Source organism: Pseudomonas sp. GW821-FHT11D10, assembly GCF_058808435.1.
Genome location: NZ_JBXARR010000012.1, coordinates 171,877 through 219,815, shown reverse-complemented (window position 1 = coordinate 219,815; position 47,939 = coordinate 171,877). Strand labels below are relative to the sequence as shown.

Below are 47,939 nucleotides of genomic sequence, written 5' to 3'. Positions count from 1 at the left end.
GCTCGCACGAACATCATCAATCAAATCGGCGTTCTTGTTTCTGTGTTTCCCGGGATTCCGTGAAGAACCAAAAAAAACCCCGAACCAGTCGGGGTTTTTCTGTCGCGTTTCGCGGGTTCAGCCAATCATCAGAAGATGTTGATCGGGTAATCCACGAACACACGCAGTTCGTTGCCGCTGACATTGTATTCGCTGGATTTCTGCGAAACACGCAGGATCGAGCTGCGCAGCTTGATGCTCAGGTCTTTGGCCGGGCCACTTTGCACGACGTACTTGAACTGGTTGAAGATCTCGCGCTCGGTGCCGCCTTCGCTGGTGGACGTGGTGATGTTGTCGCCACGCACGTACGCGAAGTTGTAGCTCAGACCCGGTACGCCGAATGCGCTGAAGTCCAGGCCGTAGCCCAACTGCCAGCTGCGCTCGTCTTCAGCGTTGAAGTCGGACCAGTAGGAGTTGGCCAGATAGATGGTGTTGCCACCGTCACCTACGCGACCCTGACCTTTCTGGTAACCGCCATAGGCGTAACCCAGGTTGCTGTCGCCGGTGGAACGCTGGTGCGCCACGGTGAACGAGTGCGGGCCGGTGGCGAAGGTCGCTGCCAGGCTCCAGATCTTGTTGTCGTCGCCGGTCACACCGTTTTCGCGGACGTAGGAGTTGTCCAGCTTGGTGCGGTAACCGTTGAAGTCCAGGGTCAGAGACTGATCCTTGTCGATCGGGAACACGTAGTTGGCGTTCACGTATTGCTTCTTCAGCACGTCTTCGACGTCGGAAGCGTACAGCGCAGCCTTGAACTGTTCGGTGAACTGGTAGCTACCGCCCAACACGTTGATCGACTTCAGACCACCGCTGTCACGGCCTTCAGCGCTTTTACGCGATTCGGCGGTGAAACGACCGGCATCCAGTTGCAGGCCTTTGATCTCTCTGGAAGTGATCAAGGTACCGGTGTAGCTTTCCGGCAGCAGACGCGAGTTGTCGTAGTTCAGCACCGGCAGGGCCGGCATCTGGTCGCCGTAGGTCAGCACGGTGTTGGACAGACGGAATTTCACCGCTGCGCCGCCCTTGGACAGGTCGTCAGCCGCGTTGCCGCTGTCACCTTGTTTGAAGAAATCGATACCGCCAGCGCCGCTGCGGCCCTTGCCGCCGTCCAGACGCAGCGCGTACAGACCGAAGGCATCCACACCTACACCGACGGTGCCTTGGGTGAAACCGGACGAGAACGTACCGATGGCCGCCTGGCCCCATTCGGCCTTGTCCTTGTTGCCGTCTTTGTAATCACGATTGATGTAGGCATTGCGCAGAAGCACTTTGAGGCTGCTGTCTTCAACAAAACCCTTGGATTCGGCCTGGTCGTTAGCCATGGCCGAAGTGGCACTCAACATCCCCAGTGCGATCAGACTGATTCGCTTGTTCAACATTTTGTTTTCCTTATTACGGGTTGAAACGCGCTGTGTCGAACGGCTGAAACGGCGCTTATTGCACTCTTTTATTCACCCCGAAACAAAAAGACCCGCTCAAGACAATGTCATGGCGGGCCTGCTCCTGATTTTGTGTCATGGCGGTTAGCCACAGGCGTTGGGCCGAATCGTAGCCGCGCCCTCAACAATGTGTCAATTTCAAGAATCGTCTTTAAATAGGCGAAAAACGTCTAAAAAAAGTAAATATTGCGATGGCTTCGTGCACGGAATTGCCCGCAGTCAGGGATTTTGATGCGGGGTTACGCGCAACTATCGAGGCCACAGACCCGCGGGGTTTCAGTCCCTGGCGCAGGCGTAAATGACTCATTCAACCATTGGGCGAAGGCTTCTGGCTTGCCCAGCCACGGCCCGATATCAACCAATTTGAATTGACCGTCCTGTTCCAGTGCGAAAGTTGGAAAACCCTGCCCACCCAGTTTTGCCAACAGGGCGCGGCTGTTCTTTATATGTTGTTCGGTGTCGACGGACTGCACGGTGTTCAAGAACATATCGGCGTTGTAGCCCTGCTCCACTGCATATTCCACAAGCACACTTTCGTCGGCAATTCGCCGCCCTTCGACATAGTGCGCAGTCTGCAAACGGCCAAGCAGCTCCAGGCCACGGCCGTCGATTTTTTCCGCTGCCATCACAGCGGCAATCGGTGGTGCCGAATCAAACACCGCCGAGTGATCACGCAACAGAACTTCGAAATAAGCTTCGCCGAAGGGCTGACCGGTGTATTCGGCAATGCGTCGGTCGTGAGGCATCACGTAATTGCGCAGTTGCGGTGTAACGTTCTGGCGGTTGGCACCGGTCATCATGCCGCCGGCGTGGGCGATCACCGGCAGCACTTGTTGCGCGGCTTGCACCAGTGGTTTGGCGCCATAGCACCAGCCGCACAGCGGGTCGTAGATGTAATGAAGATTCATCGGAAAGCTCCGGTCAGAAGGTGGGAAAAATGATGTCGGCACATTAGTCCCTCGGTCGTTGCGGAAAAACGCCGGAATGGCTTTCAGTCTGTTTCGGCAATCGGTCAAATGCGCTCATTGTCCGTTCCGACATAAACATGAAATAAATTGACACAATCAAACCACGGAACCTTTCAGGAATAATTAACGGAAGTAAATGCAAAGCATTACCATTCGCGCGCTCGAATTCTTCCACCCTTTCGGATGCGCTTTTCAATGCCTGCCCCGTTCCGTCTCACGCCCGTCACGCTTGGGCTTTCTGCCTTTTTGTCTTCCGGTTTCGCTTACTCCGCGACCGAACTGCCCGCCACCTCTATCAGTGCCGAAACCCAGGCCGACGACCCGCGCGTGAAGGTCAGCAACACCGCCACGCGTACTTCAACCCCTGTGCGTTACGTGCCGCAGGCGATCGACTCGGTCAGGACCGCCAACTTCGCCAACTACGGCACCAATGACCTGGGCGACGCCTTGAGCGGCATGCCCAACGTCAGCAGCGGCGGCGATACGCGCTTCGACAGCCTGCGCATCCGCGGCTTCGACGCCAGCAACGACTTTTATCTGGACGGCATCCGCGACGACAGCCAGTACAAGCGCGACCTGCACAACATCGAACGCGTCGAAGTGCTCAAGGGCCCCGCCGCTGTGTTGTACGGCCGTGGCAGCCAGGGCGGGATCGTCAACCGCGTCAGCAAGGCACCCGAGGCCGGCCGCCGATCGACCATCGAGGCCCAGGGTGGCAGCGAAGATCTACGCAGCCTCTATGCCGACCTCAGCACCGACCCGAGCGACAACATCAGCCTGCGCCTGAACATGGGCAACATGGACGAAAACAGCTTCCGCGACGGCGTCAGCGGTAATCGCCAACTGTTCGCACCGTCGATGAGCTGGCAGCTCACGCCTGACCTGAACTGGCTGGTGCAATACGAATATAGCCGCTACAACCGCACGCCGGATCGCGGCATTCCCGGGGTAGGTGGACGCCCGGCAGATGTCGGCCGGGACACGACCTACGGCAACGATCAGGATTTCATCGACGACAAGACGCAATCCCTGCGCTCGAAACTGGCCTATGAAATCAACGACAACTGGCAGCTGCGCCACACACTTGGCGTGTTCAAGCTCGACAGCGATTTCGACAACACCTACCTCACCGGTTACACACCGGCGACCAAGAAGGTCACCCGCCAGCACTGGCAACAGGACCTGACCACCCGCAACGTGTTCAACAACGTGGAGCTGGAAGGTGGATTCGAAACCTTCGGTCTGGAGCACCGCCTGCTGACCGGCCTCGAAACCGGCAGCCAGCGCCGCGACCCGACGCTGTACAACGCGGCCACTTCCGGGCGCGGCAGTTCCGCCGTGCCGTCGCTGGATCTGTACAACCCCAACCGCGACTTGCGCCACACCGGGCGCATGCAAGTGTCGAGCAGCAGCCACACCGAAGTCGAAAGCCGCGCGATCTATGTTCAGGATCAACTGCGCCTGAACGATCAATGGCAACTGCTGGCCGGTCTGCGCTACGACACCTTCGATATCGAGTCGACCAACAAGCTGCGCAACATCTCCGAAGACCGTGACAGCCACAGCACCAGCCCGCGTTTCGGCGTGGTCTGGACGCCCCTGCAGAATCACTCGTTCTACGCCTCGTGGACCAAGACCTTCTCGCCGGTGGGCGGCGGTCTGATCGGCATCACCCCGGGCGCGGCCGGCAATACCAATGACCTGAGCCCGGAGCTGACCAAGCAGAAAGAAATCGGCGTGAAAAGCGACTGGCTCGACGATCGCCTGAGCACCACCCTCGCCGTCTATGAGCTGGAACTCTACAACCGCCGCACCACTGATCCGAACGACCCGACCCTGACCGTGCTCAGCGGTCTGCAACGCTCGCGCGGGATCGAGCTGACCGGTACCGGCAAGATCGTCGGCAACTGGTACGTGCGCGGCGGCGTCGGTGTGCAGGACGCAACCATCGAGAAGGACAACAACGGCCTGGAAGGCAAACGCGTGAACAACGTGGCCAAGCGCAACGGCAGCCTGTTCCTGACCTGGAAACCGGAAATGGGCTGGTACGCCGAAACCGGCCTGACCCTGGTCGGCCAGCGTTATGCCGACAACGCCAACACCACCGTGTTGCCGGGCTACGGCCGTTGGGACGCACTGGTCGGCTACCGTCACAAGGACTGGGACCTGCGTGGTGCCCTGAACAACATCACCGACCGCGAGTATTACTCGTCGGCCACCAGCGCATTCCAGATCCAGCCGGGCGCACCGCGCAGCCTGGTGGTCACCGGTACCTACAGCTTCTGATATCGCGCCCATAAAAAAAGCGCTGCCATCCCGGCAGCGCTTTTTACAATCCTTGTTTGTTCTTCTTATCCTTCCATCACATCCCACAGTGCTTCCAGTTCGGCCTCGCTGAACAGGCCAGCGGGGTAACGCTCGATCATCATCCGGCGCGGATCAGGTTCCCTGATCTGACGCGTTCCATTGGACTTCAACCAGTGCGCGACAATCTGGAGCGACTCACTATTTACAGCCATGGGATGCAACGTCCGCTCGCTGATTACGTTCACTTCGGCGTTCATTTCAGCGCTCTCTCCCCGTTCGTGAGCGGCTACGTTATCCAAGGTTTATGACAGAACTGTTGAAGTTCTCCCCCCTCCCTAGTGCGTCATCAGCGATACAAGAGCTATGCCAACGTCATGAAATTGTCGACCGGCGGACATAAAGAAACCCGCAGTCCTGACGGGCTGCGGGTTTCTCTTCAAGCGTGGGCAACAAATGACTGCCCGGTCGATTTTTCAATCAACTCAAGCTGTTACATCCGCACTCACTCTTTGTGCGGCGCGGGCTGCTGTTGGGTAAGGCAGTGAATGTTGCCGCCCCCCAGTAACAGTTCGCGGCCCGGAACCATCACCACTTCGTGTTGCGGGAACAGGTTCTGCAGGATCTCACGCGCCGGGGCGTCCATCGGATCGTCGAAGCTCGGCGCGATGATGCCGCCGTTGACGATCAGGAAGTTCACGTAGGAGCCGGCCAGACGCACGCTCGGATTGCGCTCCTGGGTACCGTCCACCGGGTCCACGCCCGCGCATTCTTCTTCGGTGGCAAACAGCGGCCCCGGAATCGGCATCTTGTGCACCGTGAACGAGCGGCCCTTGGCGTCGGTGCTGCTTTCCAGCACTTTCATCGCGGCCTGGCAGCGCGGGTAGTTCGGATCCTGCGGATCGTCGGTCCACGCCAGCAGCACTTCGCCCGGACGCACGTAGCAGCAGAAGTTATCCACATGGCCGTCGGTTTCATCATTGAACAGGCCATCCGGCAGCCAGATGATCTTGTCCACCGACAGGTTTTCGCTGAGCACCGCTTCGATTTCTTCGCGGCCCAGGTGCGGGTTGCGATTGCGGTTGAGCAGGCATTCTTCGGTGGTGATCAGGGTGCCTTCGCCGTCGACGTGAATCGAACCGCCTTCGAGCACGAAGCCTTCGGTGCGGTAGCGCGGGCTGCGCTCGATTTCGAGGATCTTGCCGCCGACCTGGGAGTCGCGGTTCCACGGCGAATACAGGCCGCCATCAAAACCGCCCCAAGCGTTGAAGTCCCAGTTCACACCGCGCACTTCGCCGCTGTTGTTGATCACGAAAGTCGGGCCGCTGTCGCGGACCCAGGCGTCATCGCTGGACATCTCGACCACGCGGATATTCGGCACGTCGAGGCGAGCGCGGGCGTTTTCGTACTGGCCGGCGGACACCGCCACGGTGACCGGTTCGAAACGCGCAATGGCTTTGGCCACAGAGGCGTGAGCGGCCTGCGCCGGTTTGCCGCCCAGACGCCAGTTGTCCGGACGCTCGGGCCAGATCATCCAGGTCTGGGTTTGCGGTGCCCATTCGGCCGGCATGTAGAAGCCATCGGCGCGTGGTGTGCTTTTCAATGTGGTCATGTCGATCAGACTCCAGGGAACCGTCGAGGTTTTTTCAACACGCCGTACAGGGTTGGACGACGGACTATGGCGACTTTATAAACGATAAATATCGGCTTTAGAAGCCAAAAAGAAAAAACAATCTCAATTTAATCCAACAAATACCGATACAAATCGGTATTTGTCGGGTTCGCATCATCTCAGAGCCCTTCTTCCAGCACCTTCGCCAGCATGTCGACGAAGAAATCCACGCTCTGACGCGAGGTGACCATCGGCGGTTTGATCTTCAGGACGTTCAGGTAATCGCCGGTCGGCTGCATGAAAATCCCCAGTTCCCGGAGGCGATCACACAACAGCGTGGTTTCCTCGGTTGCCGGTTCCAGGGTTTCCCGATTGCGGATCAGCTCGACCCCCAGATAGAACCCGGAACCGTGCACCGCGCCGACCAACGGATATTGATCGATCAACGCCTCAAGCCGGGCCTTGAAGTGAGCGCCGACCACCTGGGCGTTTTCCCAGAGTTTTTCCTCTTCCATGACGTCGAGCACCGCCATACCGATCTGGCAACTCACCGGACTGCCGCCGGCGGACGAGAAGAAATAGCCCTCGGCTTCCAGCGCCTCGGCGATTTCCCGGCGGGTGATCACGGCGCCCAACGGCTGACCGTTGCCCATGCCTTTGGCCATGGTGATGATGTCCGGCACCTCGCCTTGCTCTTCGAACCCCCAGAAGAAGTGGCCCATGCGCCCGTAACCGACCTGCACCTCATCGGCAATGCACACGCCGCCGCGGGCGCGCACCAGTTCGTAGACTTTTTTCAGGTAACCCGGCGGCAGCGAGATCCCGCCCGCGTTACCGTAGACCGGCTCGCAAATGAACCCGGCCAGTTGGCGTTTCTGCTCATCGATCTTCGCCAGATGATGTTCGACGCTGCGCACATAATCCGGCGCCGAATCCGGACCGCGAAACTCGCCGCGATAGGTGTTGGGAGCGGTGACCGCGTGCACCCAGTCCGGGCGACTGCTCAGGGCTTTCGGGTTATCGGCAATCGAAGTCGAGACCGCGTCCGCGCCGACCGTCCAGCCGTGATAAGCCTCCAGCACGCTGATCATGTCGCGCCCACCGCTGGCAGCCCACGCCAGGCGAATCGCCAGATCGTTGGCTTCGCTGCCGCTGTTGACCAGAAACACCCGATCCATGCCCTCCGGCGCCAATTTCAACAAGCGTTCGGAAAACTCGGCGACCGCCGCATAGTTGAACCGCGAGTTGGTGTTGAGCAGCGACCACTGCCGGCTCGCCACCGCCGCCATGCGCGGATGACCGTGGCCGAGCACCGCAACGTTGTTGAGCATGTCGAGATAGGAACGGCCCTGCATGTCGATCAAGTGATTGCGCCAGCCGCGTTCGATACGCGGCGGGTCGACGTAATAGTGCTTCTGGGTGCGGGCGAAACTGGCGTCGCGGCGCGCCAGCAGGGTAGCTGCGTCCAGCTCCGGTTCGGCATCGCAGGCCAGGCCCAGCAGCGCGGCCGGCGAGGGAGACAACGCCTGCCACGCCAACGCGCGCGATGGTGTACAGAACAGCGGCGCTTCAAGCTGCACGGCGCGAGTCAATTGCACGGTCAACGGGCCGTCCACCGAACCGAGCACCTGACCTTTGACCAGCGCTGCGCCGCCGTGCAACGAAGGTTTCACGCCCCACAGACGCAGGCTCAGTTGCGGGCCGTCGAGTCGCAGCGCGCCATCGGCCGACAGGTGAAGTACACCAGCGAACGGCGCTTCCACCGTCGAACCCTGGGGCACGTGCAATTCGACGTGCAGCGGGAATGTCTCTGGCTCATCGGCGCTGTCAGGGCGGGTACGTGAAAGACGGTATTGTCCATAGCGACTGGCCGCCAGTCCGTGGATGGCCGCTGCTTCACTCAACAGACGCTGATCGATGCCAGGCTGCTCCCAATTGCCCGCCTCGAAGTGCGCGCTCAACACACCCAGATCGATCAACGCAAACTCGCGCCCGACCAGACCGGGCAATAACGGCGCGAAACCTTCACTGTCGATGGCCGGCAAGGTCTGGCCGGCCGCCGAGAGAATCGCCGCCTCCATCAATGCCAGCGGCACCGAGGTGGCGACCCGTAATATCTCCCACTCGTGGGTCAGGTTGGCTCGGCTATAGGTATTGCCCGGATCGATGCTGACCTGTTGCTCGCCACTGAGCACCAGCACCGCCGCCCGCGCCACGATCAGCGGCCACAGCGCCAGCAGTTCTTCGTGTTGCAGCGGATTAACTGCGTGATAGGCCTGCACGGCCGGCAGAATCACGAACGGATCGCCGGCGGCGTGATGCAGCAGCGCGGCGCAGGTGACCGACAGATCGGTAATGCGCCAGGTGCGCACCAGATCGCCGAAATCGATGACGCCCTGCAACTGCCAGTGCCGCCGGGCGTCACGCTGCCAGACCACGTTGTCGTCGGTGATGTCCATGTGGATCGCCTGCACCGGCAGTTTCTCCACCAGCGGCTGCAAACGAAGTCTGGCCTGCTCGGCAGCTTCGGCGATCAGCGTGCGCTGGCGTTCATCGCCGATGACCGGCAGCAGGTGCTCGATCAGGGCGCTGGCGTGGCGCGCGTCCCATTGCAGCGTGCGTTCAAGCCCCGGGTGGTCGAACCCGGCCAGGGCCAGATCCATTTCGCCGCAGAGCCGGCCGAAGCCGGCGACGACTTCGTGGCCAAGGTGATCGAGAGCTGTCAGTGGCTGGCCCTCGATGTAATCGAGCAGCCGCACATGCACCGATTCTCCACCGACGTCCAGGGTCAGCAGGTCTTGGCCGTCATTGGCCTGGATGACCCGGGGAACGTGGACATCGCAGTGTTCAGCCAGATATTTCAGGCCTGCATGCTGGGCTTGCAGTTCAACCAGCGAATAGTCACCCCGACAGATCTTCAGCACGAACCGCCCACGCTCACTGTCGACCCGATAATTGAGATCCTGCTGGCTGCCCAGGGCCTGCAACGTGCCGTTCAAGCCGTAATGCTGCGCCAGCAGATGCCGGGCCTGCTCCACCGAAACCTGTGGGCTGGGCAAACTGGCGCGATGAATCAACGTGGCGAACGACATGGAACGACCCCTGAAATTTTATTAGGCGCCTATATCGCCATTGCTTCGGGCGATAAGCAACCCCCGACCATCCGTCCCCCGACACGCTGCGAGACAGGCGGATTTGCAAGCGCCCCTCGCACCTGTCGGCGCTTTGCGCAAGAATGTCGGCCATTCACACCTGCCACTGGAAAATCTACATGAATGTAATCACCACCGACCTGCCTGGTGTCCTGATCATCGAACCCAAGGTATTTGGTGACGAACGCGGGTTCTTTTACGAAAGTTTCAATGCCAAGGCCTTTCAGGACGCGACCGGTCTGGACACGCAATTTGTCCAGGACAACCATTCGCGCTCGCAGAAAGGTGTTCTGCGCGGGCTGCATTACCAGTTGGAAAATACCCAGGGCAAACTGGTCCGCGTTACCGCCGGCGAAGTCCTCGATGTCGCCGTGGATATCCGTCGCAGCTCGCCGCATTTCGGCAAGTGGGTGGCCGTGCGTCTGTCCGCCGACAACCACCGCCAATTGTGGGTCCCGGAAGGTTTCGCCCACGGTTTCGTGGTGCTGAGCGAGTTCGCCGAATTCCTCTACAAGACCACCGACTACTACAACCCGTCTTCCGAGCGCAGCATTCGTTGGGACGACCCGGATCTGGGCATCGACTGGCAGCTGGATGAAGCGCCAAAACTGTCGGCCAAGGACCAGACAGCGGCACTGCTCAAGGACGCCGACGTCTTTTCCTGAAGTCCTGTGTGAATTTTCAGCGCCGCTGCACACCCGGCCACGGGTGCGCAGACTGCGCCGGCAAGCCTAGGCATAATGCGCCTGTATCCACAGGCGCTCGATGCTCATGACTCCGACCCTTCCCCGACGCCCCCGCTGGCGCAGTCTTGCCCTGCTGGCCCTGTGCCTGGCCCCGCTGCTGTGGCCGCTGGAACATCTGGCCGAGCGTTATTACCGCAGCGAACTGGCCGGCCAGAACCGCCAGACCCTCGACCTCTACGTCGCCAACCTGCTGGGCACGCTGCATCGCTACGAAGTGCTGCCGCAAATCCTCGGCGACCTGCCGGCCCTGCGCGCGGTACTCGGGGCGCCGGACGACGGCGTGACCCAGGGCAACGCCAACCGCCTGTTGAAGAACATCGCTGCGCAGACCGGCGCCGAAGTCATGTACTTGATGGACACCAGCGGCCAGACGCTCGCGGCATCGAACTGGGACAAGCACGACAGTTTCGTCGGGCGCAATTTCTCTTTCCGGCCGTACTTCAGCGAAGCCATGGCCGGACGCCTCGGGCGCTTCTTCGGTCTGGGCACCACTTCCGCCAAGCGTGGCTACTTCTTCGCCGCCGCCGTGCGCAGCGGCGAAAAAATCATCGGCGTGCTGGTGATCAAGGTTGACCTCGACCACACCGAAAGCCTGTGGGGCAAAACCCCGGAACAACTGCTGGTGACCGACCACAACGGCGTGGTCATCCTCACCTCGCGCCCGGAATGGCGCTTTCGCGCGACCCGCACCCTGAGTGATGCCGAACGTGCGGCGATCACCGCGATCCAGCCCTACCCGACCCGCGAGCCTCGGCCCCTGAACCTGAGCCCCACCGCGTGGCTGCCGCAGACCCAGGACATCGCGGAAACCGGCTGGAGCGTCAGCATCCTTGCCCCGCGTACCTTGATCGACCGACCGGTGCGCACCGTGGTGGCGATCGGCGGCGCCACCTTGCTGGTAGTCATGTTGTTGCTGGGCCTGATGATGCAGCGTCGTCGTCATTACCTGGAACGCATCGCCTTCGAAGCCAAGGCCCGGCGGGAGCTTGAGGGCCGGGTTGCCGAGCGCACCAGCGATCTCGAAGGCCTGAACCGGCGCTTGAAACAGGAAGTGCTGGAACGCGAACAGGCCCAGCAAGAACTGGTGCGCGCCCAGGACGATCTGGTGCAGGCCGGCAAGCTGTCGGCGTTGGGAACGATGTCGGCGAGCATCAGCCACGAACTCAACCAGCCGCTGGCGGCGATCCGCAGCTACGCCGAGAACGCCGAAGTGCTGCTCGACCACGAGCGCACCGAAGATGCCCGAGGCAACCTCAAGCTGATCAGCGAGCTGACCGGGCGCATGGCCTCGATCATCGCTCACCTGCGCGCCTTCGCCCGCCGCGATCGCCACGCCCCGGAAAGCGTCGCCCTGCAACCGGCGCTGGACGACGCACTTGCCTTGCTGGCCAAGCGTCGCCGCAGCATGGATGTCGAACTGATCCGTGACCTGCCGGCCGCCACCCTTTGGGTCGAGGCCGGGGAAACCCGCCTGCGCCAGGTGTTGGGCAACCTGCTGGCCAACGCCCTCGACGCCCTGACCGAGAAAGGCCCGCCGCGCAAATTGTGGCTGAGTGCCGAATCCACCGACGAAGGCGTCAATCTGTACATTCGCGACAATGGCCCGGGTTTCTGCATGGAAGCCCTGGGCCGCGCCAGCGAACCGTTTTACACGACCAAGACCCGCACTCAGGGTCTCGGTCTGGGGTTGGCCATTTGCGAAACCCTGATGCGCGCCTTCGGGGGTGAACTGTCGTTCGCCAACCACAAGCAAGGTGGCGCCTTGATCACCCTGCGGCTGCGCGCCGGCGCGCCCGGGGTCAGCCTGCAACCGTCCGAGGATCGAAGCGCATGACCATCGACAACCGCATTCAGGTGGTGCTGATCGACGACGATCCGCACCTGCGTCAGGCCCTCGGCCAGACCCTGGATCTGGCCGGCCTGAAAATTCTTCCGCTGTCCGAGGCCAAAGGTCTGGCCGCACAACTGGAGCGCGACTGGCCCGGCGTGGTGGTCAGCGACATCCGCATGCCCGGCATGGATGGCCTGGAACTGCTGAGCGAACTTCACGCCCAGGATCCGGAACTGCCGGTGCTGCTGATCACCGGACACGGCGACGTGCCACTGGCCGTGCAGGCCATGCGTGCCGGTGCTTATGATTTTCTGGAAAAACCCTTCGCCAGCGACGCCCTGCTCGACAGCGTGCGCCGCGCCCTGGCCCTGCGGCGTCTGGTGCTGGACAACCGCAGCCTGCGCATGGCCCTGAGTGATCGCAACGAGCTGAGCGCGCGGCTGGTCGGTCAGTCCGCGCCGATGTCGCGCCTGCGCGAACAGATCGGCGCGCTGGCGGCGACCAAGGCCGACGTGCTGATCCTCGGCGAAACCGGCGCCGGCAAGGAAGTCGTCGCCCGCGCCCTGCACGATCTGTCGAGCCGGCGTAACGGCCCGTTCGTGGCAATCAATGCCGGTGCGCTGGCCGAGTCGGTGGTCGAGAGCGAATTGTTCGGCCATGAACCTGGTGCCTTCACCGGCGCGCAAAAGCGCCGGATCGGCAAGTTCGAGTTCGCCAACGGCGGCACGCTGTTCCTCGATGAAATCGAGAGCATGAGCATGGATGTGCAGGTCAAACTGCTGCGCATGCTGCAGGAGCGCGTGGTCGAGCGTCTGGGCGGCAATCAGTTGATCCCGCTGGATATCCGCGTCATTGCCGCCACCAAGGAAGACCTGCGCCAGGCTGCCGATCAGGGGCGTTTCCGGGCGGACCTGTATTACCGCCTCAACGTGGCACCGCTGCGCATTCCGCCACTGCGTGAACGGGGCGAAGATGCGTTGATGCTGTTCCAGCATTACGCCGATGAAGCCAGCGCGCGCCATGGTCTGCCACCGCATGAACTGCAACCGGCGCAACGGGCGTTGCTGCTGCGACATTCATGGCCGGGCAACGTGCGGGAATTGCAGAACGCGGCGGAGCGTTTTGCCCTCGGCCTGGAACTGGCACTGGACAACACGCAGCCCGATGGCAGCCCCGGCACCACCGTCGAAATCACCGCAGGTGGCCTCAGCGAGCAAGTGGAAAACTTCGAGAAATCCCTGATCGCCGCCGAACTGGCCCGCTCTCACGGTTCCGTGCGCAGTCTCGCCGAAGCCCTGGGCATTCCGCGCAAGACCCTGCACGACAAACTGCGCAAGCACGGGTTGAATTTCGCTGGCAGCGGCGGCCATTCCGACGAATCCGAATGAAGCACGCTCAATTCACTTTTCTGCCGTAAGAGGTCCGGGCATGAAGCACGACAGTCGTTATCTGGAATCCGTTCTTCACCACGACATCCCGCTGACCCGGGACATGGGCCTCAAGGTGCTCGACTGGCAGGAACAGCAACTACGCCTGCACCTGCCGCTGGACGCCAACGTCAATCACAAGAGCACCATGTTCGGTGGGAGCCTGTATTGCGGTGCGGTGCTGGCCGGTTGGGGCTGGCTGCATTTGCGGTTGAAAGAGGAAGGCATCGAAGACGGGCACATCGTGATTCAGGAGGGACAGATCAGTTATCCACTGCCGGTCACCGGCGATGCCATTGCGATCTGCCCGTCACCGAGTGCAACGCAGTGGAAGAAATTTCTGGCGATGTATCAGCGTTACGGGCGCGCGCGATTGACTCTGCATACGCGGGTCGTCAATGCCGGTAGCGATGAGGATGCAGTGACCTTCAGCGGGCAGTACGTCCTGCACCGCTGAGGACTTGGCGCTTCGGGCCGGGAGCGCTATTACGAACGGGCCAGTTCCAGCAACTTCGAACGCCACGCCGCTTTTGCCGGCAGTGCAAGAAAGAACGCGTTGCGTAATGATTCCCGTGGTGGATAACAGAACGCATCACCGTTCAAATCCAGAACCTCGCCGCCGGCGCCTTCCAGAACGCCTTGCGCCGCCGCCGTGTCCCACTGGGATGTCGGCGCCAGTCGCGGGTAACAATCGGCCGCCCCTTCGGCCAGCAGACAGAACTTCAGCGAACTGCCGATGTTGGCCAGTTGCAACTCTCCAAGGCTGGCACTCAATCCGGCCAGCAAGCGTTCCTGCTCCGGACTCGAATGACGGCGGCTGGCGACCACGGTAAACGCTTCGCCCGGCCCCGGCACGTCACGAACCTGAATCGCCACCGGCGTGCCGCCCGTGTCGCCGCGCCAGGCACCGAGCCCGGCTCCGCCGACGTAGAACCGACCGTTGGTCGGCATCGATACCACACCGAACACCACCCGACCGTTTTCGATCAACGCAATGTTGACGGTGAACTCTTCGCTGCCACTGATGAACTCCTTGGTACCGTCCAGCGGATCCACCAGCCACCAGCGCTGCCAGCCTGCGCGCACGCTTTGCGGGATGTTGGCGTCCTCTTCGGACAGCACCGGAATGCTCGGATCCAGCGCTGTCAGGCCAGCCACGATCACGTGGTGAGCGGCCATGTCCGCCGCCGTCACCGGCGAATCATCGGACTTGGCGGTGACCGCCACATCGGCGCGCCAGAACGGCAGGATCGCCTCACCGGCCCGCAATGCCAGCTCGACCACCGGCGCCATCAACGGATGGGGAAAATTCATCGGCATCTCACTCATGACTGGAAAAATCCGCGCTGGGTCAGCAGGTCGCGGGTCAGGTACAACGCCGCCAGGGCGCGCCCTTCACTGAAATTCGGATTTTGCGCCAGCGCCGACAGCTCCCGCAGGTTGACCTTGTCCACGCGCATCGGCTCGGGCTCATCGCCTTCGAGGCGCTCTTCGTACAAATCGGTGGCCAGCACCACCTGAATCTTCTGGCTCATGTAACCGGGGGACAACGACAGCTCGGTCAGATGCTCCAGTTGTCGCGCGCCATAACCGGCTTCTTCCTTGAGTTCGCGTTCGGCGGCAGCCAGCACGTCTTCGCCGGGCTCGATCAAGCCTTTGGGCAACGACAGTTCGTACTCGTCGGTGCCGCCGCAGTATTCCTCGACCAGCACCGCGTGCTCGGCATCGAGCATCGCCACGATCATGACCGCGCCATAACCGGCGCCCTTGCCGACCAGCCGCTCGTAGGTGCGTTCCACGCCGTTGGAGAAACGCAGCTTCAGCTCTTCGACGCAGAACAGCCGGCTGGTGGCGACGATCTCGCGGGCAAGTACGGTGGGTTTCTGGCGCATGCAAAGCTCCTTGGCGTGAACGCGCTACTATAACGCGGCTTTTCCGATTGTTTGCGTCGGATATCTTTCTACCGTTCGAGACGTTGCCATGCCTTCACTACCCTGGTCCGACATCGATACCGTTCTGCTGGACATGGACGGCACGTTGCTGGACCTGCACTTCGACAACCACTTCTGGCTGGAACACCTGCCGCAGCGCTACGCCGAACTGCACGGCGTGAGCCGGGCCATGGCGGAAATGGAATTGCAGCCGCTGTTCGAGCGCCATGCCGGTCAGTTGCAGTGGTACTGCCTGGATTTCTGGAGCGCGGAACTGAAGCTGTCGGTGCGCGAGCTGAAACTGGAAACCGCCCACCTGATCGCCCTGCGCCCGGACGCCGACACCTTTCTGGAGGCGATCAAACGCGCCGGCAAACGCGTGGTGATGATCACCAATGCGCACCGCGATTCGCTGTCGCTGAAACTGGAACGAATCGAACTGGCGCCGTACTTCGAACGGCTGATCAGCTCCCACGACTACGGTTTCCCCAAGGAGAACCCGCAATTCTGGGACGCCTTGCAGGCCGACATCGGTTTTGACCCGGCGCGCAGCCTGTTCATCGACGACACCTTGCCAATCCTGCGCAGTGCGCGGAATTTCGGCGTGGCGCATCTGTTGGCCGTGAAGGAGCCGGACAGCCGAAAAGGGCCGAAGGACACCGCGGAGTTTGCGGCGGTCGAGGATTATCGGGATTTGATTGCGGGGCTTTGAATACTGCAGGAGCCGCCAAAGGCTGCTCCTGCAGGCGTGTTGTTACTCGGGAATACGCAGCGTCTGCCCCGGATAAATCTTGTCCGGGTGTGACAGCAGCGGCTTGTTGGCCTCGAAAATCTTGTTGTACTGGTTGGCGTTGCCGTACACCGCCAGGGAAATCGCGCTGAGGGTGTCGCCCTTCTTCACGACCACAAAACGCGCCGCCGCCACAACCGGCCCGGTCACGGTGATCTGGTCATCGACGCTGCCGACACCGGCAATGTTGCCCACTGCCAGAAGAATCTTCTCTTTCTCTTCCTGGCTCGACACTTCACCGGTGACTGTCACCTTGTCACCGTCCACGGTCGCCTGGACATTCGGGTTACCCAACCCGACCTTGCTGATGTGCTCCTTCAATTGCTCGCTGGCATTGGCGTTACCGGGGGTCAACAGGTCGAGCAACTTCTCACCGGCCTCTTTCACAAAGCTCAAAAGACTCATAGCGCACACTCCTTGATTTAAGTTCCAGACGCCCAAGCCTAGACCACGCCGGACAAACCCGGTTCCGGCCCGACCAATGACCCTGCCCCCGCGCAAGCGGTAGAATCGCCCACCCTTGCCAGCGCCCCGGAGCGAAGATGGACATCAAGCAGCTGAAATTCCTCATCGCCCTCGACGAAACCCGCCATTTCGGCCAGGCCGCCGCGCGCTGCCACATCACCCAGCCGACCTTGTCGATGCGCCTGCGCAGCCTTGAGGAAGAACTCGACCTGCCACTGGTCAACCGTGGCCAGCGCTTCGAAGGTTTCACCGCGCCGGGCGAACGGGTGCTGGCCTGGGCGCGCACGGTGCTGGCGGCCTATGACGGCTTGCAGGCGGAAGCGGCGGCCTGTCGCGGCAATCTGATCGGCACCCTGCGGCTGGGCGTGGTGCCGTTGTCGAGTTTCGATGCGCTGCCTTTGATGCAACGCCTGCACGCGCAACACCCGAACCTGCGCTTCGAACTGTCCTCGCTGAGCTCCGAACAGGTCCTGGAGCAACTGGCGAACAACCGCATCGACATTGGCGTGTCTTACCTGGATCGCCTCGACGGCGAGCGGTTTGAATCCCTGGCGTTCAGTGAAACGCAGATGGGCCTGCTCTACGACCAGCGGTTTTTCAGCTTTGGCGAAGCGCCGCTGAGCTGGGAATCCCTGATTGAGCTGCCTCTGGGCATGCTCACCAGCGGCATGCATTTTCGCCAGTCCATCGACCATAACTTCCACAGCCGTGGCCTGACCCCGCAACCCTTGCTGCAAACCGACGCCGTTCACCAATTGTTGCAAGCTGTGCACGGCGGGCTGTGCTGCGCGGTGATGCCACTCGATGGAGGTCTGGAAAACCTCACGGATAACCTGCGCCTGCAACCCATCGAAAACGCCCAGACCCTCGCCCGACTGGGCCTGATCATGCGTCGCGGGGCACCACGCTCGGCGCTGGCCGAGGCCTGTTTCGCGCTTTATCAGAAATCACCAACGGACGCTTGATCGACGGCATCTATCGAAGGATCGACACTAGCGATTAGACGCGACAACTTGCCGCGCCTAGTCTTAACGTTGATCAATCCGTCGGTGATGCCATGAACGCCAAGCGCCCGGCCTGCGCGGCGCCTGCTCTCGAAACGCCCGCGCCTGCCGCCAGTCAGACCTACAGCTACAGCGATCTCCCCCTCGCGGAATCGGCCAGCACCGCGCTGGCCGAAGAAGTCGCGTTGGCGATTGCCTACAACGGCATCAGCCAGGCAGTGATGCTGGTCACCCCGACCGACCTTGAAGACTTCATCGTCGGCTTCAGCCTCGGCAGCGGCATCATCGAAGACGCTTCGGACATCTACGACCTGCAACTGAGCGGTTCGGGCTCGGCGCAATACGCGCAAGTGACCATCGCCAACCGCGCCTTCTGGAATCTCAAGCAACAGCGTCGGCAACTGGCCGGCACCAGCGGTTGCGGGTTGTGCGGCGTGGAAGCGGTCGAGCAGGCGCTGCCTGATCTGAAGGTTTTGCCCGGCGCCCCCTTGCCACCCATCGAATGGCTCGACGGTCTGCGTCAGCGCATCGGCGCGTTCCAGCCGCTGGGCCAGCACTGCGGCGCGGTGCATGCGGCGGTGTTCATGAACGCCAGCGGTGAATTGCTGCTGGGCCGCGAAGACATCGGCCGGCACAACGCCCTCGACAAGCTGATCGGCGGCCTGATCCGGCAAAAGATATCCACAGCCGGCGGACTGGCGATTGTCACCAGCCGTTGCAGCCTCGAATTGATCCAGAAAGTTTTGCGGGCCGGGATTCAGACCCTGGTCAGCCTGTCCGCGCCCACCGGCCTCGCCGTGCAATGGGCCCGGCGCCACAACCTCAATCTCATCCACCTGCCGCAAAAGAACGCGCCGCGGGTGTATAGCCCAGAAATGGAGAAACACTCGTGAGCCAACACCATCAAGCCGACCAGAAACCCGTCCCGCGCTACAAGCCTTACAAGGGCGCAGCCGGTGGCTGGGGCGCACTGATCAGCGTGGCCCAGGCCTGGCTGACCAGCGACAACGCGCTGAAAAACCTGCGCATGATGCTCAAGACCAACCAGAACGGCGGCTTCGACTGCCCGGGCTGCGCGTGGGGCGATTCGCCGGAAAGCGGGATGGTCAAGTTCTGCGAGAACGGCGCCAAGGCGGTGAACTGGGAAGCGACCAAGCGTCGAGTCGATGGCAAATTCTTTGCCAAGCACAGCGTCACCGCGTTGCTGGAACAGAGCGACTACTGGCTCGAGTATCAAGGTCGCCTGACCGAGCCGGTTGTGTACGACGCCGAAACCGATCGCTACAAGCCGATCAGCTGGGACGATGCCTACGCGCTGATCGGCAAACACCTGCAAGGGCTGTCGAGTCCTGATCAGGCCGAGTTCTACACCTCGGGCCGGGCCAGCAACGAAGCGGCGTACCTGTATCAACTGTTCGTGCGCGCCTTCGGCACCAACAATTTCCCCGACTGCTCGAACATGTGCCATGAGGCCAGCGGCGTGGCGCTGGCGCAGAGTGTCGGCGTCGGCAAAGGCACCGTGACCTTCGACGATTTCGAACACGCCGATGCGATTTTCGTCTGGGGCCAGAACCCGGGCACCAACCACCCGCGCATGCTCGAACCGCTGCGTGAAGCGGTGAAACGTGGCGCTCAGGTGGTGTGCATCAACCCGCTGAAAGAGCGTGGCCTGGAACGCTTCCAGCATCCACAGCACCCAATCGAAATGCTCACCAACGGCGACAAGCCGACCAACACCGCGTACTTCCGCCCGGCACTGGGTGGCGACATGGCGGTGCTGCGCGGTATGGCCAAGTTCCTGCTGCAATGGGAACGCGATGCGCAGAAGGCCGGTGCGCCGGCAGTGTTCGATCACGACTTCCTCAATGAACACAGCGTCAACGTGCTGGAATACCTCGGCGTCGTCGATGACACGCCGTGGGAGCAGATCGTCGCGCAATCCGGCCTGACCCTGGTGGAAATCGAGCAAGCGGCGCGCATGTACGCCAAAGGCAAGAACGTCATCATGTGCTGGGCGATGGGCATCACCCAGCATCGTCACTCGGTGCCGACCATCCAGGAAATCGCCAACCTGATGCTGCTGCGCGGCAACATCGGCAAACCCGGCGCCGGTCTGTGCCCGGTGCGTGGCCACAGTAACGTGCAGGGCGACCGCACCATGGGCATCAACGAGCGTCCGCCGGTGGCATTCCTCGATTCCCTTGAGCGTCGCTTCCAGTTCAAGGTGCCGCGTCACAATGGGCACAACGTGGTCGAAGCGATTCATGCGATGGCCGAAGGTCGCGCCAAAGTGTTCATCGGGCTGGGCGGCAACTTCGCCCAGGCCACGCCGGACAGCCCGCGCACCTTCCAGGCCCTGAGCAACTGCGACCTGACCGTGCAGATCAGCACCAAGCTCAACCGCAGCCACCTGGCTCACGGCAAGGACGCGTTGATCCTGCCGTGCCTGGGCCGTACCGACATCGATATCCAGACCGAAGGCCCGCAGGCTGTCACCGTGGAAGACTCGTTCAGCATGGTGCATGCCTCCAACGGTCAGTTGCAGCCGCTGTCGAACCAGATGCGCTCGGAGCCGTCGATCATCGCCGGCATTGCCGCCGCGACCCTGGGCAGCAAACCGGTGGACTGGAACTGGCTGGTGGCCGACTACCGGCGTATCCGCGAACTGATCGCCGATACCATCCCGGGCTTCAAGGATTTCAACGAGAAGGTCAAGAACCCGGGCGGTTTCTACCTCGGCAACAGCGCCGGCGCGCGCAAGTGGAACACCACTTCCGGTCGGGCCAACTTCAAGCCGAACATGCTGCCCAAGGACCTGATCCACGAGCGCACTCGCGCTACCGGCAAACTGCCGGACCTGATCCTGCAATCGATGCGCTCCCACGATCAGTACAACACCACGATTTATGGTCTCGACGATCGTTATCGCGGCGTGAAGGGGCAGCGTGATGTGCTGTTCGCCAACGAAGCCGACATCATTCGTCTGGGCTTCAAGCCGGGGCAGAAGGCTGACATCGTGTCGCTGTGGGACGATGGCCGCGAGCGTCGGGTGAAAGGCTTCACGCTGCTGGCGTTCGATATTCCGGCGGGGCAGGCGGCGGCTTATTACCCTGAGGTGAACCCGTTGGTGCCGCTGGAAAGCACCGGCGATGGCAGCCATACGCCGACGTCGAAGTTCATTGCCATTCGCCTGGAAGCGGCGAGTGAAACGGGGCTGATCATGGCCAAATCGGCCTGATTCTGATCGCTCCCACGCTCTGCGTGGGGGCGCAGCCAAGGACGCTCCGCGTCCGAAAATCAAACTCGATACAACTCACAGACACTTTTCAAACGCCCACAAAAAAGGCCGCTTTGTGATCAAAGCGGCCTGTCCGAAGTAGCTAAAGACCGGCGAAAAACCGTTAAGTTCCGCTCAAAAATCAGCAACTTGCAGAATTGTATACAAGTCGTGTTATTCGTCGGATTTCGATTGTCACGCCCATTCCAGAGCCTCAGGATCGCGCCGTCATCCCTTTGAGGCTCCTCTATGAAGTTCTCCTCGATTCTCTTGTTGTCCCTTGGCCTGGTCAGTGGCTTCGCTTCTGCCGGAGGCACCACCGAAGCAGGTGTGGGCGGCGCATTGGGCGGGGTTCTTGGCTCGGTCGTCGGTCAATCGTTAGGCGGCAGTACAGGTTCAACCATTGGCGCAGCCCTGGGCGGCGCGGGTGGTAGTGCGGTGGGCGCCGACAAGCGCAGCCGTGGCGAAGCAGCCATCGGCGGTGCGCTGGGCGCAGCCGGCGGCAACGTGGTCGGCCGCAGCATGGGCGGCACCACCGGCAGCCTGATCGGCGCAGCAGCCGGCGGCGGCGCGGGTGGCGCGCTGGGCAACTACATGGGTAACAAGAGCGATGACGACGATCGTCATTACGACCGCGGCCGTGACCGTCGCTACTACCGTGACGACCACCGTGGTCGCGGTCATGCCTACGGCCATCGCAAGCATCACAAGTACTATCGCCACCGCTGAGGCGAAGGCTTGAAGAAAAATCGCAGCTCCCCCGGGCTGCGATTTTTTTTGCCCGTCATACCGTCAGGCGTTCCAGCGCATCACGCAATGGGGCCGGAATCGCCACCGGCTGATTGGATGCCCGGTCGACGAATACATGCACGAAGCGTCCGGCGGCACAGGCTTCCACCTCTCCTTCCTTGAACACCGCCAGTTCGTATTGCACCGAACTGTTGCCCAGCTTGCCGACCCGCAGACCGATCTCGATTCGATCCGGGAAAGCAATCGACGCGAAGTAGTCGCAGGACGAACTCACCACAAACCCCACCACCTCGCCGTCATGGATATCCAGCCCTCCGACCTGGATCAGGTACGTGTTCACCGCCGTGTCGAAGAAGCTGTAATAGGTGACGTTGTTGACGTGGCCGTAGGCGTCGTTGTCATGCCAGCGCGTGGTGATCGGCTGAAAGTGCGGGTAGTCGCTGCGTTGCGGCATCGGGTTGGACATCAGTGTCGATTCCTGGAGTGATCTGCCCAGTCTAAAGGTAAAAACCCTTGCCTCGCGCCGCCAGCTCGCCGATCAATGGCGCCGGCCGCCAGTGATCGCCCTGCCGGGTCTCAAGCGCCAGCAATCGCTTGTGAATGTCGGCCAGCCCCTGATCGTCCGCCCAGGCCATCGGCCCGCCCCGCTCCGTCGGGAAGCCATAGCCATTCAGATAGACCTGATCGATGTCATGCGCCGACTCGGCAATCCCTTCCTGCAGGATCTTCGCGCCCTCGTTGACCAACGCCAGCAGGCACCGCTCGAGGATCTCCTCGGAGCCGATATCCCGCCGATGAAATCCCAACCCTTCGCTGACGCTCAACACCAGCGCATCGACCTCGGGATCATGCTCGGCCTGACGGCTGCCCGGCTCGTAGTGGTAGTAACCATTACCGGACTTCTGACCGAAGCGACCCTGTTCGCACAAGCGGTTATCCACCTGAACCTCGGGCGCGTGCTGCCCCTTGCCGGCCAGCTCGCGGGCACGCCACTCGAGATCGATGCCGACCACGTCGTACATGCGAAACGGCCCCATGGCGAAACCGAAACTCTGCAACGCCGCATCGACCTGATGCGGATACGCCCCTTCGAGCAACATCTTGCGTGCTTCGAGTACATACGGATGCAGCATGCGATTGCCGATAAAACCGTGGCAGTTGCCCGACACCACGCTGACTTTGCCCATGCGCTTGCCCAGCTCAAGCGCGGCATCAAGCGCGGCCGACGAGGTCTGCGCGCCACGGACTATTTCCAGCAACTTCATGATGTGCGCCGGGCTGAAGAAATGCAGGCCCAGCACTTGAGTCGGGCGCCGTGTCGCGGCGGCAATGGCGTCGATGTCCAGCGCCGAGGTATTGCTCGCCAGCAGCGCCTCGGGCTTCAGCACGCCATCGAGCTCGCGGAAAATCTTCTGCTTGAGTTCGAGGTTTTCGTACACCGCTTCGATCACCAGGTCGACATTGCGGATCGCCACGTAGTCCGCCGCCGCGCTGACACGGGCAATCCGCGCATCGGCCTCGGCCTGGTCGATCCGCCCCTGCCGCACGTTGTGCGCGTAGGTATCGGCCACGGTGGCCAGCGCCTGCTCGAGCATCTGTGGATTGTTATCGACCCACTGCACTGACACGCCGGCGTTGGCCAGGCACATGACAATGCCGCGGCCCATGGTGCCGGCGCCGATCACGGCGGCCTGCTGAATAGCGAAGGATGTCTGGCTCATGTTGTTCTCTTGTTGGCGATCCGAAGACAGCCATCACCATAGTCAGCCACCGGGCATTTTTGAAGTTCATTGCCGTGATGATCGACATTCAGCAGATGGATTCGAGACCTCAAAGATGCGCCTGAGCCCAGGCCCGAACCTCCGCGTAGGGATATTCCTCCAGTGCTGCAAACCCGGAAATGGCCCGGGCCTTGAGTTTGGTAAACAACGGCACGCTGATTCCGCACAGAAACCGGGTCAGCCGCTCCGCCGACGGAACACTGCCGGAATGCTGCTGATGCCTGTGGATAAAATCGCCGCACAACGCCGCAAAATTTTTATCCACAAGCGCAGGCAAATCCGGAGGGGCCGGCAGCCGGGCGACTTGCCCGTGACACACCGAGCAATGTCCGCACTGTTGCGGCGCATTGTGATCACCAAAATATTCGGCCAGCCGATATCCGAGGCATCGCTCGGTGGCGAACAGCTCGAGCATGGCGTGAATCCGCGCCACTTCGGTTTGCTCATGGCGGGTGAAATACTCATGCAGTTCAGCGCTCAGGGCCGGGCTGTCGAAATCGCCGCGCAGGACGTTGTAGACCTCGGTCATTTGCTTGCTCTCAAGCTCGACCCAGCCCTTTTCCTGAAAGTAATCCAGCGCCTTCACCACCCGATTGCGCTCGGCGGAATACTGCTCGTACATCGCCTCGAAATTCACCGTGGCCCAGGTGCGCGCGCGGCTTGAGGTCTGGATGATCGCGGTAACGAAATCCCTTCGCTCGCCCTCGAAACGCTCAAGCAACGCCTCGGGCTCCAGCAAGTATTTGAAACGGTATTCGGCGTAGTACGCGTAGCGTGGGGCAATCAGCCCTCGCAGCTCCAACTGCACCAGTAACGTCTTCAAAGGCAACGAACGAATGTTGCTCTGGTCCGCCAGCGGCCCGAGCAGAAATTCCCATTGGCCTTCGGGCGCGGCGGCCTGCAACTCGTCGAGCACGTGACGAATGCCGTCCTGTTCCGGCGTGTCGCCATACACGAAGTTTTCCAGCACGTTGAGGCTGTCACGGTTGGCCAGCACCAGGCAGTCGGACGGCTGCCCGTCACGCCCGGCGCGACCGATTTCCTGGCTGTAGTTTTCGATGGATTTGGGCAGGTCGAAATGCACCACATTGCGGATGTCGCTCTTGTCGATGCCCATGCCGAAGGCGATGGTGGCGACGATGCAATTGGACTGCCCGCCCATGAAGCGCTTCTGGATCGCGTCCCGTTGCTCATGGGGCAAACCGGCGTGATAAGCCTCGGCCTGAATGCCATTGCGCTCAAGATGTTCGGCAATCTGTTCGGCGGTTTTCTGCAAGGTGACGTAGACGATGCTCGGCTGGCCCGCGCGCTCGCTCATCCACTCCACCAGACGTCGGCGCTTGTCCTGTCCTCGCACCGGCTCGACCAGCAGATTGAGGTTGGGCCGATAGAAACCGGTGGTCACCACATCTTCTGCCGCGATGGCGAATTTCGCCTGCATGTCGGCGATGACTTTCGGCGTTGCCGTGGCGGTCAGCAGCAGGGTTTGCGGGATGTTGAACTGGCGCTGGTAGTCCGGCAGCTTGAGGTAGTCGGGACGGAAGTTGTGGCCCCATTCGGAGATGCAATGCGCCTCATCCACCACCAGCAGCGAGATCGGCACCTGCTGCAGAAAATTGCGAAAGCGCTCGTTCTTCAAGCGCTCCACGGAAATCATCAGGATCTTCAGTTCACCGGAACGGGCGCGGGCCATCACATCGTTGGCATCTTCGCGGCTTTGCGCCGAATCGATGCTGCCTGCCGAAATCCCGTGCCGTCGCAAAAACTCGAGCTGATCCTGCATCAGCGCCAGCAGCGGCGAGACCACCAGCGTCAGGTGTGGCAGCAGGAGTGCCGGCACCTGGTAACAAAGGGACTTGCCGGAGCCGGTGGGAAATATCGCAGCAGCCGAGCGCCCGGCAAGCACGGCGCTGATTGCCGCTTCCTGGCCGGGTCGAAACTGTGGATAACCGAAAACCTGTTCCAGGGTGTTGTGCATTCGCTGTCACTCCGTTGACCGCTGAGATGCCAACAGCCTAGCGGGCGATCGCAGCGAGTCGAGAAAAGGTCGGGGGTCAAATCGATACGGGATGATACAGCGTGAAATGCCGAGCCACGGCCTGAAACAAACGAAACACTTTGTTCCTCGCCTGCATCGCTGTGGCGAGAGTAACGTCCGACATTCATCGCGCCAGGACGGCCGATACCTCCGGAGAATCCCCAAGGAATGAACATGTCGAACCGTATGAAATTGCTCTTCGCCCTTCTTATCCAGAGCCTGTTGCTGGGCGGGTGCATGCCCTTTCCCGGCGAGCTTCCGCCACTCGCCAGCGTGGTGACAGCGAGCCCCACGCCAACGGCTTAGCAGGCTCTACGGCTGCAACACCGCCACTCGCAATTGCTCGTTCAGCAGTTGCTCATGTACGCCCTGGCTTTTGCTGGCCCACAGTGCATGGGCCGGGCTGATATCACCGGTGAATGCCGCCGCCAACTGACGCAGGTCGGCGACACTGCGTACCCGTGGGCAGAACGCTTGCTCGTCGCAGTTCTGGCTGGCGTTGCGATAGGTGGTGAGTAGACGATCCCATAGGCCGTCACGCACCTGGCGGATCGACTTGAGCTGCACATGCGGCACGCCCAGGCGTTGTTTGAGTCCGGATTCATCCAGGCCTTCGCTGGCCAGCAGTGCCTTGCCGAACATCAGCACTTCGGCACGGGACGCCGTGTCGATACTGGCCTGGGTCGTGAGTGCGTCCGGCCATTCGGTGCGCTCCACTTGCGTGAGCACCAGTCCATTGCCCGCCTCGGAGGCCAACGCCAAACGACAACCACTGGCCCATAGCAAAACAATCGAGGCCATTCGTAGCCACTGCATACCTAATTCCCTTTAAGTCTGTGTCGGACATCTGGAAACGCCCCACGGATTCTGGCGCGCACCATACAGATCTTTAACGGGAATCGCCCGACAAACACGTAGGAAATTTCGCCCATCAGGGTTTGGCTGTGAAAAAGCCGCAAAAACGCGTAGGGCAAATGCCCGATCCCCGGAAAAACCCCTACGAATTCTGTCCATTGTGGCTGTCTTGTCCCACTCGACGGCGCCCTTCTATAGTGGCCGGCGCGACTGAAAACACTGTGTCGGCCCGCCGAAGCGACTTCGTAAAGGACACGCCTCAATCATGAACATGTTCACACCGCTGAATACTCGTTTTCGCCCTCTCAAGACCTGCGACGGCGACAACCCGGTAATGGTGATCGACACCGCAGCATCACCGGGTGATTTGCTCACTGCCGCCGATCAACGCCTGCGTGCCGCCAGCGATCTGCTGGAAACTCTTTACTGTTTGTGTTTCAAACAGGCCGACGTGAAAGACATCCCCAACATCGTCAATGCGCTTTATTTATTGACGCAGGACGGCTGTGACTTGCTGGCAGTTGCCAGACAACGGATAAACAATTAGTACCAATGGGAAAACTTACAAAGTTCGCAACAACCCATCACTTCCCTTACAACAAAGTTCAGAACTAGCCTACTTGCTCTTACATCAACCAAGAGCAAAAACATGACTACGCTTACTATTTTCTTTTGCGGTACAGGTTCGACAAAGTTTGATGACACCCACGAAAACTATTGGGATGGAGAACTTGTTTCCACCCTCGCCTCGCATCACACCGGCCGCGAGTTCGCCGAATGGATCGTGGTCGATGGCCCCGGCACCAGCAACCTGCAAGCCGATGAACTGTTCACCCGATCCAAGGACTACGGGCTCAGCGGAACACTGTTCGGCAAGGGCTGGGAGGAGAACGTCCAGCACGCGGTAAACATCATCAAAGGCCAATGCGACTGGCAACGCGAGCAACTGACCGAAGCGGAATACAACCGCCTCAAAGCCGCCGGCATCCCGATTGAAGATGTAAAAGTCGAAGGTTCCTGGCTGTGGCGTAAATATAACTATGGCGATCGCAGCGTCACGCAACAGAAGTTACAGGAACAGATTATTAAAACCTTTCGCAAGGACGGTATTATTCCAACAAAAGTCAATCTGGTGGGCTGGAGCCGCGGCGGTATCAGTTGTCACATGCTGGCCAATGCCATGTTCAACGACAGTGCACTGAAAAACATTCCCGTGAATATCTTTGCCATTGACCCGGTTCCAGGCATCGGCAACTTCCAGGAACAACGGGTAAAGCTCAACACCAACGTAAAAGAATATGTGGGCTTCTACGCACGGGATGAACGCTCCAAGGGCTTCAGTTGCGTCATCCCGCAAACCGCGACCGGCACCAAGACCAGCATCTTCCCCATGCCCGGCCGTCACGCCACCCTGGTCGGCAACGCCTCCGCCGATGGCAACAGTGGTCCAAAAGAGCTGGCCGAACCCGGCCTCATCGTCCGCCACTTTGCCGAGGTCTGCCTGAAACGCTGGGGCACCGTACTCGACAAAAACCTCAACCTCACCGACGCCGACCTGCGAAACCACACCGCCGCCATCGTCAACGCGGCAGCGAAATACAAGGCCATGGAAAAGTGTTCCTACACCTGGTTCACCGAGCTGGATCAGGGCGAGCGCTACGTTTCGCTGGGCAGCAAAGGCGTTCCGTTTTCGACGGTGAAAGGCACGATCTACAGCCCCGCGACCGGGCTGACCACGAGTGTGCTGGATGTTGAGGGGTATCGGGCGATTCGTTGAAAACCGTGATCGATCTGTAGGAACGGACTGCCCGAATCCGCATCCCGTTCCTACACGCAGCGGCGCCTTGTCTTCTATCGGCGCCAGTGGGCCAAAACCTATAGTTGTGACTGTCGCTGCCAATTCAGCGACTCGGGCTTGGTCACCCGAATGGATCATGTATTCGCGTCCGCTGTATGCTGCCGGCACTCAATTGCCAGCAGCGTTATGGTGGCTGTGTTTGGGACGCTTTCGAGCGTGCCGGGTATGTGCATGATCCTCACCGGTTGACCAACCCGAACACAGTCGCCTCCAGTCGCTTGGTCACGATGTGGTGGCTTCATTCGAAGCAATTGAGGATCTAAAAAATGAAATCATGGAACGAGCTCCACTCCGATCGCTACCGCCCACTCGACTCCAACCTCACCGACACCAAGCCCCTCGTCATCGACACCGAAGCCAACCCGCAAGACATCCTCGAATGCGCCGTCCAGCGCCTGCGCGCCTCAAGCGACCTGCTGCAAACCCTCTATTGCCTCTGCTTCAAACACGCCGACGTCGAAGACATCCCGCACATCACCCACGCGCTCTACCTTCTCACCAAAGACGGCTATGACCTGCTCCAGGTCGCCCAGCAGCGAATGCTCAACTGGAAAGCGCCGGCCTGAGGTTGAGTGAACGAATCGCTCTCAGGCACTACCTGAGAGCGATGGAAAAAACCCAATCAAGCAATGGAGATTCTCGTGAGCAAATTTTTTGATGAGCTAATGGAAAGCGTCAAACAGTTAGATGAAATCTTTCGCCGCGAGCACGGGGACCTCAACTCGAAACCTGCTTCAAAGATGCCGCTGAAAATCGAAGAACACCGTCAAAGCGTGCCGCTTCCTGACAATGACAAGGCAAATAAGTAGCAAAATTCTGCTCATTAGCCATGAAAACAGGTGGAATACTTCCAGTTAGGCGTTTCTGCCTCCCCTTATCTCGTCGAATATTCTTCTGAGCCTTAAGTGCTACTATTCTGGTAGTTAAGGCTTAAAAATGAAGGAATATTGGCACATGGCTAATAAGACAGCATCGCTTTTGCCCGCGACTTCCAGACTGCTTTCCGAGTTTGGGGAGCGCCTGAAGCTGGCCCGCCTGCGCCGCAAACTGACGGCCAAGCAAGTCGCAGAACGATCAGGCATGTCGCTGACAACTCTGCGCTCTCTGGAGTCCGGTGGCTCAGGGGTAACCATCGGTGCCTATCTTTCAGTCATGCAGGTACTCGGGCTGGAAAAGGACCTGAATAAATTGGCCGAGGCCGATGAGATGGGGCGCCGATTGCAGGACGCGCAATTGCTGCCTGGAGCAAAACCCCAGCGAGTACGCGGAACATCCAAGATTAAGAAGTCGCCTCTGGTCGGCGAAAAAAGCACACGAGTGGAGGAAGACAGCGCCTACATCGCCAGCCTGACCGAAGACTTCCCCCTCAACACCCACTCGCTTTCAGAACTGTTGAACAAGAAAAAAAGCGGCTCCAAAACAGGTGAAGAATGACGCGAATTGCGGTTTATGCAGATTGGGAATCCTTGAATGGCGCAAGACGCCTTGGATTCCTGCATGCCAGAAAGGCCCGTGCTAACGAAGTGTTCGAGTTTGAGTACGATCCAGCCGCACTGGCCGATCCAGAACTGAGCTTCATGAAGCTCGATCCCCGTATCAACCTTTTCGAAGGGCACCAATTCCCCGGCGGGCACCAAACCCAGTTCGGCGCGTTTGCAGACTCAAGCCCTGATCGCTGGGGACGTTTACTGATGAAACGGCGTCTGGAGCGAGACATTCGCGACGGGCTGTTGCCAAGCGGCAGCAAGCTTTACGAATCCGACTGCCTACTGGGTGTACATGACCTCTTTCGCGTTGGAGGCCTGCGCTACAAGCTCAACGATGAAGGCTGCTTTCTTGATGACCGCGACGGCATAGCCGCCCCGCCGTTTCTGGAGTTGCGGGCACTGGAGCAAGCGAGCCGCGCGCTGGAAAACGATCCGGACAACACAGCACTTGAAGGACGCGAGTGGCTGAAAATGCTGATCGCACCCGGCGGCTCGCTGGGTGGCGCCAGACCCAAGGCCAGCGTTGCAGATCGGCACGGTCATCTGTGGATCGCCAAGTTTCCGAGCATTCGAGATGACTACGACGTCGGTGCCTGGGAAATGGTGGTGAATGCTCTGGCCAAGAACTGCGGGTTAAGAGTAGCGACTGGCACCGCTCAACGTTACGCAAGCCAGCACCACTGTTTCATGGTCAAGCGCTTTGACCGAAGCAAATCCGGTGGCCGCTTCCACTTCGCCTCCGCCATGACCATGACCGACCGCGTCGACGGTGACGATGCCTCGAATGGCGCCAGCTACATCGAACTGGCTCGAATAATCATTGAACACGGCTCTGAAGTCGACACCGACCTGCGCGAGCTGTGGTCGCGAATCGTCTTCAACATTCTCGTTTCGAACACCGACGACCATCTGCGCAACCATGGATTCCTTCTCGATCCTGGTCGCGGGTGGCGGTTATCCGAGGCTTACGACATGAATCCGGTGGCGAATGCGGATGGGTTGAAACTGAACATCACGGATTCGGACAACGCCCTGGATCTGGACCTTGCTCGGGAAGTGGCGATTAACTTCCGGGTTGACCGAGAGGATGCCGACAAAATCATCAACGACTTCAAAGAGACCGTAACACAGTGGCCGGAATTGGCTGGTGCGCTCGGCATTCCGAGGCGCGAACAGGAAAAAATGGCCCCCGCATTCCAACTTTCGGCATATTAAAAGCGGCCGCAACTAATCCATCACCCACAAAAAAGCCGCCCTCAAGAGGCGGCTTTTTCATTCACCAGAACTAAGTCTTACAACTTAGGCCCGGCAGCCTTGATCGCGTCGCTCACTTCGAACTTCTTGAAGTTCTCGATGAACAGACCGGCCAGTGCTTTTGCAGCTTCGTCGTACGCAGCCTTGTCAGCCCAGGTGTTGCGTGGGTTGAGCAGGTTGGTTTCGACGCCCGGTACGGCCAGTGGCACGTCCAGGTTGATGGTGTCCAGGTGCTCGGTGGCTGCACCGATCAGCGCGCCGCTCTGGATCGCTGCGATCACCGCGCGGGTGGTCGGGATGTTGAAGCGTTTGCCGACACCGTAGCCGCCGCCGGTCCAGCCGGTGTTGACCAGGTAGACCTTGGAGCCGAAGCCGCGGATGCGCTTGATCAGCAGTTCAGCGTATTCGCCGGCCGGACGCGGGAAGAACGGTGCGCCGAAGCAGGTGGAGAAGGTCGACTTGATGCCGCTGCCCGAACCCATTTCAGTCGAGCCCACCAGAGCGGTGTAGCCGGACAGGAAGTGGTAGGCCGCTTGTTCTTCGTTGAGGATCGACACTGGCGGCAGGACGCCAGTCAGGTCGCAGGTCAGGAAGATCACAGCGTTTGGCTCGCCGCCCAGGTTCTTCTCGGAACGCTTGGCAACGTGCTCCAGCGGGTAGGCCGCGCGGCTGTTCTGGGTCAGGCTGACATCGGCGTAGTCGGCGTGCTTGGCGTCGTCGATCACGACGTTTTCCAGCACCGCACCGTGCTTGATGGCTTTCCAGATGACCGGCTCGTTCTTCTCGGACAGGTCGATGCACTTGGCGTAGCAGCCGCCTTCGATGTTGAAGACAACGCCTTCGCCCCAGCCGTGTTCGTCGTCACCGATCAGGTAACGGCTTTCGTCGGCGGACAGGGTGGTCTTGCCGGTGCCCGACAGACCGAAGAACAGGGTCACGTCGCCTTCTTCGCCGATGTTGGCAGCGCAGTGCATTGGCAGCACGTCAGCGGCCGGCAGCAGGAAGTTCTGCACGGAGAACATGGCTTTCTTCATTTCACCGGCGTAACGCATGCCGGCGATCAGCACTTTCTTCTGGGCGAAGTTGATGATCACGCAACCGTCGGAGTTGGTGCCGTCACGCTCAGGAACGCACTCGAAGTTGGCGACGTTCAGCACTTGCCACTCTTCGCGACCGGCCGGGTTGTACTGAGCCGGGTTGATGAACAGGCAACGACCGAACAGGTTCTGCCAGGCAGTCTGGGTGGTCATCTTCACGGCCAGGTAGTGATCTTCGGCCGCGCCTACATGCACGTGGGAAACGAAATGCTCTTGCGCGTTGTTGAATGCTTCAACACGAGCCCACAGCGCGTCGAACTTGTCGGCCGGGAACTTGCGGTTGATCGGGCCCCAGGCAATGGCAGCCTGGGTGGAAGGCTCTTCAACGATGAAACGGTCGACTGGCGAACGGCCGGTGCGATGACCGGTGCGAACAACCAGAGCGCCGGTATCGGCAAGCTCGCCTTCACCGCGGTTCAGGGCTTCTTTTACCAGATCATCAACACTCAGATCGGTGTACACGGCGTTATTGGCTTGCGTCATGAGGTTCCCCGTCGGCCAGTGGCCGAGTGTGCTCCAAACGTTTTGTAGTAGAAAGTCGTGCACTACTACCGCGAAAAAAGTGGGCCGGATTATGCCAGAAAAGCCCAAAAAGAGTAGGGCCCTCCCGTCGTAACGGCGTTATTCCGTCGTTGAGCAGTGAATTTACCTGCGCTGAACCGTTTTAGTGCCGGGTATCTGACGGCGTCTCGACGCCCGCGCCAGCGAACAATTGAGCGATATCTGCCGCATCGAACAGGTAGCGCTGGTTGCAGAACTGGCAATCGATCTCGACTTTTCCACCTTGCTCGGCCACGAGCGCCTGCGCATCTTCCAGACCCAGGCTGACCAGTGCATTGCCCGAACGCTCGCGGGAGCAGCTGCAGTGGAAGCGCAGTTTCTGCACATCGAACAGACGAACCTGCTCTTCATGGTAGAGGCGATGCAGAACCGTTTCGTTGTCCAGGCTCAACAGTTCATCAGCGGTCAGGGTGTTGCCCAGCGCGGTGATGTGCTGCCAGCTGGCGGCGCGTTCTTCTTCGTCTTTCAGGCGATCGGCCGGCAGTTGCTGCAGCAGCAGACCACGGGCACGACGGCCATCGGCGCACAGCTTGAAGCGAGTGCCAACCTGTTGGGACATGACGAAATAGTTGGTGAAGCAGTCGGACAGGGTTTCGCCGTCGAGGTCGACGATGCCCTGGTAACGCTGGCCGGCGATCGGGTCGACGGTCAAGGCCAGGACACCGTTCGGCATCAGGTCGCCGAGGGTCGCGTCGGCCGGAATCTGCTCGGCGTGATAGCGCGCCAGGCCACGGATTTCGCGCTCGCTGGAACATTCGATCATCAGCAGCGGGATCGGCCCTTCGGAACGTGCCTGAAGAATCAGCAAGCCATCGAATTTCAGGGTGCCCACCAGCAACGACGCGGCAGCCATCAGTTCGCCCAGCAATTGCGCAACCGGTTCCGGGTACGGGTGCTTGGCGAGCACTTCGGCATAGCTGCGCTCCAGCGACACCAGTTCGCCGCGAGTGTCGCTGTCATCGAAGATGAAGCGTTGGGTGTAATCGGTATCGAGGAAATCGGTCATAGGTCTGGGTATCTGAATGTGATGACAAAATGGTTACAAAGAATGAAAATTCCGCGCTTCTGGCATCCTTTTTGATGCCGATGTTCAGCCACGGGAGGCATTTTATGAACAATCCGGGTTTGTTCCAATCAAGGTGGAACCTCGGCCGGCTGGTTCTGTGCAACATCGTGCCATTGGCACTACTGGCTTTCTGGTTATGGCCTACGGGTCAGATGCTGTGTGTGATTTTCGACGAGTGGCTGTTCCGCTCACTCAACGCACCGCTGGCCAGCAACCCCATATGGCTCCACATCTGGGCAATTGCAAGTCTGCGACCGTTCGACATCGTCGTCGGCCTGATTCTGCTGACGCTGCTGATCAAGGGCGACTGGGTGTTCAGGGCGATTGACGTACGTCGCGCCTTTTTCGGATTTTTTTCGATCCTGCTATTGATGGTGGTGATCCGCGCGCTGTTTTCCAAGTTCTCCGATCACATGGGCTGGCAGCACAGCAGCCCGTCGATGGTGCTTGAAGGCGCGGTGCATATCAGCGATTACTTCCCGCATCTGGAGAAGACCTGGGAACTGAAGGACCGCTCAAGCCAGAGCTTCCCCGGTGACCACGCTTCGGTGCTGCTGATCTGGGCGCTGTTCATGGGCGTATTCAGTCGTACGGTCGGCCAGTTCCTGGTGATCTGGGGCCTGGCACTGCTGTTCATGCTGCCTCGCCTGGTCGCCGGTGCACATTGGGGCCAGGACGATTACATCGGCGGCATGCTGTTGGCGGTGTGGGCACTGGGCTGGGGTTACTACACGCCGTTTGCTTATCACGCGGCGAACTTCTGGCTGAAGGTCACAGCGCCGGTCTTCCGGCTGCTGGGCAAACTGCCGATGGTTTCGCGGATGAGTGTGGTATCCGCGCAGTAATCAACGGTGACTGAAAAAGCGCAGCCGCCGGCGGGTCTTGAACCCAGGCCGGCAGGCTGCGTTTTTTATTCGCCGCTGCTGTTCCCACGAAACTTAAACAGATCCCGGCGCTGCTTCTTGCTCGGTTTGCCATCGGTGGTCACGCCCAGGGCGCCCGCCTTGCGCATCGCCGCAGCCGCTTCACGTTTGGCAATACTTGCCTCGGTCTCGGCATACAGCGTCTGCGCCTCAGGTGCACCGCGACGCACGATCGACAGGGCCTGAACCACAACGGTCTTTTCTTCGAAGCCGGTACGGATCTCGAACTCATCGCCAATGCGTGGCTCTTTGCCAGGCTTGCAGCGCTCTCCCCGACAATGCACCTTGCCGCTCTCGATGGCAGCCTTGGCCAAGGCGCGAGTCTTGAAAAAACGCGCAGCCCACAGCCACTTGTCGAGACGGACCTTGTCGTCCTCTTCGCTTTTTTGTGCCATGGAATTTCCTCATTCTGAAATATTGGTGAACTGTACTACCGTTTCTGTCGTGCCATGAATTGCGCCGTCCCGGATTACAATGCAAGCGTTGCGGGGGATGCCCGAAGGGGCGCTAATCCGGGCCGTGAATATCTGTCGCCTTTTAACCATTATTCTGCGTGAATACCGCGAATCGGGCCCGTTGCGGGCCAGGCGGTTTTCACCGGCTGAGCATTTTTTTGAAGACATTTGACCATTTGACCGTTATCGGTCTGCGCGAGTGGGTGGCGCTTCCGGATCTGGGAGTCGCCGGCCTTCGGGCAAAAATCGACACCGGCGCCAGCACCTCCAGCCTGCATGCCACCGACATCGAGCCGTTCGAACGTGACGGCGAGAAGTGGGTGCGCTTCACCGCGCACCTGGGCACCGTCGTGCAGTTGCGCCATCGGCGATGCGAAGCGCCGCTGGTCGCCCGCAAGACCATCAAGAGTTCGAATGGCCAGGCCCAGGTGCGCTACGTGATCAGCACCACCCTGGCCCTGGGTGACCGGGTCTGGCCGATCGAGTTCACCCTCGCCTGCCGCAAGTCCATGCGCTATCGCCTGTTGCTCGGTTCCAAAGCCCTGATCGACGGCCAGTTGGTGGTCAATCCGGGCATCAAATATGTACAAGACAAGCCGGTGTTCCCGGTATCTACCTCCTCCACAGGTGTTGCATGAAGATCGCTGTGCTGTCGCGGAACCCGCGTCTGTATTCCACCCGCCGTCTGGTCGAAGCCGGAACCGAACGCGGGCATGAAATGGTGGTGATCGACACCTTGCGCGCCTATATGAACATTGCCAGCCACAAGCCGCAGATCCACTACCGTGGCAAGCCGCTGGAGGGTTTCGATGCAGTGATCCCGCGGATCGGCGCGTCGGTGACGTTTTATGGCTGCGCAGTGTTGCGCCAGTTTGAAATGATGGGCGTGTTTCCACTCAACGAATCGGTGGCCATCGCCCGCTCGCGGGACAAGCTGCGTTCGCTGCAATTGCTGTCGCGCCGGGGCATCGGTTTGCCGGTGACCGGCTTCGCCCACTCGCCGGATGACATCCCCGACCTGATCGACATGGTCAACGGCGCGCCGCTGGTGATCAAGGTGCTGGAAGGCACCCAGGGCATTGGCGTGGTGCTGTGTGAAACCGCGACGGCGGCGGAGTCGGTGATCGAGGCGTTCATGGGCCTGAAGCAGAACATCATGGTGCAGGAATACATCAAGGAGGCCGGCGGCGCCGACATCCGCTGCTTCGTGGTCGGCGACAAGGTGATCGCGGCGATGAAGCGTCAGGCCAAGCCCGGCGAATTCCGCTCCAACCTGCACCGGGGCGGCAGCGCCAGCCTGATCAAGATCACCCCGGAAGAACGCATGACCGCGCTGCGTGCGGCCAAGGTCATGGGGCTGGCGGTGGCGGGTGTGGATATCCTGCGCTCCAATCACGGGCCGCTGGTGATGGAAGTGAACTCGTCACCGGGTCTGGAAGGGATCGAAACCACCACAGGCAAGAACGTGGCGGGGATCATCATCGAGCATCTCGAGAAGAATGGCGGGCCGAACATGACCCGCACAAAAGGCAAGGGTTGAACCTTGAATCAGGCGGCCGCAAGGCCGCCTGAAACTTAAACCGCGTCTCGCGGCAGCATCAATCCCAGTGGCAACCGAACCCGCGCTTCCAACCCGCCACCGGAGCGGTTGCGCAGTTCGACATTGCCGCCGTGCATCGAAGCAATCCGCTTCACAATCGCCAGTCCCAGCCCGGTGCCCTTCCCGCCCCGCGCACGGTCGCCCCGGGTGAACGGGTTGAAGATCGCCTCAAGTTCGGAAGGGTCGATCCCCGCCCCACGGTCCATCACGCTCAGCACCACATACGGTGCGCTGGTGTCACCGGACACATAGGCCGCGACGTCCACACTGCCGCCGGCATGATTCAACGCGTTGCCGATCAGGTTGTTCAGCAGACGCTTCATCGACACCCGACGCAACGGGAACGGCTGGATCGGTTCCAGGCGCAGGCGCACTTTCTCTTCAGTCTGGTTGTAGGGCGCCGCCACTTCACGCACCAGATCGCTGAGGTCCACCTCCTCCACCGACTCGTCCCGACCATCGCGAATGAACGCGAGGAACTGGTCGAGGATCGCGTCCATGTCTTCGATGTCGCGCACCATGTCATCGGTCAGATCAGTGCGGTCGCCCATCAACTCCAGTGACAACCGCAAACGAGTCAGCGGCGTGCGCAAGTCATGGGATACCCCGGCGAGCATCAGCTCACGCTCGCGACCGGCCTGCTCGACGTCTTCGGCCATCTGGTTGAAGGCACGATAAACCTCGGCCATCTCGCTGGGGGTGTCGCTGATCGGCAGGCGCACGCTGCGTCCCTGGCCGAGTTGCCGGGCGGCATAAACCAGACGTTTCAACGGTTGGTTGAGCTGGCTGACGAAAATCCACGCAGACGCCGTGGACAGCAACCCGATCGCCAGGAACCAGCCGAGCACGTTCCAGATTTTCTGGCCACGCAACGGGTGTGGATACAGCGGGACTTTCAACCAGCCATCACCGAGGCTCGGCGCACGAACCCACAAGGCCGGCGGCGAATGCATGCGCAAGCGCACTTCGGTGTCGGCACCCAGTTCCGCCTGCATCTGCCGCTGGTAGATTTCGCTGTACGGCCAGTGCTGTTCGCCTTCCGGCACACCGGCACCGACCACCCGGATCAGGGTCGCGGCATCGGCGATTTTCGCGCGGTTCTCTTCGTCGGCGGCCCAATAGGCACGCAGCGTCAGGGCGACGCCGTGGCTGTATTGGCGATCCACCAGCACGTCCTCGTTCATCAACAGATAAACCAGGGTCAATGCCTTGGAAAACAATACGACGATGAGCACCAGCCACAGGGTGCGGGAGAAGAAACTTTGGGGGAACCAGACGGGGGTTTTCATGGATAACCGCTACACACTTGCAGGAGCGAGCAATGCTCGCATATTGCGGATTGCGAGTCTGCGCGGACGGCGTTTCCGACCGTTTCCCGCAGACCCGCTCCTACAAATCACCCATCACTTGGTGGAGTTGCCATCCGGCACGAACACGTAGCCGACACCCCAGACGGTCTGGATGTAGCGCGGCTTGGACGGATCAGGTTCGATCATCCGGCGCAGACGGGAAATCTGCACGTCGATGGAACGCTCCAGGGCATCCCACTCACGGCCACGGGCCAGGTTCATCAGCTTGTCGCGGGTCAGCGGCTGACGAGCGTTCATCACCAGGGCCTTGAGCACCGCAAATTCACCGGTGGTGAGCATGTGCACTTCGTCGCCGCGTTTGAGTTCGCGGGTGGCCAGGGACAGCACGTAGTCGCCGAACGTGACGTTTTCTTCTTCACTGCCCGGCGCGCCCGGCACCGGCGCGGCCTGACGGCGCAGCACGGCTTTGACGCGAGCCATCAGCTCGTCCGGGTTGAACGGCTTGGCCAGATAGTCGTCGGCGCCCAGTTCCAGGCCCTTGATACGGCTCAGCTCGTCGCCCTTGGCGGTGAGCATGATGATCGGAATCTGATTGTTCGCGCCACGCAGGCGGCGGCAAGCGGTCAGGCCGTCTTCGCCCGGCAGCATCAGGTCGAGGACGACCAGGTTGAACACTTCACGCGACAGCAGACGGTCCATCTGCTCGGTATTCGGTACGGCGCGGGCACGGTAGCCCTTGCTGACGAAAAAGCGTTCCAGCAGGCTGCTCAGCCCCGGATCGTCGTCAACGATGAGAATTTTTTCGCCTTCAGCAGTTTGTGCAGTGCTGCTCATTGGATGCTCCTTTTAGCTCGGCGCGCATTATGGCGTAGCTGCCGTTATACGCACCGTGTGCATTGTTAGCAGATTTTTCCTTCACTGCCAGAAAACCGGGGCTTGTGCCTACAGACTGCGTCGCCCCCGAATGACAGAACGCTGGTTATAATGCGCGGCCTTTTGTGTCAGGCAACGTCTGAATCGTTACCGCAGGTGGCCGTCCTTTATTTTCATGGGCGCCGCAGTAATTGTTCGATTTCACGGGTCAATGGGATGCCTTTTGACCCAGGCAGCGGCCAGCATCAAGCCGCCCCACCAGACTCCGGGCCTTCATTTACGCGCCTGCGAGCCTGCTTTCACAATTTGTCAGGTGGTTTTATGGACAGCATCAACAGCCGCATCGCCGAGGAACTCGGCGTACGCCCACAACAGGTCGAAGCGGCCGTCGCGCTACTCGATGAAGGCTCTACCGTTCCCTTCATCGCCCGTTACCGGAAAGAAGTGACCGGCAGCCTCGATGACACCCAACTGCGTCATCTGGAAGAGCGTCTGCGCTACCTGCGAGAACTCGACGAACGGCGCATCAGCATTCTTTCCAGCATTCAGGAGCAGGGCAAACTCACCCCTGAGCTGGAACGCGAAATCAAACTCGCCGACACCAAGACCCGCCTCGAAGACTTGTACCTGCCGTACAAGCAGAAGCGCCGCACCAAGGGCCAGATCGCCCTGGAAGCCGGCCTCGGCGAACTGGCCGACGGCCTGTTCAACGACCCGTCACTGACCCCGGAAGCCGAAGCCGCGCGCTTCATCGACGCCGAAAAAGGTGTGGCCGACGTCAAGGCAGCGCTGGAAGGCGCCAAGTACATCCTCATGGAGCGCTTCGCCGAAGACGCCAACCTGCTGGAAAAACTGCGCACCTACCTGAAGCAGGAAGCCACCCTCAGTGCCCGCGTGATCGCCGGCAAGGAAGAGGAAGGCGCGAAATTCCGCGATTACTTCGAACACGACGAACCGCTGAAAAGCATGCCGTCGCACCGCGCGCTGGCGATTTTCCGTGGCCGCAACGAAGGCATTCTCAGCTCCGCGCTGAAAGTCGGCGAAGAGCTGCCGGGCACCCTGCACCCGTGCGAAGGCATGATCGGTCAGCACGTCGGCATTCAGAACCAGAACCGTCCGGCCGACAAATGGCTGGGTGAAGTGGTGCGCTGGACCTGGAAGGTCAAGCTCTACACCCACCTGGAAACCGACCTGCTCGGCGAGCTGCGCGACGGCGCCGAAACCGAAGCGATCAACGTGTTCGCCCACAACCTGCACGACCTGCTGCTGGCCGCCCCGGCCGGCCCGCGCGCCACTCTGGGCCTCGACCCGGGCCTGCGTACCGGCTGCAAGGTCGCGGTGGTCGACTCCACCGGCAAACTGCTGGATCACGCCACGGTTTACCCCCACGTGCCGCACAACAAATGGGATCAGACCATCGCCATCCTGGCCGCCCTGTGCGCCAAGCACTCGGTCGACCTGATCGCCATCGGCAACGGTACTGCCAGCCGTGAAACCGACAAGCTGGCGATCGAACTGATCAAAAAATACCCAACGATGAAAATGACCAAGGTCATGGTCTCCGAAGCCGGCGCATCGGTGTATTCGGCATCGGAACTGGCAGCCAAGGAATTCCCGGATCTGGACGTTTCGATCCGTGGCGCCGTGTCCATCGCCCGACGCCTGCAGGATCCGCTGGCCGAGCTGGTGAAAATCGATCCGAAATCCATCGGTGTCGGCCAGTACCAGCACGACGTGTCGCAGCTGAAACTGGCGCGCGGCCTGGACGCCGTGGTCGAGGACTGCGTGAACGCCGTGGGTGTGGACGTGAACACTGCGTCCGTGGCGCTACTGGCGCGGATCTCCGGCCTCAACGCGACGCTGGCGCAGAACATCGTGACTCACCGTGACGAACACGGGGCGTTCAAGACCCGCGCCGCACTGAAGAAAGTCGCGCGTCTGGGCGAGAAAACCTTCGAACAGGCCGCCGGCTTCCTGCGTGTGATGAACGGCGACAACCCGCTGGATTCCTCGGCCGTTCACCCGGAAGCCTATCCGCTGGTGCAACGCATCGCCGCTGAAACCGACCGCGACATTCGCTCGCTGATCGGCGACGCCTCGTTCCTCAAGCGCCTGGATCCGAAGAAGTTCACCGACGAGACTTTCGGTCTGCCAACCGTCACCGACATCCTGCAGGAACTGGAAAAACCGGGCCGCGACCCACGTCCGGAGTTCAAGACCGCCGAGTTCCAGGAAGGCGTCGAGGACCTGAAGGACCTGCAACTGGGGATGATCCTCGAAGGCGTGGTAACCAACGTGACTGCGTTCGGCGCGTTCGTCGACATCGGCGTGCATCAGGACGGTCTGGTGCACATTTCGGCGCTGTCGGAGAAATTCATCAAGGATCCGCGCGAAGCGGTGAAGGCCGGTGACGTGGTGAAAGTGAAGGTCATGGAAGTCGACATCCCGCGCAAACGCGTCGGCCTGTCGATGCGCATGAGCGACACCCCGGGCGAGAAGATCGACGGTGCCCGTGGCTCGCGTCCGGGCTCGGCGCCACGCCAGTCGCAGGGTTCGGCTCCGCGCAAGGAAAGCACCCCGGCGGCTCCAGCCAATAACGCCATGGCGTCGCTGTTTGCCAACGCCAAGCAGTTGAAGAAACGCTGATGGAAATGCCGGCCGGGCTCGTCGAGAGCGCGTTTTTCAAGCTGTTGGGCTGCCGCCTGCACAGTCTGGAAACCGGGGTGGCGCAAGTCGCCCTGGCGCTGGAACCCGAACTGCGCAACCGCGGCGGCAAGCTGCACGGCGGCGCGCTGTTCAGTCTGGTGGATATCGCCATGGGGCTGGCCTGTTCCAGCACCCACGGCTTCGACCAGCAGAGCGCGACCATCGAGTGCAAGATCAACTACATCCGCGCCGTCTCCGAAGGCGAGGTGATGTGCACGGCGCGGGTGATCCACCCGGGCCGGCGCACGCTGGTGGTCGAAGCCGACGTGATGCAGGGCGACAAACTGGTCGCAAAAGCGCAAGGCACGTTCGCTGTCCTGTAGATGTTGTTCATCATTTTGAGTTAATTTCGGCGCTGTGATCGCAGCGTCGGAGTTTTCCTCGCCCGCGTCTGCCAGATTCAGGGACTGAAGTTGGCGTTTCCAATGGGGCTTTCATGGCCCGAAAACCAGGCGAAAACGCCAGTTTCAACTTCACCCTTGTAGACCGTCCTGCCCACCCCCATATTGGGGCGACTGACGCGTGAAGGAATCCAAATTGAGCGAACTTCTCAACCGCCGCCTGGCTCTGCTCGGCGAGCGCGCTAACCTCTCTCTGCTTGAGCAGTGCCTTCACGGTATCGAACGTGAATGCCTGCGTGTGACCGGCGAAGGCCGCCTGGCCCAAACGCCGCACCCTGAAGCCCTGGGTTCCGCGCTGACCAACGAACAGATCACGACCGACTATTCCGAGTCGCTGCTGGAGTTCATCACGCCCGCCCTGCCAGACCCTGCCGATACCCTGGCCAGCCTGGACAAGATTCATCGCTTTGCCTACAGCAAACTCGGCAACGAGTACCTGTGGAGTCCATCGATGCCGTGCCCGTTGCCGGCCGAGGAAGACATCCCGATCGCCTATTACGGCACCTCCAACATCGGTCAGCTCAAGTACGTCTACCGCAAGGGCCTGGCCCTGCGTTACGGCAAGACCATGCAGTGCATCGCCGGGATTCACTACAACTTTTCCCTGCCGGAAAAGCTCTGGCCGTTGCTGAAAGAAGCCGAAGGCTTCGTTGGCACCGACCGGGATTTCCAGTCGTCGTCCTATATCGCGCTGATCCGTAACTTCCGCCGCTACAGCTGGCTGCTGATGTACCTGTTCGGTGCTTCGCCGGCGCTGGACGCGGGTTTCCTGCGCGGTCGTGCGCACCAGTTGGAACAGCTGGATCCGGACACCCTGTACCTGCCCTACGCCACCAGCCTGCGCATGAGCGACCTCGGTTACCAGAGCAACGCCCAGGCCGGCCTGACCCCTTGCTACAACGACCTGGCGAGCTACACCGACAGCCTGCGCAAAGCGGTGGCCACACCGTACGCGCCGTACGTTGAAGTCGGCACGCACCAGGATGGCGAGTGGGTGCAACTGAACACCAACATCCTGCAGATCGAAAACGAGTACTACTCCAACATCCGCCCGAAACGCGTGACCTACACCGGCGAGAGGCCGATCCAGGCCTTGATGGCCCGTGGCATTCAGTACGTCGAAGTGCGCTGCCTGGACATCAACCCGTTCCTGCCGATGGGTATCGACCTCACCGAGTCGCGCTTCCTCGACGCATTCCTGCTGTACTGCGCGCTGAACGAAAGCCCGCTGCTGACCAACAACTCCTGCGGCAACGCCACCTCCAACTTTCTCAGCGTGGTCAAGGAAGGTCGCCGTCCGGGTCTGCAATTGCAGCGCGACGGCCAACCGGTCGAGCTGAAGGAATGGGCCGCCGAACTGCTGGAAAAAATCGCTCCGCTGGCGGCGCTGCTGGATCAAAGCCACGGCGGCGATGCCCACAGCAAGGCGCTCGATGCGCAACTGGCCAAGGTCAAGGATTCGTCCCTGACGCCTTCGGCCCAGGTGCTGGCAGCGATGGCCACACACAAGGAAAGCTTCGCGCAATTCTCCCTGCGCCAGAGCCAGGCCCACGCCGAGTTCTTCCGCAGCGAGCCGTTGGCGGCTGAGGAACAAGCGAAGTTCGAGGAACTGGCGCGGTCTTCGCTGGCGCAACAGGCTGAGCTGGAGCAGAACGAAGTCGGCGATTTCGACGTGTTTGTCGGGTCGTATCAGGCGAGTATTCTGGCGATCAGTAACTGATCGTTTGTCTTTGGATTGATCGTCTGATCGTTCCCACGCTCTGCGTGGGAATGCCTCAAGGGACGCTCTGCGTCCCAGTGACGCGGAGCGTCACAAGCTGAATTCCCACGCAGAGCGTGGGAACTATGAAAAGCCCCCCGGCTTAGATTTTTCCGCTCATAAGCTCATTCTAAAAAGTTATTTATTTTTAGATTCTTAGATCATTTAGTCTCCTTTCACGCCGACGCTCGGTCGCCTGATATGGAGCTCTTCAATGAAACTGAATTTCCCGCTTCGCCTGCTGGCCGTGGCCTCTCTGGCTGCCGCGAGTTTCCTGGCTCAGGCCGCCGACCTCACCGTCGCCTACCAGACCACCGTTGACCCGGCGAAAGTTGCCCAGGCCGACGGCGCCTACGAAAAAGCCACCAAGGCCGACATCAACTGGCGCAAATTCGATAACGGTGCCGACATTATTGCCGCCATCGCCTCCGGCGATGTGCAAATCGGTTACCTCGGTTCCAGCCCGCTGACCGCCGCGATCACCCGCAAAGTCCCAGTTGAAACCTTCCTCATCGCCACCCAGATCGGTGCCGCCGAAGCGCTGGTCGCCCGCGACGGTTCCGGTATCAAAACCCCGCAGGATCTGGTCGGCAAGAAAATCGCCGTGCCGTTCGTGTCCACCGGTCACTACAGCCTGTTGGCCGCGCTGAAACACTGGAACATCGACCCGTCGAAAGTCACCGTCCTCAACCTCGCCCCCCCAGCGATCATTGCCGCGTGGAAACGCGGTGACATCGACGCCACTTACGTTTGGGATCCGGCGCTGGGTGTGGCCAAGGAAAACGGCAAAGTGCTGATCACTTCCGGTGAGCTGGCCAAGTTCGGCGCGCCGACCTTCGACGCCTGGATCGTGCGCAAGGACTTCGCCGAGAAGCACCCGGAAATCGTCACCGCGTTCGCCAAGGTCACCCTCGACGCCTACGCCGACTACCGCAAGGATCCGAAAGCCTGGCTCGCCAATCAGAGCAACGTCGACAAGCTGGTGAAACTCTCCGGCGCCAAGGCCAGCGACATCCCATTGCTGCTGCAGGGCAACGCCTACCCGCTGGCGGCGGATCAGGTCAGTGACCTCGGCGCGCCGACCACCAAAGCCATCACCGACACCGCTGCGTTCCTCAAAGAGCAAGGCAAGGTCGAAGCGGTACTGCCGGACTACGCGCCGTACGTCAGCGCCAAGTACATCACCAACTGATCGGGAGTTAATTGCGATGGCCTTGCTACAGCTGGAGCGCATCAGCGCACAGTACCCCGGCAGCCCGGAACCGGTACTGTCCGACATTTCCCTGACCCTCGGCCCTCAGCAATTGCTGGTGGCCCTCGGCCCGTCCGGCAGTGGCAAGACTTCGCTGTTGAACCTGATTGCCGGCTTCGTCGAACCGAGCGCCGGCCGCATCACCCTCGACAACGTGCCGGTCAAAGGCCCGAGCGCCGAACGCGGCGTGGTGTTCCAGGACGACGCCCTGCTGCCCTGGCAGGACGTGCTGGCCAACGTCGCTTTCGGTCTGGAACTGGCCGGTGTGGCCAAGGACAAACGCGAACAGCGCGCGCGGGAAATGCTCGCGCTGGTCGATCTTTCCGGTTTTGAACATCGTCGGATCTGGCAGCTCTCCGGCGGCCAGAAGCAACGTGTTGGCCTGGCCCGCGCCCTCGCGGCCGACCCGCGTGTGTTGCTGATGGACGAGCCCTTCGGCGCCCTCGATGCCTTCACCCGCGAACAGATGCAGGAGCTGTTGCTGCAAGTCTGGCAACGCACCGCCAAACCGGTATTCCTGATTACCCACGACATTGAAGAAGCGGTGTTCCTCGCCACTGACCTGATTCTGCTGGCGCCGAATCCGGGGCAGATTGTCGAGCGTCTGCACCTCGACTTCGGCCAGCGCTATGCCGCCGGCGAATCGGCGCGGTCGATCAAGTCCGATCCGCGCTTCATCGAAACCCGCGAACACGTGCTGGCCAAAGTGTTCTCGCAACGCAGCGCCGTTCAGCGGCAGGAGCGCGCATGAGCAGTTACGACGTTTCCGCCACCGCAGTGAAACCCGCCACCACGTCGGTGGTGATTCCCGTGCGCCGCAGCCTCAGCACCCGCTGGATCAGCCTGCTGACCCTGTTCGCGTTGCTGGTGATCTGGTGGGCCGTGACCGCCACCGGCCTGATCGAACCGTTGTTCCTGCCGCCACCGTCCGCCGTGCTGCAAAAAGGCTGGTTGCTGGCGACCACGGGCTACATGGATTCGACGTTGTGGCAGCACCTGGGCGCGAGCCTCAGCCGCATCGGCCTGGGCCTCGGTTTTGCGATTCTGACCGCGGTGCCGGTGGGCATTGCCATCGGCGCCAACCGCATCGCCCGTGGCGTGCTGGATCCGCTGATCGAGTTCTACCGGCCGATTCCGCCACTCGCCTATCTGCCGCTGATCGTGATCTGGTGCGGCATCGGCGAGTTGTCGAAAGTGCTGCTGATCTATCTGGCGATTTTCGCTCCGATCGCGATTGCCACCGCCACCGGTGTGCGCACTGTCGACCCGGCCAAATTGCGTGCCGCACAGTCGCTGGGCGCGACTCGCGCGCAACTGATCCGCCATGTGATTTTGCCAAGCGCCCTGCCGGACATTCTGACCGGTGTGCGCATTGGTCTGGGTGTTGGCTGGTCGACTCTGGTCGCCGCCGAACTGATTGCGGCCACCAGCGGCTTGGGCTTCATGGTGCAGTCGGCCGCGCAGTTCCTGGTCACCGATGTGGTGGTGCTGGGGATTCTGGTCATCGCCCTGATCGCCTTCGCGATGGAGATGGGCCTGCGCGCCCTGCAACGCAAACTGGTGCCGTGGCACGGCCAGGCCCACTGATTTTTCAGCACTGACTACCCCGACAGTTTCGGGGCCCCGGAATTGAAGAGAACCACCATGAGCAGCCTGAACATCACCCCTTTAAGCTCGGCCCTCGGCGCACAGATCAGCGGCGTCGACGTCAGCCAGCCGCTGAACCTGGAACAGCGCGACGCCATCGAGCAGGCACTGCTCAAATATCAGGTGCTGTTCTTCCGCAATCAGCCGATCGAGCCGTCGCAGCAGGCGCGTTTCGCCGCCTACTTCGGGGACCTGCACATTCATCCGATCTACCCGAACGTGCCGGAACAGCCGGAAGTGCTGATCCTCGACACCGCCGTTACCGACGTGCGCGACAACGCGATCTGGCACACCGACGTGACCTTCCTGCCGACCCCGGCCATGGGCGCGGTGCTCAGCGCCAAGCTGCTGCCGGAGTTCGGTGGCGACACATTGTGGGCCAGCGGGATTGCTGCGTATGAAGCGCTGTCGGCGCCGATGAAAGCAATGCTTGAAGGGCTGACCGCGACTCACGATTTCACCCGCTCGTTTCCGCTGGAGCGCTACGGCAACACGCCGGAAGCACTGGCGCAGTGGGAAGCGGCACGGCGCAAGAATCCACCGCTGTCGCACCCGGTGATCCGCACGCATCCGGTGAGCGGGCGGCGCTCGCTGTTCGTCAGCGAAGGGTTCACGTCGAAGATCAATGAGCTGTCGGAGACCGAGAGCGAAGCGGTGTTGAAGTTTCTGTTCGCCCACGCGACGCGGCCGGAATTCACCATTCGCTGGCGCTGGCAGAAGGATGACATTGCGTTCTGGGACAACCGCGTGACCCAGCATTACGCGGTGGATGACTACCGGCCGGCGCGGCGGGTGATGCAGCGGGCTACGGTGTTGGGGGATGTGCCGTTTTTTCGCTGAACAACTGATCGTTCCCACGCACTGCTGACGCGGAGCGTCCCGGGCTGCATTCCCACGCAGAGCGTGGGAACGATCAGTGTGTCGTTTATTCCGCCGTAGAAGGCTTCTCCCAAAGATTAATCCCGCCCTCCTGAGCAAACCGGTCAATCTCCGCCAGCTCTTCCGCACTGAAGCTCAAATTCTTCAAAGCCCCAACGTTCTCAATAATCTGCTCCGGCCGGCTCGCACCGATCAGCGCCGAAGTCACTCGCGGATCCCGCAGCGTCCATGCCAATGCCAGTTGCGCCAGGCTCTGCCCGCGACGTTTGGCGATTTCATTCAACGCCCGCACATGAGCAATGTTCGCCTCGGACAAGTGCGAAGACAGCAACGAACCACCGCCCGGACGATTGACCCGCGCATCCGCCGGCACGCCGTTGAGGTATTTGTCGGTCAGCAGACCTT

44 protein-coding genes (1 of these 44 running past the window's edge) are annotated in these 47,939 nt (G+C 60.8%); 26 read left to right on the top strand and 18 right to left on the bottom strand.

Annotated elements, in window-relative coordinates; all coding sequences use genetic code 11:
• Nucleotides 1-128: 128 nt before the first annotated feature.
• Both AC1RT4_RS27800 and AC1RT4_RS27795 read right to left on the bottom strand, forming a co-directional pair.
• Nucleotides 129-1,415: an OprD family porin gene (locus AC1RT4_RS27800; protein ID WP_493089299.1), complete on the bottom strand. Its 1,287-nt coding sequence runs from the start codon at nucleotides 1,413-1,415 to the stop codon at nucleotides 129-131.
• Between the two features lie 299 nt (nucleotides 1,416-1,714).
• A complete protein-coding gene (locus tag AC1RT4_RS27795; RefSeq protein WP_493089297.1) occupies nucleotides 1,715-2,383 on the bottom strand; it encodes a DsbA family protein in 669 nt (222 codons plus the stop codon).
• Nucleotides 2,384-2,638: 255 nt separating this feature from the next.
• Here AC1RT4_RS27795 and AC1RT4_RS27790 point away from each other — a divergent pair, with 255 nt between their 5' ends.
• Nucleotides 2,639-4,729 carry a TonB-dependent receptor gene (locus AC1RT4_RS27790; protein WP_493089295.1) on the top strand — a complete coding sequence of 697 codons (2,091 nt, stop codon included), beginning with the start codon at nucleotides 2,639-2,641 and terminating at the stop codon, nucleotides 4,727-4,729.
• 65 nt (nucleotides 4,730-4,794) lie between these two features.
• Here the strand turns inward: AC1RT4_RS27790 and AC1RT4_RS27785 are convergent, their stop codons facing one another.
• The 3 genes from AC1RT4_RS27785 to AC1RT4_RS27775 all read right to left on the bottom strand — a co-directional run bounded on the left by AC1RT4_RS27785 (nucleotide 4,795) and on the right by AC1RT4_RS27775 (nucleotide 9,451).
• The gene (locus AC1RT4_RS27785) at nucleotides 4,795-5,007 is read right to left on the bottom strand and encodes a hypothetical protein (RefSeq protein ID WP_007952633.1); all 213 of its coding nucleotides are present in this window, start codon (nucleotides 5,005-5,007) and stop codon (nucleotides 4,795-4,797) included.
• A 245-nt stretch (nucleotides 5,008-5,252) separates the two neighbouring features.
• A complete protein-coding gene (gene aguA, locus AC1RT4_RS27780; RefSeq protein WP_493089291.1) occupies nucleotides 5,253-6,359 on the bottom strand; it encodes an agmatine deiminase in 1,107 nt (368 codons plus the stop codon).
• A gap of 179 nt (nucleotides 6,360-6,538) precedes the next feature.
• Complete coding sequence (locus AC1RT4_RS27775) at nucleotides 6,539-9,451, bottom strand: aminotransferase (RefSeq protein WP_493089288.1); 2,913 nt, start codon at nucleotides 9,449-9,451, stop codon at nucleotides 6,539-6,541.
• Between the two features lie 179 nt (nucleotides 9,452-9,630).
• Here AC1RT4_RS27775 and rfbC point away from each other — a divergent pair, with 179 nt between their 5' ends.
• The 4 genes from rfbC to AC1RT4_RS27755 all read left to right on the top strand — a co-directional run bounded on the left by rfbC (nucleotide 9,631) and on the right by AC1RT4_RS27755 (nucleotide 13,972).
• Entirely contained in the window at nucleotides 9,631-10,176 is a 546-nt protein-coding gene (gene rfbC / locus AC1RT4_RS27770) for a dTDP-4-dehydrorhamnose 3,5-epimerase (protein WP_493089285.1), read from the top strand.
• Between the two features lie 106 nt (nucleotides 10,177-10,282).
• On the top strand, nucleotides 10,283-12,091 hold the full coding sequence (locus AC1RT4_RS27765) for a sensor histidine kinase (RefSeq protein ID WP_045121692.1): 1,809 nt from the start codon (nucleotides 10,283-10,285) through the stop codon (nucleotides 12,089-12,091).
• Nucleotides 12,088-13,476 (top strand): sigma-54-dependent transcriptional regulator, encoded by a 1,389-nt coding sequence (locus AC1RT4_RS27760; RefSeq protein WP_007952638.1) that lies wholly within the window; start codon nucleotides 12,088-12,090, stop codon nucleotides 13,474-13,476. Before AC1RT4_RS27765 ends, AC1RT4_RS27760 begins: the two co-directional genes overlap by 4 nt.
• A gap of 40 nt (nucleotides 13,477-13,516) precedes the next feature.
• Nucleotides 13,517-13,972, top strand: a complete 456-nt coding sequence (locus AC1RT4_RS27755; RefSeq protein WP_493089284.1) for a YiiD C-terminal domain-containing protein — start codon at nucleotides 13,517-13,519, stop codon at nucleotides 13,970-13,972.
• 29 nt (nucleotides 13,973-14,001) lie between these two features.
• On the opposite strand, the gene cysQ is transcribed toward AC1RT4_RS27755, so the two are convergent.
• Nucleotides 14,002-14,835, bottom strand: coding sequence for a 3'(2'),5'-bisphosphate nucleotidase CysQ (gene cysQ / locus AC1RT4_RS27750; RefSeq protein ID WP_493089305.1), 834 nt, complete (start codon nucleotides 14,833-14,835; stop codon nucleotides 14,002-14,004).
• 5 nt (nucleotides 14,836-14,840) lie between these two features.
• Nucleotides 14,841-15,407, bottom strand: a complete 567-nt coding sequence (gene nudE / locus AC1RT4_RS27745) for an ADP compounds hydrolase NudE (protein WP_064382762.1) — start codon at nucleotides 15,405-15,407, stop codon at nucleotides 14,841-14,843.
• An 88-nt stretch (nucleotides 15,408-15,495) separates the two neighbouring features.
• Between nudE and yrfG the strand changes: the two genes are divergently transcribed.
• Nucleotides 15,496-16,158, top strand: a complete 663-nt coding sequence (gene yrfG / locus AC1RT4_RS27740) for a GMP/IMP nucleotidase (RefSeq protein ID WP_493089282.1) — start codon at nucleotides 15,496-15,498, stop codon at nucleotides 16,156-16,158.
• A gap of 42 nt (nucleotides 16,159-16,200) precedes the next feature.
• Here the strand turns inward: yrfG and lysM are convergent, their stop codons facing one another.
• Nucleotides 16,201-16,641 carry a peptidoglycan-binding protein LysM gene (lysM, locus tag AC1RT4_RS27735; RefSeq protein ID WP_262159039.1) on the bottom strand — a complete coding sequence of 147 codons (441 nt, stop codon included), beginning with the start codon at nucleotides 16,639-16,641 and terminating at the stop codon, nucleotides 16,201-16,203.
• A 137-nt stretch (nucleotides 16,642-16,778) separates the two neighbouring features.
• Here lysM and AC1RT4_RS27730 point away from each other — a divergent pair, with 137 nt between their 5' ends.
• The 4 genes from AC1RT4_RS27730 (at nucleotide 16,779) to AC1RT4_RS27715 (ending at nucleotide 21,711) form a co-directional block, all read left to right on the top strand.
• Entirely contained in the window at nucleotides 16,779-17,666 is an 888-nt protein-coding gene (locus AC1RT4_RS27730; protein WP_064382760.1) for a LysR family transcriptional regulator, read from the top strand.
• Between the two features lie 92 nt (nucleotides 17,667-17,758).
• A complete protein-coding gene (gene fdhD / locus AC1RT4_RS27725; RefSeq protein WP_179693004.1) occupies nucleotides 17,759-18,598 on the top strand; it encodes a formate dehydrogenase accessory sulfurtransferase FdhD in 840 nt (279 codons plus the stop codon).
• Nucleotides 18,595-20,943, top strand: a complete 2,349-nt coding sequence (locus AC1RT4_RS27720) for an FdhF/YdeP family oxidoreductase (RefSeq protein WP_273901351.1) — start codon at nucleotides 18,595-18,597, stop codon at nucleotides 20,941-20,943. The genes fdhD and AC1RT4_RS27720 overlap by 4 nt, the downstream gene beginning before the upstream one ends.
• A 288-nt stretch (nucleotides 20,944-21,231) precedes the next feature.
• Nucleotides 21,232-21,711: a glycine zipper domain-containing protein gene (locus AC1RT4_RS27715; protein WP_085608624.1), complete on the top strand. Its 480-nt coding sequence runs from the start codon at nucleotides 21,232-21,234 to the stop codon at nucleotides 21,709-21,711.
• 55 nt (nucleotides 21,712-21,766) lie between these two features.
• Here AC1RT4_RS27715 and AC1RT4_RS27710 read toward each other — a convergent pair whose 3' ends face one another.
• The 4 genes from AC1RT4_RS27710 to AC1RT4_RS27695 form a co-directional block, all read right to left on the bottom strand.
• Nucleotides 21,767-22,198 (bottom strand): acyl-CoA thioesterase, encoded by a 432-nt coding sequence (locus AC1RT4_RS27710; protein ID WP_493089278.1) that lies wholly within the window; start codon nucleotides 22,196-22,198, stop codon nucleotides 21,767-21,769.
• A 31-nt stretch (nucleotides 22,199-22,229) separates the two neighbouring features.
• Nucleotides 22,230-23,453 carry a 3-hydroxyacyl-CoA dehydrogenase gene (locus AC1RT4_RS27705; protein ID WP_493089276.1) on the bottom strand — a complete coding sequence of 408 codons (1,224 nt, stop codon included), beginning with the start codon at nucleotides 23,451-23,453 and terminating at the stop codon, nucleotides 22,230-22,232.
• Nucleotides 23,454-23,562: 109 nt separating this feature from the next.
• Complete coding sequence (locus AC1RT4_RS27700; protein ID WP_493089274.1) at nucleotides 23,563-25,491, bottom strand: RecQ family ATP-dependent DNA helicase; 1,929 nt, start codon at nucleotides 25,489-25,491, stop codon at nucleotides 23,563-23,565.
• A gap of 372 nt (nucleotides 25,492-25,863) precedes the next feature.
• Nucleotides 25,864-26,367, bottom strand: coding sequence for a hypothetical protein (locus AC1RT4_RS27695; protein WP_007952668.1), 504 nt, complete (start codon nucleotides 26,365-26,367; stop codon nucleotides 25,864-25,866).
• A 304-nt stretch (nucleotides 26,368-26,671) separates the two neighbouring features.
• On the opposite strand from AC1RT4_RS27695, the gene AC1RT4_RS27690 reads away from it, so the two are divergent.
• The 6 genes from AC1RT4_RS27690 (at nucleotide 26,672) to AC1RT4_RS27665 (ending at nucleotide 30,966) form a co-directional block, all read left to right on the top strand.
• Nucleotides 26,672-26,953, top strand: a complete 282-nt coding sequence (locus AC1RT4_RS27690) for a hypothetical protein (protein ID WP_493089272.1) — start codon at nucleotides 26,672-26,674, stop codon at nucleotides 26,951-26,953.
• A gap of 102 nt (nucleotides 26,954-27,055) precedes the next feature.
• A complete protein-coding gene (locus AC1RT4_RS27685) occupies nucleotides 27,056-28,183 on the top strand; it encodes a hypothetical protein (RefSeq protein WP_493089270.1) in 1,128 nt (375 codons plus the stop codon).
• Nucleotides 28,184-28,530: 347 nt separating this feature from the next.
• Nucleotides 28,531-28,830, top strand: a complete 300-nt coding sequence (locus AC1RT4_RS27680) for a hypothetical protein (RefSeq protein ID WP_007952679.1) — start codon at nucleotides 28,531-28,533, stop codon at nucleotides 28,828-28,830.
• A gap of 75 nt (nucleotides 28,831-28,905) precedes the next feature.
• Complete coding sequence (locus AC1RT4_RS27675) at nucleotides 28,906-29,073, top strand: hypothetical protein (protein ID WP_493089268.1); 168 nt, start codon at nucleotides 28,906-28,908, stop codon at nucleotides 29,071-29,073.
• Between the two features lie 145 nt (nucleotides 29,074-29,218).
• Nucleotides 29,219-29,698, top strand: a complete 480-nt coding sequence (locus AC1RT4_RS27670) for a helix-turn-helix domain-containing protein (RefSeq protein WP_493089266.1) — start codon at nucleotides 29,219-29,221, stop codon at nucleotides 29,696-29,698.
• Complete coding sequence (locus AC1RT4_RS27665; RefSeq protein ID WP_493089264.1) at nucleotides 29,695-30,966, top strand: type II toxin-antitoxin system HipA family toxin; 1,272 nt, start codon at nucleotides 29,695-29,697, stop codon at nucleotides 30,964-30,966. The genes AC1RT4_RS27670 and AC1RT4_RS27665 overlap by 4 nt, the downstream gene beginning before the upstream one ends.
• Before the next feature lie 77 nt (nucleotides 30,967-31,043).
• Here the strand turns inward: AC1RT4_RS27665 and AC1RT4_RS27660 are convergent, their stop codons facing one another.
• Together AC1RT4_RS27660 and hslO are read right to left on the bottom strand one after the other, a co-directional pair.
• Nucleotides 31,044-32,585: a phosphoenolpyruvate carboxykinase gene (locus tag AC1RT4_RS27660; RefSeq protein WP_007952682.1), complete on the bottom strand. Its 1,542-nt coding sequence runs from the start codon at nucleotides 32,583-32,585 to the stop codon at nucleotides 31,044-31,046.
• Nucleotides 32,586-32,766: 181 nt separating this feature from the next.
• The gene (gene hslO / locus AC1RT4_RS27655) at nucleotides 32,767-33,669 is read right to left on the bottom strand and encodes an Hsp33 family molecular chaperone HslO (RefSeq protein ID WP_085608616.1); all 903 of its coding nucleotides are present in this window, start codon (nucleotides 33,667-33,669) and stop codon (nucleotides 32,767-32,769) included.
• 104 nt (nucleotides 33,670-33,773) lie between these two features.
• Here hslO and AC1RT4_RS27650 point away from each other — a divergent pair, with 104 nt between their 5' ends.
• Nucleotides 33,774-34,574, top strand: coding sequence for a phosphatase PAP2 family protein (locus AC1RT4_RS27650; RefSeq protein ID WP_493089261.1), 801 nt, complete (start codon nucleotides 33,774-33,776; stop codon nucleotides 34,572-34,574).
• 65 nt (nucleotides 34,575-34,639) lie between these two features.
• Here the strand turns inward: AC1RT4_RS27650 and AC1RT4_RS27645 are convergent, their stop codons facing one another.
• Nucleotides 34,640-35,047 (bottom strand): RNA-binding S4 domain-containing protein, encoded by a 408-nt coding sequence (locus AC1RT4_RS27645; RefSeq protein WP_493089259.1) that lies wholly within the window; start codon nucleotides 35,045-35,047, stop codon nucleotides 34,640-34,642.
• A gap of 218 nt (nucleotides 35,048-35,265) precedes the next feature.
• Between AC1RT4_RS27645 and rimB the strand changes: the two genes are divergently transcribed.
• Together rimB and rimK are read left to right on the top strand one after the other, a co-directional pair.
• The gene (gene rimB, locus AC1RT4_RS27640) at nucleotides 35,266-35,745 is read left to right on the top strand and encodes a retropepsin-like aspartic endopeptidase RimB (RefSeq protein WP_011331964.1); all 480 of its coding nucleotides are present in this window, start codon (nucleotides 35,266-35,268) and stop codon (nucleotides 35,743-35,745) included.
• Nucleotides 35,742-36,647, top strand: a complete 906-nt coding sequence (gene rimK, locus AC1RT4_RS27635; protein ID WP_007949201.1) for a 30S ribosomal protein S6--L-glutamate ligase — start codon at nucleotides 35,742-35,744, stop codon at nucleotides 36,645-36,647. Before rimB ends, rimK begins: the two co-directional genes overlap by 4 nt.
• A 35-nt stretch (nucleotides 36,648-36,682) precedes the next feature.
• Here rimK and AC1RT4_RS27630 read toward each other — a convergent pair whose 3' ends face one another.
• Nucleotides 36,683-37,996, bottom strand: coding sequence for an ATP-binding protein (locus AC1RT4_RS27630; RefSeq protein WP_007952691.1), 1,314 nt, complete (start codon nucleotides 37,994-37,996; stop codon nucleotides 36,683-36,685).
• Between the two features lie 114 nt (nucleotides 37,997-38,110).
• The gene (gene ompR / locus AC1RT4_RS27625; RefSeq protein WP_007952694.1) at nucleotides 38,111-38,851 is read right to left on the bottom strand and encodes an osmolarity response regulator transcription factor OmpR; all 741 of its coding nucleotides are present in this window, start codon (nucleotides 38,849-38,851) and stop codon (nucleotides 38,111-38,113) included.
• A gap of 360 nt (nucleotides 38,852-39,211) precedes the next feature.
• Here ompR and AC1RT4_RS27620 point away from each other — a divergent pair, with 360 nt between their 5' ends.
• The 7 genes from AC1RT4_RS27620 to tauD all read left to right on the top strand — a co-directional run bounded on the left by AC1RT4_RS27620 (nucleotide 39,212) and on the right by tauD (nucleotide 47,495).
• Nucleotides 39,212-41,536, top strand: coding sequence for a Tex family protein (locus AC1RT4_RS27620; protein WP_493089256.1), 2,325 nt, complete (start codon nucleotides 39,212-39,214; stop codon nucleotides 41,534-41,536).
• The gene (locus tag AC1RT4_RS27615; protein ID WP_064382742.1) at nucleotides 41,536-41,919 is read left to right on the top strand and encodes a PaaI family thioesterase; all 384 of its coding nucleotides are present in this window, start codon (nucleotides 41,536-41,538) and stop codon (nucleotides 41,917-41,919) included. Before AC1RT4_RS27620 ends, AC1RT4_RS27615 begins: the two co-directional genes overlap by 1 nt.
• A gap of 214 nt (nucleotides 41,920-42,133) precedes the next feature.
• A complete protein-coding gene (gshA, locus tag AC1RT4_RS27610; protein ID WP_115076177.1) occupies nucleotides 42,134-43,717 on the top strand; it encodes a glutamate--cysteine ligase in 1,584 nt (527 codons plus the stop codon).
• Between the two features lie 253 nt (nucleotides 43,718-43,970).
• Nucleotides 43,971-44,948, top strand: a complete 978-nt coding sequence (tauA, locus tag AC1RT4_RS27605; RefSeq protein WP_493089253.1) for a taurine ABC transporter substrate-binding protein — start codon at nucleotides 43,971-43,973, stop codon at nucleotides 44,946-44,948.
• Nucleotides 44,949-44,964: 16 nt separating this feature from the next.
• Nucleotides 44,965-45,759 (top strand): taurine ABC transporter ATP-binding subunit, encoded by a 795-nt coding sequence (gene tauB / locus AC1RT4_RS27600; protein ID WP_007952704.1) that lies wholly within the window; start codon nucleotides 44,965-44,967, stop codon nucleotides 45,757-45,759.
• Nucleotides 45,756-46,595: a taurine ABC transporter permease TauC gene (gene tauC, locus AC1RT4_RS27595; protein WP_493089251.1), complete on the top strand. Its 840-nt coding sequence runs from the start codon at nucleotides 45,756-45,758 to the stop codon at nucleotides 46,593-46,595. Before tauB ends, tauC begins: the two co-directional genes overlap by 4 nt.
• Nucleotides 46,596-46,652: 57 nt before the next feature.
• Nucleotides 46,653-47,495: a taurine dioxygenase gene (gene tauD / locus AC1RT4_RS27590; protein WP_221533602.1), complete on the top strand. Its 843-nt coding sequence runs from the start codon at nucleotides 46,653-46,655 to the stop codon at nucleotides 47,493-47,495.
• An 85-nt stretch (nucleotides 47,496-47,580) separates the two neighbouring features.
• On the opposite strand, the gene mgrA is transcribed toward tauD, so the two are convergent.
• A protein-coding gene (mgrA, locus tag AC1RT4_RS27585) for an L-glyceraldehyde 3-phosphate reductase (RefSeq protein ID WP_262194843.1) crosses the window boundary here: on the bottom strand, nucleotides 47,581-47,939 show its 3' portion. Its footprint extends 679 nt past the window's final position; 359 of the gene's 1,038 nt are visible here — the last part of the coding sequence; its start codon lies beyond the right edge, outside the window — the gene reads right to left on this strand; the stop codon is at nucleotides 47,581-47,583.

What these genes read in the sequence shown, in the direction of transcription:
- AC1RT4_RS27705 (WP_493089276.1), bottom strand. Translation starts at nt 23,453, where the DNA reads ATGAGCCAGACATCCTTCGCTATTCAGCAGGCCGCCGTGATCGGCGCC.
- AC1RT4_RS27615 (WP_064382742.1), top strand. Translation starts at nt 41,536, where the DNA reads ATGGAAATGCCGGCCGGGCTCGTCGAGAGCGCGTTTTTCAAGCTGTTG.
- AC1RT4_RS27795 (WP_493089297.1), bottom strand. Translation starts at nt 2,383, where the DNA reads ATGAATCTTCATTACATCTACGACCCGCTGTGCGGCTGGTGCTATGGC.
- AC1RT4_RS27670 (WP_493089266.1), top strand. Translation starts at nt 29,219, where the DNA reads ATGGCTAATAAGACAGCATCGCTTTTGCCCGCGACTTCCAGACTGCTT.
- AC1RT4_RS27695 (WP_007952668.1), bottom strand. Translation starts at nt 26,367, where the DNA reads ATGCAGTGGCTACGAATGGCCTCGATTGTTTTGCTATGGGCCAGTGGT.
- AC1RT4_RS27685 (WP_493089270.1), top strand. Translation starts at nt 27,056, where the DNA reads ATGACTACGCTTACTATTTTCTTTTGCGGTACAGGTTCGACAAAGTTT.
- lysM (WP_262159039.1), bottom strand. Translation starts at nt 16,641, where the DNA reads ATGAGTCTTTTGAGCTTTGTGAAAGAGGCCGGTGAGAAGTTGCTCGAC.
- AC1RT4_RS27715 (WP_085608624.1), top strand. Translation starts at nt 21,232, where the DNA reads ATGAAGTTCTCCTCGATTCTCTTGTTGTCCCTTGGCCTGGTCAGTGGC.
- tauB (WP_007952704.1), top strand. Translation starts at nt 44,965, where the DNA reads ATGGCCTTGCTACAGCTGGAGCGCATCAGCGCACAGTACCCCGGCAGC.
- hslO (WP_085608616.1), bottom strand. Translation starts at nt 33,669, where the DNA reads ATGACCGATTTCCTCGATACCGATTACACCCAACGCTTCATCTTCGAT.
- AC1RT4_RS27710 (WP_493089278.1), bottom strand. Translation starts at nt 22,198, where the DNA reads ATGTCCAACCCGATGCCGCAACGCAGCGACTACCCGCACTTTCAGCCG.
- AC1RT4_RS27760 (WP_007952638.1), top strand. Translation starts at nt 12,088, where the DNA reads ATGACCATCGACAACCGCATTCAGGTGGTGCTGATCGACGACGATCCG.
- fdhD (WP_179693004.1), top strand. Translation starts at nt 17,759, where the DNA reads ATGAACGCCAAGCGCCCGGCCTGCGCGGCGCCTGCTCTCGAAACGCCC.
- nudE (WP_064382762.1), bottom strand. Translation starts at nt 15,407, where the DNA reads ATGCGCCAGAAACCCACCGTACTTGCCCGCGAGATCGTCGCCACCAGC.
- AC1RT4_RS27665 (WP_493089264.1), top strand. Translation starts at nt 29,695, where the DNA reads ATGACGCGAATTGCGGTTTATGCAGATTGGGAATCCTTGAATGGCGCA.
- rfbC (WP_493089285.1), top strand. Translation starts at nt 9,631, where the DNA reads ATGAATGTAATCACCACCGACCTGCCTGGTGTCCTGATCATCGAACCC.
- tauD (WP_221533602.1), top strand. Translation starts at nt 46,653, where the DNA reads ATGAGCAGCCTGAACATCACCCCTTTAAGCTCGGCCCTCGGCGCACAG.
- AC1RT4_RS27690 (WP_493089272.1), top strand. Translation starts at nt 26,672, where the DNA reads ATGAACATGTTCACACCGCTGAATACTCGTTTTCGCCCTCTCAAGACC.
- AC1RT4_RS27765 (WP_045121692.1), top strand. Translation starts at nt 10,283, where the DNA reads ATGACTCCGACCCTTCCCCGACGCCCCCGCTGGCGCAGTCTTGCCCTG.
- AC1RT4_RS27660 (WP_007952682.1), bottom strand. Translation starts at nt 32,585, where the DNA reads ATGACGCAAGCCAATAACGCCGTGTACACCGATCTGAGTGTTGATGAT.
- AC1RT4_RS27630 (WP_007952691.1), bottom strand. Translation starts at nt 37,996, where the DNA reads ATGAAAACCCCCGTCTGGTTCCCCCAAAGTTTCTTCTCCCGCACCCTG.
- AC1RT4_RS27680 (WP_007952679.1), top strand. Translation starts at nt 28,531, where the DNA reads ATGAAATCATGGAACGAGCTCCACTCCGATCGCTACCGCCCACTCGAC.
- AC1RT4_RS27730 (WP_064382760.1), top strand. Translation starts at nt 16,779, where the DNA reads ATGGACATCAAGCAGCTGAAATTCCTCATCGCCCTCGACGAAACCCGC.
- cysQ (WP_493089305.1), bottom strand. Translation starts at nt 14,835, where the DNA reads ATGCCGATGAATTTTCCCCATCCGTTGATGGCGCCGGTGGTCGAGCTG.
- AC1RT4_RS27800 (WP_493089299.1), bottom strand. Translation starts at nt 1,415, where the DNA reads ATGTTGAACAAGCGAATCAGTCTGATCGCACTGGGGATGTTGAGTGCC.
- AC1RT4_RS27775 (WP_493089288.1), bottom strand. Translation starts at nt 9,451, where the DNA reads ATGTCGTTCGCCACGTTGATTCATCGCGCCAGTTTGCCCAGCCCACAG.
- rimK (WP_007949201.1), top strand. Translation starts at nt 35,742, where the DNA reads ATGAAGATCGCTGTGCTGTCGCGGAACCCGCGTCTGTATTCCACCCGC.
- AC1RT4_RS27620 (WP_493089256.1), top strand. Translation starts at nt 39,212, where the DNA reads ATGGACAGCATCAACAGCCGCATCGCCGAGGAACTCGGCGTACGCCCA.
- ompR (WP_007952694.1), bottom strand. Translation starts at nt 38,851, where the DNA reads ATGAGCAGCACTGCACAAACTGCTGAAGGCGAAAAAATTCTCATCGTT.
- tauA (WP_493089253.1), top strand. Translation starts at nt 43,971, where the DNA reads ATGAAACTGAATTTCCCGCTTCGCCTGCTGGCCGTGGCCTCTCTGGCT.
- AC1RT4_RS27650 (WP_493089261.1), top strand. Translation starts at nt 33,774, where the DNA reads ATGAACAATCCGGGTTTGTTCCAATCAAGGTGGAACCTCGGCCGGCTG.
- AC1RT4_RS27790 (WP_493089295.1), top strand. Translation starts at nt 2,639, where the DNA reads ATGCCTGCCCCGTTCCGTCTCACGCCCGTCACGCTTGGGCTTTCTGCC.
- aguA (WP_493089291.1), bottom strand. Translation starts at nt 6,359, where the DNA reads ATGACCACATTGAAAAGCACACCACGCGCCGATGGCTTCTACATGCCG.
- AC1RT4_RS27785 (WP_007952633.1), bottom strand. Translation starts at nt 5,007, where the DNA reads ATGAACGCCGAAGTGAACGTAATCAGCGAGCGGACGTTGCATCCCATG.
- tauC (WP_493089251.1), top strand. Translation starts at nt 45,756, where the DNA reads ATGAGCAGTTACGACGTTTCCGCCACCGCAGTGAAACCCGCCACCACG.
- AC1RT4_RS27700 (WP_493089274.1), bottom strand. Translation starts at nt 25,491, where the DNA reads ATGCACAACACCCTGGAACAGGTTTTCGGTTATCCACAGTTTCGACCC.
- AC1RT4_RS27645 (WP_493089259.1), bottom strand. Translation starts at nt 35,047, where the DNA reads ATGGCACAAAAAAGCGAAGAGGACGACAAGGTCCGTCTCGACAAGTGG.
- yrfG (WP_493089282.1), top strand. Translation starts at nt 15,496, where the DNA reads ATGCCTTCACTACCCTGGTCCGACATCGATACCGTTCTGCTGGACATG.
- AC1RT4_RS27755 (WP_493089284.1), top strand. Translation starts at nt 13,517, where the DNA reads ATGAAGCACGACAGTCGTTATCTGGAATCCGTTCTTCACCACGACATC.